A 57671-nucleotide genomic window follows, 5' to 3' on the forward strand; every position below is an offset into this window, starting at 1 on the left:
TGCGGCTGACACCGCAATGTCTCCTGGAGATTGAACATCAATTTTCATGTCTATCTCATCTGAATCATTACCAGTAGTTTCAATTAAAACACTAGTTAGTTCGTGCCAATCTTTTATTGTGACTCCTTCATTTGTAGAAACAAAGCAAGATGCTGTAACTTCATCTCCATATTTTACAATAAATGAAAGAAGTGAATTAATCTCTCTGGAAAATTCAGTCACATTAAATATTGTTTGATGTGCCGATAAAACCCAAAACATTTTTTGTGGCAAACTTGCCCTTCCTATCTCTTTGATCCAAGTTACTCGCCTTCTCTTTATAAAAGGGCAAGGTTTTATTTCAGTATCTTCAGAATCTTCGACAACTGATACACCATCAAACATATCGGAGTCAATAACCCCTATTAAAAAAAAGTTCGAGCTTTTTGAAGGTACTATAACAATATCCCCTTTTTTCATTTCAAACATAAAGTTATAAAGTCTCTTGGAGTATAGAGTATGGGATTGAGGTTTTAAATCTGGATATTTTTCTCCATAGATAACTTTCAAAATCTCTATTGAGTCCAGGTTATGAAATCCGTCTTGTTTTTTCTTCTCATCAAGACTTTCTTTGGTAATTTTATCATCACCTATAGCTATAAAATTATTTTCTAGAAAATCTTGATAATACTCTCCTCCGTTCGCTCTAACCACCCAATACTTAGTTTTTTTTCGGTATTTCCAATACTGGAATTCGACTCAGCAGTTTATCATTCATAAAATCCCTCTTTTCATATCTGCAATTTAATTAAACCAAAAGGAAGCCCGAAAAACAAGCGCTTTCCTAGACTTCCTATAGCAGATATAATCGTATGAGAATTATAGAGAAATTATACCAACCGTCAATTTGCATTTCAATAAAAGCTATACTATATCAAAGAGGACAGAATAAAAATTGAGAATTTTTATGGAGAATATTTTTCAAATTTTAGCAAATAGCATTGAACAAAAATACTATCGATAGTATAGCGTGAATATAGAAAGAGAGGTGAGGAAGTGAAGCACAGAGAAAAGAGAACCCGAAAATTAGAAGTTGGCGTCGAAATCAACCTTCTAATATTCAAGTTCTCAATAAAACTTAGCCGGGGTGGTTAACACCCCCTAGCTTCTATGCTCATTATAACATGAAAAAAGAATGGAAATGGAAAAATATAACGATTGCTTTAGAGAAAATTAAACCAGATTGGAAAGTGGCTCTTGCCTGGATTGGTTTCCTAGGATTAATTATTTGGCTTATTTGGTTTAGGTAAATAAAGGAGGCGTGTACTCTTGGAAGAAAATAGCAGGCAGACTGAAGCAAATAAGAAATGGCAAAAAAAACCGGGAACACGCAAGATATTTGCGCAATCGTAGTACCACAAGATCATTTCTTCGCAAGCAAGCTACTCTTGAGGATATAGAAGAGATGGAAAGCATAATATTGGAACGAAGAAAAACCCTCCTACTCGAATCTGAGTAAGAGGACTTTTCTACTTTAGACAGTAATACCAGACAACCAATAAGATATCACTTTTCCATCCTTAGTCGGTCCAATCGCTAATTAACCACAGCCACCTGTTCTTGGCTGACGAACAAAGGCATGACCGCTGCGTTGAACTAATACTCGATCGGATTTCACTTGCTGACCACGCTTGAGCAAAACAAGTACAACTAAATCGGTCGGCTTAATCGTGTCAGAAGCGGACGTCCTTCGCAAGTTAATACCTTTGCTGCAGTAATTGTGACAGTTCCTGAACGACTATGCCAAACGTTTTGTTTCTCCTCTTTTATTGTAATTTGCTATTTAAATCATAGTTGCTAGATGTTGGATTACCTTCATTTTCCGCCACATCGGCTATTGAGCTTTGTTGATTATCAGGTGGTTTAAATTCATATTTTAGGGTAAGCCCAATACTATAAAAAGCGAGCATGATTTCTTTTAGTGGCATTGTATTATGCTTATTCATTGTTCCTCACTCCTTAATTTTGGGTACAAAAATAGCACTTACCAACCTTCTAAAGTTAGTGAGTGCTATTATTTTTCAACAATCGATTCTACTTCATTTTCAAAGAAAGCAACTGAACGATCTTTGAGTTTTCCTGATTGCGGTCGAATAACAAGATATTCGCCTTGATCATCATTATCTTCACTGGTAGTATAGTCGATAATTCTGCCTGACAAAATCTTTCCATCTAAAAATGTTACTCGAACTTCTTTTCCTAGATAGCTCGCTAAATCCATCTTAACTTTCCCCTTTCCAAGGCACCAAATGTGTTCTCTTTGCTGAGTGATGAATTTTAAATCCTTTTACTTCTGATCCTGTCCGATAATCAACACCCAGAACTGAATCAGTCATAATAGTTTCTTTATTCGTACGACCTTTGCTATTTATTTCAACAACACCGGTTCCAGCATATTTATCAAAAAGTTGTTGAGCATCAATGTGATCATAGAAAAAACTTTTCCCTTTTGTAGCTGCACTTTGCATATGGGGAGCCTGCATCTCAGGATTAATGATGGAGCCATACCTACCATCTTCCAATCTAGATTTTACAAAATAGTGATCTTTAAGGCTTTCCCATTCACTACTTTTATTATACTTTATATTTTGGTATTCATCTAATGTTTCAGGGACATTTATTTTGCCTAATACCCTTTTTAAACTTCTGTAATCGGCATTGTCTTTGGCAGCATTTTTAATCTTTTTTTTCTGCAGTTCTATTTCTTGATCCGAGTAATTTTCTTTCAGTCTATCCATCCACTCGTCGTATGTTGTACCACCGTTGATTGTCATCGTTTGACCATTAATCGGGTCCAATGCAATTCTAGTAATTTTCGAGGTACGTGGGTTGTATGCAATCGCGATTGTACGAAACCACAGGTGAAACGGCGGATATGTTCTCGGCATCATTAATAACCGCTTCTTTAACTAGATAGATCTTTCGATCTTTATCTTTACAGATTTCATATGTTTGTAAATCCAAAACAGCTACGAGCACATCAGCGTTCAAAGAGAATCGCAGATAAATGTGGTTTACACAATATTGGCAATCACGGTTTTCGCCACACCCACGCATCACTACTATTCGAAGCCGAAGCAAATTTTAAAGATGTGCAAACTAGACTTGGTCACTCTTCGATAGATATCACGATGGACATCTACACACATGTAACAGAAACGACCGAAAAGAAAACAGCAGATAAGTTTGCAAACTATGTTGGTTTCTAACTTGTTTTTTGACCTAATTTTGACCCACAACGAATCTCATGCACCACTATTTTCTGATTTATAGTCGCTTGAGAAACGTTGTCATCTCGCATTCTAACGAACTTAACCCCACACTGATTAGGTTGAATATTTACACCGCGAAACAAAATAATGCTATTTAAGAAGTTCGCAAACGCTGATAACCAAGGCGTTTGCGAACTTCTTTTTTGAATCAATACTTTCACCGTAGATTTAAGATTACCATTCGAACATAAACACCCCTCGCCGACTTTTCCATGGATGAAGGGTTAATTTTGCAGTAATTGACTTAGATTACTGCCGAAGAGCGACAGTTTCCACTGCTCCGATCCAGCTCGTCAGACGTAAACAGCAACCACGAATTTTGAAACTAGAGCTACTTTTTTTGCAGTTCATCATCAATCGTCACTACTCTTTATCTTGATGCAAATGAAAGGAATGAATCTAATGTCGAAGAATATGAAAAGAAGGAAAATTCTAAATTCCGCCTTGGTGATACTTGTGGTTTTAATCGCCATCTCTATCGTAATGAAACTTATTCAACTTTTTTAGGAAGGAGAGCGAGTGTTGATTGAAAAGAAAACATCTGATGCTCAACTTAAAGCATCGAGAAGATGGCAAGAAAAGAATAAAGAACAAATGAAGCACGTCCGCAATCGCCCTGTAGCTAAGGGTTACATCAAAAACGCATCTCTTGAAGAATTGCAGGAATTAGAGAAGTTGATCGCAGAACGCAAAATGCCCTATCGAGTTTAGGACAGGGCTTTTGAATTGTCATATTGCGATCGACTATATTATTGCCATGTAGCGACATGCGTTGGTCGTTTGTCGAAATAATTAGGTAAATCGTATGGTGATGCGATCAAAGGTTGATACATTCCGCCCACTTGAGCAGCCGCGGATGAGTACCAATATGCCTGCCAGACAATCTTTGAACAATATGTAGGATCCTTTTCAAAGATCTTCATATTGATTCCGTAACTATAGTTTTTGAATTCATAGTTATTCTTAGCCCATCGAGCCGCATCTGTTGGTCGGTATTGTGAGGTCGGACGATACAACTTAGTCCATCTATTTGTTCCGCTGTAACGTCTCATCCATTCAAAAATCCCAATTACTTCCGGTTTATATCCCGGACCTTGGATAGATAAAATCCCGCCATTACCTAATGTACCTAAAAAAATTCCTGCATGGCCAGTCAATCCTCCTAGAGAGGTTCCGTTCGTAATTAAAATATCACCCGCCTGTGGGTTTCCAGCGACACTTCGGAATTCTGGTGCAACCGTATCTGTCGGTGGAGGCGTGGTAGCTAATTGGACATATATCTCAAACGTTACTTCTTCGTCGAAAATTCCTAATTCTCGGTACTGTTCATATTGATCTCGTAACGTCTCTAAATCAAAACTTTTTGATGATCGCTGTTGGTTCTGTCTTAACTCGTTTTCCTCAAACTTATCTAGGTCTTCTCCGGTCAAGGCATATTTACTCAAAAAGTCTTCCATCTCATCTGCGATTACTTTTTCACCATTAAATACTACGACAGTAAGAATTCCGATAAAGCTCAAAATCCAAATGATTTTTTTCATAATCATTCCTCCTCTAAAAATATTTGGTCAGTACTATGGTAATAGCCCCTTTCTACATACCCACGAATCCAATCCTTTTTTGTAACCGAATAATCATAGCTATACGTCACAGGACTATTTCTTATGGTAAATCTAATATCTACACCTCCCCGCACACTTTTTATATCTTTAATTACCTGAATAATATGGATTTCGTCTGGCTTTAAGCCATGTTCATTTTCAAGTAATCGATATAATTCTTTTTCAGCAACATATTTTTTATACGGAATCTGGTATGCATAAGTCACACAAGATCCCATAACCAAAATGGCCAATAAAAATAACAGTATTTTTTTCATAAATATCACCTCTATTCATAATGTGCCAATTTAATTTATTTATACAATAACTATCGCATATCTCCCTCAAAAACAATAGCAACATATTGTTTACATCCTAGTAGCACTTATAGTGTAAACTGTAAGTTGCCCCTTCATCATGTAAAAAAAACGCAAAAAAGCCCTATCCAATTAAGGGTAGGGCTTTTTAGATATGATTTTATCAATATTGACAGTAGTTGTGTCATTTCTACATCATCTACATAGATTCGACACTTTATCAATAAAAAATAATCAAATTTTCTTACGCATTTTCAAAGTACTTCTAGCAAAGAAAAATAAACCTAATAAACTGCCTGATGCAAATAATTAAAAAAATTCAATTGCCATTTTATATCAAAAAACACTAGAAGCAATTCTATAAAGATTGAAATAAGAAAGAAAAATAAACCAAAGTACATAGGACTAAAACAAGAGTCTATGTAATCAGCTGCGTCTAATTCTTGAATATCTTCTCTGGCAGAAAACTCAACCATATTACCAAGCATACTATACAAGAACCCTGTAAAAATTGTATTAACTGTCAATAAGTTATAAATAGTATCTTTACCTAACAAAACTTCTTCCACTGGATAATTTCTCTCATAAGTAAAGTAAACCACGTTGCAATAGCGATAAAAGCACAACTCAAAAATCAAAGACATCTTATTTTTATAGCCCCCGCTTTGAATTGCATTCATTTTATTCACTCCTATACGAGGTTAAAACCTACATACTCTAAAATTTCAGATCTATTTTACTGGTATTTGATCCAAATCTGTTCTTCAATGTTTTTTTCGAATTCTTTCACTACAATTAGCTGTTGCTATAAACTTTGTCTAGTAATATACTACTTCTAAGATTTTAATAAGTGATAATAAAAAATTTCAGTTCAATGAGGAGGAGCTTAATGGAAAGTTTATCAATCAAAGATATTCAAGATTACCTGTCAAATAAATACAATGATAAAGGAACACCTGAAAGTTTATTCATGAAACTCGTCGAAGAAATTGGAGAAGTAGCTGAGGCTCTCAATCAAGCAAATGGAAGAAAAAACGGAGTGGATACATCTCTTGAGAAAGAGCTTGCTGATGTTTTACATTACACAATTGCTATTGCTAGTGTTGCTAACATTGATTTAACCTCCGTAATATTAGAAAAAGATAAAGAAGCTTCGAAAAAATATGGTAACCAGATTAATTTGAAGGAATTTTTGTCGGCCAAATAAAGCGACCACACCCTATACGGAGTGACTCCCAGAGGAGAAGCGAGATGGAAAATTTCAGTATGGATACAATTGATACAACCAGCTGCCCTTTCAATATACTTTGAGTATCAGCCGACCCTTTCATGCTATACTACCTATAGGAGGTGAACCCATGCTTGGCAATTTTACGTATCTACCTAGTAACTATCGTCTGTTTTATGGCGCTTTTCTTTTTGCTCTTATTGGAAATATGCTTTTCATTTTCATCAAACACCCTGCTTGGACCTTTAGCCTACCGACGGTGATTGTCCTCTTCTTAATAAATGTCTTCTTTTGGACAAAATACACGAAGAAACTTATTCCTTGCGTAACAGATGCACTGTTTTATGTTCTGCTCTTCCTCTTGGTATTTCACAATCACTAACATAATGCTTCTTTTGATACTGATTGTTTCTCTTTCCCCTATTTCGTCATAACAAAGGAGTGTTGATGCGATGGAGATTTCCCATATCACGTTGATCGTACAGAATTTAGCAAAGACGACAACGATGCTGGAAACATTGTTTGATGCAGAGGAAGTTTATGATAGTCAGGACCAGGCCCATTCTTACTTCCCAGAAAAATTCTTTTTGATCGATGGCTTATGGCTTGCTGTTATGGAGGATGCCTCCCAGAAGTTGCCAAAAACGTATAACCATATTGCCCTTAAAATCGATCAAGCTCAAATCGATTCCTTGATTACGCGCATCCAAGGACTAGGATTGAAGATCGAAAAAGATCGTTCCCGCAGCAAAGGCGAAGGTGCTTCTATTTATTTTTATGACGATGACAACCATTTATTTGAATTGCATACTGGTACGTTGGCTGAACGGTTGCACCATTACCGTCGGACAAAAACGAGGTGATCTTCATTGCTAGCAACTGCATTGACTGTTATGTAAAGAACGCCCACATGAAAGGAAGAAAACAATGAAACTAGATATGGTCGGTATTATCACAAAAAACATGGAACAGGCACTGGCTTTTTATCAAGTACTTGGCTTCACGCCATTAGGTCAGCACTCAGAAGATTATATGGAATTAGCAAACGACGGGGTTCGCATCTCCTTGAATAGCCGCCAGATGGTTGCTGGGATCTACGGACATGCACCAATGACTGTGGGTGATACGATTGAATTAGCCTTTTTATGTGATTCTCCTGAAGAAGTTGATGCCCTTCATGCAAAAGTCGTTGCTGCCGGGTATCAGTCTTTCAAAGAACCTTGGTCTGCCTTTTGGGGGCAACGCTATGCCATTGTCAAAGATATAGACGGCAATCTCTTAAGTTTGTTTGCAACCCTACCTGCCGAAAATTGATTTAAGCTACGACAGTCGGTCCAATGGAGCGGCTGTTTTTTTATCCGTTTTTCGGGTAAAAAGACAAAACCCCGTATGTATGTCCAATCGAATTCTGATAATCTGAAATGAATGTATTCCTTATAAACCAATGTTTCCCATCATTATAAAACAAAAATAATCTCTCTATAAAAAAACAAATCCCCCTCATCCACTCCTGTTCGCTTGACAAAAAAGAACAAACGTTCGTATAATCTCGGTAAGGAGTGATAAAAATGGGTGGTTTTAATTATGCGCTCGAGCCAAAACGCGATATCTTATTTATCGATGTCAAAAGTTTTTATGCTTCTGTCGAATGCATCTCTCGCGGGTTAGACCCTATCCAAGCGATGCTGGTCGTCATGTCACATTCTGACAATACTGGTAACGGCTTAGTCTTAGCAGCTTCCCCAAAGGCAAAATCGGTATTGGGGATTTCAAATGTGACTCGCAATGACAACCTGCCGACACATCCCGATTTGTACAAAGCATCGCCGCGTATGAGTTTTTATATCAAAGAAAATACCAAAGTCAATAATGTCTTTCGCAAATATGTTGGACAAGACGACTTGCTGCTCTATTCGATCGACGAAACGATGATGGATCTGACCCGTACATTGGATCTTTTCATTCCCGATAAAACGATCTCTCGCGAAGAAAAACGTTGGTTGATTGCCCAGCAAATTCAAAAAGACATTTACGAAACAACGAAATTGTATGTCACCATCGGCATTGGCGACAATCCATTGTTAGCAAAACTAGCTTTAGATAACGAATCCAAACACAATCGTTCCTTGATCGCTGAATGGACCTATGACGATGTACCGACAAAAGTTTGGCAGATCGCCCCTATGACAGAGTTTTGGGGGATCGGTCGGCGCACAGAAAAACGACTTCACTTGATGGGGATTGAAACGATCGAGCAATTGGCTCACGCTAGTCCTGATCTTTTACGCAGTCGCATGGGGATCATTGGCGAGCAGCTCTATCATCACGCCCATGGCATTGATCGCACGATTTTATCTGAACCGACACCACAAGTGATGGAAAAAAGCTACGGCAATAGCCAAGTCCTACATCGCAATTATTATTTACAAGAAGAAATCGAGATCGTCATCAAGGAAATGGCGGAGCAAGTTGCCGCTCGGATTCGCCGTCATCATTGTCAGACCGCTTGTATCAATGTTTACATCGGCGTAGCCTTTGGTGAAACTGCCTCTGGTTTTTCCCGACAAATGAAGATCCCGCCAACTGACAATACCCGCAAACTTGTCGCTCATTGCCTGTTTCTCTTTCGAAAATTTTATACGGGGCAAGTCGTTCGCCACATTGGTATTACCTATTCAAAATTGGTTTATACAGAAAATGTCCAGCTGGATCTTTTTGAGCAAGCAGAAACGCAGTTGCGCCAGCGTAAATTAGATTTGATCATCGATAAGATTCGTGAGAAATATGGCTTCACTTCGATCGTTCATGCCACAAGCCGAATGGAAGGCGCTCGCGCCATTGCTCGCAGCAAATTAGTCGGCGGACATGCCGGTGGTCTAGATGGGATCGCTAATATAGGACCCGTCCATCCGCAAAAGGAAAAAGAACCGTTTGCTGATGGTTCGAAAAATACTGGCACTTGATTCGTTTTTCTTTCCTTTTTGCTGACAAATCTTAAGATAACATTAACAAACGGTCCATTTTTTAAAGATTTATGTAATTTCGATTCGCCCACCTCCCCCTTTGTTCTTTTCTAAGGTACTTTAATAGCAAGGAGTGTGAGCAGATGAAAATTGACAAAATCGAATACAAACGAGTCATCAACGGTGCGGGACACCTTGAGTACGATTTGCTGCAATATTTAGAAAAGAATCGGGCGACTGCTGCACAAAACCTGAAACAGTCTGAGATCGATTATCTTTTAGAAAAAGATATTCAGCATCGTATCATCCAACATGCGCGTAAGAGTTTTTTTGGCGATACGATCGTTTTAAAAGATGAATATGCCGAAGATTATCTTTTATTAAAAAAGTATACGGATATGTTCCAAGAATCATTCTAAAAAAAACGCAGAACCAACTGGTTCTGCGTTTTTCTTATTCTTCGAAATGTTCTTTATAAACATCATCGACTGTCTGGTTCGGGTCGATCACGATATAAAGGCTCTTCGTTTTCTCACTGATTTTTGTTGATTGGTATACGTTATCCAATCCTTCCGTATCTTTGTCCTTATATGGGAAATACACAAGATCCGGTGTACCGTTACGGTAAAGAATTTCCATCCGTTCGATATCTTCATATTTCAACGCACGGGCAAACATCCCTAATTCAAGCCCACCTAAGTTGATGTCATGCGTTGCCACATGATCGCCTTCTTGGAAGATTTCAATTTTGAACCCAGCACATGGATGAATCTCAACAAATTCGCTTCCGTGGATGCGGCCAAAACTGGTCGTGATTTGTTTGATCCACAAGTCACCGATGTAACGGCGCTCAATCGTCCATGTTTCTCCATTACGGAAATAAAATTTTAAAGCTTTCATTTCTCTAGCCATGACAAAACGCTCCTTTTTATTAGTAATACACTTTAATTCTAACACATAGTCGCCATCGGGACACAAATTAACTTTGTTTTTCGTTGACTTTTTTCATGAACCGAGAGATTTCCACTGCTGCTCGTTGATGCGTCCCATTGGCAATGATCTGTTGTTTCGCGTCTATTACCTGATAATGAAATTGGAGCCCCTGTTCTTTTTCCCACTGCACAAGAACTGTGATTGTCGCTCCAACTGGTGAAGGCTTCAAATGATTGATCGAAAACTTTGTACCGACGGTAGTAAACCCTTTATCTAAAGTAGGCTCAAGGGCTTCCCAACAGGTGTTTTCCACCATTGCTACCAATCGTGGGGTTGCTAAAACGTCTAATCCCCCAGAACCCAAAACAGCCGCAGTGTCTTGCTGTCCCACGATAAATTCTTTTTTGCTTTCCATTTTTCAGTTATCCCTCCTTTGCTAAATACGCTTGGACAAACGCTAATAGTGCTTCTTTTTCATTAGGGATTTTTCGTGTGATGACTGCAGCTTCGGCAGCGGTCAAGACTTCTTTGAGCCACGGACCAGAAGAACGATCGATCGTTTGTAGTAAATCACGTCCATTGATCGCCAACTCCTTCAGTGAATGGATCGGCAGCTGCTGATAGCGCTGACTGATTTTTGCTGGATCGTTGGGCTGATTGTCATAACGCAATAATCCTTCGGCTAAACAGGTTGCTTCTAGACCGAACTGATACAACACTAGGTCATTCCATTCGCCGTTTCGACGCGCGAGCAGTGCTTGATAAGCCGTGTGTACTTGGCGGATGCAGTCATTGGAACATTTCCAAGCTTTTAAAAAGCTGCGGACTGCCTCTGGCGCTAAACCCATTTGGTCAATGAGCAAAACCCAGGCCGCCGTTTCATTTTCTAATGGAATCGCTGGCAGATCTGCCATCCGCAGTAACGCCTCACCGTATTCCCGCAAGCCTGGGCAATAGATATAGCATTCGGTTTCTACTAGCGCCCGTAGTGCTTGGTTCCGATGATTGCCTAACAGCAATTTCACGAATTCAATCATGATCCGTTCAACAGAGATTTTTCCCAACAAAGCATGATTCGCATGGATAGCAGCCAATGTTTCTGTTTCTAAAACAAAGCCCAATTGACTGACAAAACGCAGCCCCCGCATCATTCGTAGGGCGTCCTCATGGAAACGTTCCTGGGGGTGACCCACTGCTCGTAAAATCTGATTATCGATATCTGCCAGACCATCGAAAAGATCAATGATGACACCATCTTCTTGAAGTGCCAACGCATTGATGGTAAAGTCCCGCCGTTTTAGATCTTCTTTCAGGGAACGGACAAAATCCACTTTGTCGGGTCTGCGGTAATCTTGATAGGCTGCTTCCGTTCGAAACGTAGTGATCTCATACTGCGCCTGCTCCCACAAAACCAACACCGTCCCATGCTCGATGCCAATGTCAATGGTTCGAGGAAAAAGTGCCTTGATTTCGGCTGGAAATGCACTGGTAGCAATATCGACATCATGAATCGGCTGGCCTAAGATTGTGTCTCGCACGCTGCCGCCGACAAAGTATGCTTCATAGCCTGCGGCTTCGATTTTTTTTAAAAGCGGTGCAGCTTCTGCAAATTCTTTTGGTAGTTTAGTCAGTTTCATTTACTTTCCCATCTTTTCTTTCAAAACGATACGCATCCCGCTGATTGAATTTTGCCATATTTTCCTCAAACACTTCAGTCAGGTCGATGTCTAGTGAATTGGCCATGATCATCGTCACAAAGAGTACATCACCGAGCTCTTCTGCCACTGTTTTTTCAACTTCATCGCTTTTTTTATTTTTTTCCCCGTAATAGTGATTCACTTCTCGCGCCAATTCGCCGACTTCTTCGGTCAAACGAGCCATTTGGGCGAGGGGGCTGAAATAGCCAGTTTTGAATTGCTGAATATACGCATCGACTTCTTCTTGCATCGATGCCAAAGAACGTTTTTCTGTCATTTTCTCCACCCTTTCTCGTTTATCTTACCAAAAGAATGGCTGCCTGCCTAGATAGAGCCCCCTTCAGGATTTGTTGTGCATTCAATGATTTCGTGCTACATTGATACTTGTGGAAGTTGAATAACGGAGGAAACAGGATGCGGGCATTTTTTTCATGGCGAACGATTCGCGATATTGTTTTGATTATTTTTGGTACAAGTATCTATGGCTTCGGTCTAGTCTATCTAAATATCCCAAATGACTTAGCAGAAGGCGGTGTGACGGGGATCACCTTGATCCTGCGAGCCTTATGGGGAATCAATCCTGCCATCAGTACACTGATCTTAAATATTCCGATCATTTTGATCGGTGGCAAAATTCTTGGTCGACGCTCATTAGTGTATACGATTTTAGGAACTTTTGGTTTGTCTTTTTGGTTGGCATTTTGGCAGAATGTTCCCCTGTTGATCGATCTGCAGCACGATCTGCTGATCGTTGCGCTCTTGGCTGGTTTGATTGCAGGGATCGGTAGTGGGATCGTCTACAAAGTCGGGGGAACGACTGGTGGAGTCGATGTATTGGCACGTATTTTAGAGAAAAACTTTGGGGTGACGATCGGTCGTTCGCTTTTGATCTTTGATGTGTTCGTCCTGTTGCTTTCTTTGACTTATATAGATTTGAACCGCATGATGTATACCTTGATTTTTTCTTATGTCTTCACTCGCGTGATCGATTCGATCCTAGATGGCGGCTATTCAGCCAAAGGGATCTTAGTGATCAGCAATCACAGCGAAGAGATGGCTCCTGTTTTAATGGATGAATTAGAACGAGGCGTCACGTTTTTACAGGGCGAAGGGGCTTACTCAAGAGTGTCGAAACAAATCATTTATATGGTGGTCAGCGGGCGGGAGATTTCTGAAGTCAAGCGCATCGTTCATGACTTTGATCCGCAAGCGTTTGTTTCTGTCATTAATGTCCATGAAGTCGAAGGTGAAGGCTTTACCTACTTAAGACCTAAGTCGCGGTTCTTACAGCGCAAAACCGCTGTTTCTAAAACAAAATAATAGAGACTGAAAAAAGCAGCCCCGGTTAAAGGGCTGCTTTTTGCTTGTTACCGGCTTTCTTCTTTTTGCTGGAGCAAGTGTCGATTTACTTCATCGGAAAGTTCTAAGAAGGCATCACGATCCCCATTTTCCAAGGCTAGATCGATTTGCCGATACAAGGTATCGATTTTGGTTTTTGTTTCTTCTTTTTCAAGATACTGAGTAACATGTTGGGTCATTTCTTGATCCAAGTGGTCGTTCCAACGTTCATAAGGATTGTCTTCTAAAACTGCTAAATAAAAGGATTGCGACCAAGAATCTGGGAAGAGACATTCAAGATACAAGGGTTGTTTCCAATTCATGCGAATCTCATGAAAAATCTGATCAATGTCATAAAAGGTCTGCCCTTCGATGCTCAAGACAAACGGTTCGCCCCCAATTTCTGTACTGCGGACACTCAAGCCCCGTTTGGCTGCGGCTGCCCCTTCTACAAAATGAACATTGGTCAAGATCGCTTCATGGTTCGCCAGATAGTTTAACACCCAAGAGACTTCTCGGCGGCTGAAGGAAACGGTCGAAACTAACCAATTAAGAAACTTTTTCTTTTCTTGTACATTGATGTTCATTTCTCTCACCTATCTTTCTAATAAGTCCTCCACGATCGACTGTACTTCTAAATCACCTGGCTCATGCGCCAAATAATGTTGCAGCAAATGAAGTGCTTCAGGTAAACGCCCTTCTTCACGTAAGAAAATGCCATATTCTTTCATAAATGCTGGCTCATGGTGCAAATCAGCATTGGCTTCTTCGTAATAGTTTGCTGCTTTGTCAAAATCTTCCAGCGCATTATACGCTTGCGCCAAATTCCAAAGGGCATGCGGCTGCTCATTGTCTTCCATTCGTTCGATGGTCAAGATCGCTTCTTGCCAACGCTCTTCATTCAAGTATAAATTACTTAAGGTCAGTAACGTATCATCTTCTTTGTCACCAGTCTCCAATGCTTTTAGTAAAAATGATTCTGCTGCTTCACTGTCATGAAGTCGATAAGCATTCTCGGCAGCAAAATGATAGAAATCCACTTGATATGGATCTTCATGAATCCCTTCTTCGATCACACGCTGCGCTTCTTCCAGCTGCTCTTCTTCTTGCAATGCTTCTGCAAGATAAAGATACAAGGCACGGTATTGCGGATTCATGACCCGCAACTGCTGCAAGTAGCGAATCGCTTGTTCATTTTCTTTTAGCTGCAAATAGACTAAAGCTGTTTGAAAAAGACGCTCATCGGTCTGTTCGTCTTCTAGGCTTGCTTCAAAATATTCCAATGCCTCTTCAAACTTGCCCGCCATACTCAATGATGTACCAGTCCGTTCAACGATCGAGATCCCCGAAATATCCGTGATTTCTTCTTCCAGCAATCCTTGATAAAGGTCAACGGCTTCTTGATAGCGATCAGTCGAAAAGGCTAACTCAGCTAAGGCAAACCGTATCAAAGGTTCATCTGGCACAATGCTTTGCGCTTCTTTTAGTTTGGCTTCACTAACTTCAGGGATACCGATCAATTGGTAAAGATCCGCACTCAATAGCAAGGCTTGCAAATACGCTTCACTGGTCGGTGGTATTTGATCAATATAGGCAAAAGCCGTTTCGATCTGGTCTTCTTCCATCGCAATTTCTGCTAAAGGAAGCAGCAAAGCTTCATTATCAGGATGTCGTTGCTGCAAGGTTTCAAATAACGTTTTCGCCTCTTCCAAAAAGCCGATCTGCAATAGTTCATCACCTAAAGCGCCTAATGTCTCATCATCATCTTTTTGCAGAGCTTCGGTAAAATTTAATTGTGCTTCAGCCAGTTCTTCCGCGGCTAATGCTTTTAACATTTTTTCACTATATGTTTCCATTTAAACCCCTCGAATCTCATTGATTAATCGCTGATAAGTCTCCATCGTCTGGACGAGATCTTTTTCCTCGATTTTTGTTCTGCCCCCTATTGTACCAACTTTTGCCAAAAATAACAGTTTTTTTTCTTTTTGCTGCAATTCCAGTACATGACTGAAATATTCGCTTAATGAAAAAGACTCGGGCAATTCGATAGGAAAACCCAATCGGGCAAGCCATTGGCAGAACACGGGCAGATCGACAGTCAATTGCTGCTGCTGGACGGTCCACATAAAATGAAACAAAAAGCCAAAGAATAATTTCATCGCATCAGACAGCAAGTGCCCATTTTCCGTTCGATAAGCAGCATCAGCAAAGAGTTGGCCAAACTCCTCCAATTCGCTGCCTGATTGCTGGTATAGTTGGATCAACCGATCGGTATACGCAGCCAACGAATGTCTCATCAACGCCTGATGACTGGGATAGGTTCGATAAAGCTCTTTTAAAAACTCACTATCGGCAAGCACGCCACAACGAATCAGAGTCAAAAAATCGACCAATTTCCCATCGATCTGTTTTTCTGCGATCGTCTGATCGTAAATAACAAATTCGGGTGTATTAGGATTTTCCAGCATCGGGATATCTGGCTTTTTCACAACGATCGCTGTTTCTTTCACACTTTTAGCTAAGGCCCGCAAGGAAACGGGAATCAGCCAAAGCTGTGTCGTCAGAACCGACGTCGCGTGGATAAAACTGCTCAATGCCAACACGCCTTCATTCCCAAAACCGACGATCAACAGCGGCTCTTGTTTTGAAAAGCGACCGAAGAAATCCATTGCAGCTTTAAACTCGCTAAAGTTGTTGCAATACATTTGATTGGTACAAATATACCAATTGACCTCTCGTGGCAAAAACAGGCGGGTCAATTTTTCTGAAAAGCGGTCATAATAGCGCTGATTCGTCAAAATGATCACCTGCTGCGGCTCGATCGACTGTTCTCTCATGACCGATGCTAGTGTTTCACCATAAGAAATTTGGGTTTCTTGTTCATTTCGGAAAAAAACAGCTTCCATCGGCTCACTCCTTTGCTACTACTTCCTATTATAACAAGAAGGAGCTTAAACACCTACTAAATCGCTAATGATTAGGAAGTATTTTCCTGTGATTGGTTCAACGATCCGATAAAAAGCAAAAAACATGATTTCCTCTTCTTCCAAAGGAAAATCATGTTTTTTCTTAAACCAAAAGTGAGTAGAGTGATTGATTTTGCTGAAGGTTAATATAGTTTTTGTCAAACTGTTCAATTCGTGACAGTAATGCGGGGAGATCTTTTTTGTGTTTCAACAAGATTCCCAGCATTACTGGTCCTGTTCCACGATTGATTTTTTTTGTATATTCAAACCTAGTGATATCATCATCGGGACCTAATACATGGCTAACAAATTCCTTCAACGCACCGGGACGTTGTGGGAAATTGACGATAAAATAATGTTTCAATCCTTGATAGATCAGTGATTTCTCTTCGATCTCTGCCATACGGGAACTATCATTGTTACCGCCACTCACAATACAGACGACTGTTTTGCCTTTGATTTGCTCTTTGATCAGATCCAAAGCTGCCACACTCAAGGCACCAGCTGGTTCAGCGACGATCGCTTGCTTGCTGTACAATTCCAGAATCGTTTGACAGATTGCGCCTTCTTCCACAGCTACCAATTGATCCACGTAGCGTTTGGCATGGGCATAGGTTTGAGCTCCGACTTGTTTGACCGCTGCACCATCCACAAAGGTTTCAATATGCTCCAGTGCCACTGGTCCTTGATGATCAAAGGCGGCTTGCATCGAGGCTGCCCCTACAGGTTCTGCTCCAACAACTTTTATCTTCGGTTGCTTTTCTTTCAAATAGGCTGCGGTTCCGCTGATCAAGCCGCCCCCGCCAATCGCTGCCACGACCAGATCGATCGTTACTTGTTTTTTTTCAGCATCCGCCAGCATCTCCACAGCAACGGTTCCTTGTCCTGCGATAATATTAGGATCGTCAAAGGGAGCAATGAAAGCCATTTGCTGTTCTTTTGCAAAGTGTTTAGCCGCTTGGGCTGCCGCATCAAACGTATCTCCCACCAATTCGATTTTGACATAATCTCCACCGAAAAAGAGGACTTGCGCGATTTTTTGCTGTGGCGTCGTTGTCGGCATGAAAATAACCGCTCGGATCTGCTGTTCTTGACAGGTATAAGCAACACCTTGCGCATGGTTTCCGGCACTGGCACAGACGACGCCACGACGAGTCAGTTCAGGATCTGCCTGGGTGATCGCATAGTAGGCACCGCGTAATTTGAAGGAGCGGACTTTTTGCAAGTCCTCTCGCTTCAACAAGACCGTCGCTTGATACTTCTCAGATAAAAAGCGATCATACTGCAGCGGCGTATGACTAACTGCTCCCCGCAGTCGCTCGTAGGCTTGTTCGATTGCAGAAACTGTCACCAACAAACGCGTCCCTCCTAATCTTTCGCAACAAACGGCATCATTTTCCGTAACTCGCTGCCGACTTTTTCAATTTGATGATTGCCGTTTTCCTCACGCATTTTATGGAATTCAGGGAAGCCGTTTTGATTGTCTTCAATGAATCCTTTCGCAAATTGGCCGTTTTGGATGTCTGTCAATACGGCTTTCATGTTTTCTTTGGCTTGTGCAGTGATCACCCGAGCACCAGAAACGTAGTCACCATACTCAGCCGTATTCGAGATCGAATGGCGCATTTTTTTGAAGCCTCCTTCATAAATCAAGTCAACGATCAGTTTCAATTCATGACAAACTTCAAAATAAGCCAATTCCGGTTGGTACCCCGCTTCTACCAATGTTTCAAAGCCCGCTTCGATCATACTGGTCAAACCGCCACAAAGTACGGCTTGCTCACCGAAAAGATCGGTTTCGGTCTCTTCTTTAAAGGTCGTTTCCAAAACGCCGACCCGTGTGGCACCGATGCCTTTTGCATAGGATAAAGCCGTTGCTTGTGCGTTACCAGTCGCATCTTGATAAACTGCAAACAAGGCTGGTACCGCAAACCCTTCGGTAAAGGTTCGACGCACCAAATGACCTGGTCCTTTTGGCGCAACTAGAAAAACATCCACCTCTTTTGGTGGCGCGATCACATCAAAATGAATATTGAAACCATGAGCAAATGCTAATGCATTGCCCGCAGAAAGATTCGGTTCGATCTCATTTTTATACAACGATCCTTGGATCTCATCGGGTGCCAAGATCATGACTACATCCGCTTTTTGAACGGCTTCGGCTACTGGGAAAACCTCAAATCCATCGTTTCTTGCGGCTTCCGCTGATTTTCCTTCACGAATGCCGATAAAGACTTCATGACCTGTGTCCCGTAAATTTTGCGCATGAGCGTGCCCTTGAGAGCCGTAGCCGACGATCGCAATCTTCTTGTCTCCTAAATTATCTGTAACTTCCTCGTTGTAATATACTTTTACCATACTTGTTTCCTCCGAATTCTTTCTTTATTTTAAGCAATTCAAAATTGCACTTACCCTCTTGTAAAGCCAGTGACACCCGTCCGTGCCAATTGTTTGATGCCGTATGGACGTAAAACCTCGATGCACGCTTCTACCTTTTTCGTATCGCCAGCAACTTGCACAACGATTGTTTTTAGTGCCACATCGACAATGTGTGCTCGAAATGGATCGATCACTGCTTGGATCTCCGAACGGCTTGTGGTTGGCGCATTGACTTTGATCAGCACCAGCTCCCGTTCGATATGAGGAACTTCTGTAATATCAGAAACCTTCAAGACATCGATCTGCTTGTTCAGATGCTTAGTCACTTGTTCTGTTTCTGCCAAATCGTTCACGTTGACAATGATCGTCATACGTGAAAACTCTGGTCGTTCTGTCGTACCGACAGAGATACTCTCGATATTGACTTGACGACGGTTCAAGACACTCGTGATACGGCTCAAAACACCTGCTTCATTATGGACGATTGCTGCTAATACCCGTTTCATCCCCTTAGACCCCCATCATTTCATGATTGGCTTTCCCCGGTGGGATCATCGGCAGCACATGCTCAGATGGTGAGACCATTACTTCGATCAGCTGCGGCCCTGCTTGAGAAAAAGCTGCTGCCAATTGATCAACCAGTTGCTCTGGGGCATCGATCCGACAGCCTTCAATGCCATAAGCCTGTGCCAGTTTGACAAAATCAGGCTGCTGCGCAAAAACGGAGGCAGAGCGCCGCTTGCCATGGAATGTTTCTTGCCATTGGCGAACCATTCCTAAAGAGCAGTTGTTCAATAACACAAATTTGACATTCAAGCCATACTCATTCAAAATCGCAAATTCTTGGTTCGTCATTTGAAATCCACCATCGCCAACGAACACCACGACCATTTTTTCTGGATGAGCAAATTGAACGCCGATTCCTGCAGGGATGCCATAGCCCATCGTCCCTAGTCCGCCACTGGTGATCAATTGTTTGGGAAAGCGAAAAGGATAATACTGCGCGACCCACATTTGATGCTGACCAACATCGGTGATGACGTAAGCCTCTCCTTTGGTCAAACGCCCTACTTCTTCGATGACTTTTTGTGGTTTGATTTCTTGTGTCTGAGTGTGATCATAGCGATAAGGTTTTTCCTTTTTCCGTTTTTGACATAGATCCAACCAAGTCGCCCAGGTTCCTCTTGTTGGTGGGTACCGCAGCATTTGCTGCAAAGCAGCCTTGGCATCGCCGACGATTGGGATCTTTGTCGTTACGATCTTGCCGATCTCCACTGGGTCAATATCGATATGAGCAACGATCGCCTGCTTGCCGAACTGACTGCCGGCCGTTGCTAAGCGATCATCGAAGCGAGAGCCGATATTGATAATCAAATCGGCTTCTGATAAAGCCATGTTCGCCGCATAGGTGCCATGCATACCGCCCATGCCTAAGAAAAATTGATGATCACTTGGCAGTAAGCCTAAGCCAAGCAACGTTGTCACTGTCGGCAACTTGTACTTGGCAATAAATGCATTTAGTTCAGCCGCAGCTTCGGCAGCGATCACGCCTGCACCCGCCAGTACCACTGGTCGCTGAGCTTTTTCCAAGACTTGCATCAGTTTTTCGATTTGCAGACGGGATGGCTCTGCCGTCGGCTGATAACTTTTCCTTGTGATCGGCAATGAGCAGGTTTCAGCGGTTTCTTGTAATGTAATATCTTTCGGAAGGTCGATGACAACCGGTCCTTTTCGCCCTGTGGAAGCGATATGGAAGGCTTCAGCGATCACTTTTGGCAGCTCATCGACACAGCGGACTTGGTAGTTGTGCTTCGTGATCGGCAACGTGATACCCAGAATATCCGCCTCTTGGAAGGCATCTTTGCCAATTCCTGGTACCGCCACTTGTCCCGTGATAACTACCAATGGTACGGAATCACTCATAGCATCGGCAATGCCCGTGACGACATTTGTAGCACCTGGTCCGCTCGTCACTAAAACGACCCCAACATTGCCAGTAGCTTTGGCATAGCCTTCAGCGGCGTGGATCGCGCCTTGCTCGTGACGCGTCAAAATATTCGGAATCGCTGCATCATATAATTGATCATATAACGGCAGGACGGCGCCGCCCGGATAGCCAAAGATCATTTCGACGCCTTGCTCTTGTAAGCTGTCCACTAATACTTGTGCGCCAGTCCTTAGATGCGATGCTTGATACTCGATATTTTCCATTGCTACTCCTCCTCATCAGGTACTCGCATAATCCCGCCCGTATTGGCAGAAGTCACTAAAGCGGTATAACGTGCAAGCCATCCTTTTTTCACTTTTGAACGAAACTTCGGTCGTTCTTGCGCACGCTGGGCAAGCTCTTCATCGGATACTTGCAGATTCAGCGTTCGATTTGGTAAATCGATAATGATTTCATCGCCATCGTTGACAAGGCCTAATGGCCCCCCTGCAGCGGCTTCTGGCGAAATATGGCCAACGGCGATTCCTCGGGTCGCTCCTGAAAAGCGACCATCGGTGATCAAGGCGACATCTTTGCCTAACCCACGTCCAACGATGCTTGAGGTAGGCGCCAACATTTCTGGCATACCTGGTCCTCCTTTTGGTCCCTCATAGCGGATCACTACAACATGTCCTTTTTGTACGGTATGATTGTCGATGGCAGCAACTGCTTCATCATGTGAATCAAAACAGATCGCTTTGCCTTTGAACACTTGGACACTTGGATCGACCCCACCGACCTTGATAACACTGCCTTCTGGGGCGATATTACCGTACAAGATCGATAGACCACCCACAGGACTATACGGGTTTTCTTTGGTATGAATAACTTCTTCGTTATGGATCTTCGCTTCAGCGACATTTTCTCGTAACGTCTTGCCTGTGACAGTCGGTCGATCAGGATGAATCGCTCCCTCGATATCACAAAGCTCCCTTATGATTGCCGAAACGCCGCCAGCTTCATGAACATCGTGCATCGAATAGGCTGATGATGGCGCGATTTTTGAGAGATAAGGCACTCTTTTAGCGATTTCATTGACCCGTCTTAAGTCATAGTCGATCTCAGCTTCATTGGCGATCGCTAAGGTATGCAACACTGTGTTGGTGGACCCCCCCATCGCCATGTCTAAAGCGAAGGCATCATCAATAGCTTCTTTGGTCACGATGTCTCGAGGTTTCACTTGTTTTTCAACAAGATCCATCAACTTAAAGGCGGCTTGTCTAACTAGTTCTCGTCGTTCTTCAGACACGGCAAGAATCGTACCATTGCCTGGCATTGCCAATCCTAAGATCTCTAAGAGACAGTTCATTGAATTGGCAGTAAACATCCCTGCACAGGAACCGCAAGTCGGACAGGCATTTTGCTCCATAAATTCAAAGTCTTCTTTCGTCATGTTGCCAGTCTTGTAAGTCCCCACGGCTTCAAACATGGAAGACAATGTTATCTGGTGGCCCCGTGGATCAATACCGGCTTTCATCGGACCCCCAGAACAAAAGATCCCCGGTACGTTCGTCCGCATCGCTGCTAAAATCATGCCAGGAGTGATCTTGTCGCAATTCGGGATATAAAATACGCCGTCAAACCAGTGAGCATTGATCACGGTTTCTGCGGAATCAGCGATCAATTCTCGGCTGGGTAGCGAATAACGCATGCCAATATGGCCCATCGCAATGCCATCATCCACACCGATCGTATTGAACTCAAAAGGGATGCCGCCAGCTTCACGAATCGCTTCCTTAGCGATATCTGCTAACTCCCGTAAATGCACATGTCCAGGCACAATATCGATATAGGAATTACATATCGCAATAAATGGCTTGTTCATGTCATGGATATTTTTTACTTGTCCTGTGGCATAGAGCAGACTCCTAGCTGGCGCTGCATCGATCCCTTTTTTAATCTGATCACTTCTCACACTCATCATCTCCTGCATTTTGGAATAAAAAAAAGCATCCCGGTTATAAAAAACTGGGATGCTTTGCCAGAATCCCATTTTACTTACGCAAATAGGACTCAAACAAACGGATAATTTTTGCTTCCGTGTTCTAAGTCCTGGTATCAATAATAATGACTAATAAATATTGATTAAAATTGCGCATAGAAAATGGCTCCTTCATTAGAAATAGTAACGTTCTTGTAATTGTTTACCAATATACCCTTTGCAAAAACACTTGTCAACGAATTTTCTGAATTTTTTTTCAATAATGACAATTCCAAGGAACCCTTTCTCACATTAGATGTCATTTAATCGCTTGCTTCTTTTGATAAAAATGACTTTTAAATCACCTTTATTCTTGCTTGAGAATTAAGGTGTGCCCGCAACCCTTGTTTTTTTTAGCTCAAAAGAAAAACAAAAAATATTTTTGAATTTTCTGACAATAATAACCGTTTCTTTTCCCATTCGATCCGCCTGCATAGTGGCAGTTCCTAGTTAGACAAAAGAAAAAACCCTTGATTACTCAAGGGTTTCTACAAGACTCAATTATTTCACTGCGTCTTTAAGAGCTTTACCTGGTTTGAATGCAGGTACTTTGCTAGCAGGGATCTTGATTTCTTCACCAGTTTGTGGGTTGCGTCCTTTGCGTTCTGCACGAGAACGAACTTCAAAGTTACCAAAGCCGATCAATTGAACTTTTTCACCGTTAGCTAAAGCGTCTTGAATTGTTGAGAATACAGCGTCTACTGCTGCAGTTGCGTCTTTCTTAGTTAAGTCAGTAGCTGCTGCAACTTTTTCGATTAATTCTGCTTTATTTGCCATGGATGGTTTCACCTCCTGATATTTTTTTTGATGTCATGCATCAACAAAAATCTTGAGTGGTCCAAGGTTTTTGTCAAATATTGATTACCATCAATATTCTGATATAACGTTATCATAAGAACCTTGTAATATCAAGGATTTTAACGTTTTTAGGGGGTTTTTTTTTGGTTTTTTCCCATTTTTCTAGAAAAGGACAGATTTCTTTGTAAAAAGAAACAAAGTATGATAAAATCTCTATTTTCTTCTGCGAGGAATGATCCGAATCGGCGTTCCTTCAAAAGTGAATGCCTTGCGGATTTGATTTTCTAAGAAACGTGCATAAGAGAAATGCATCAGTTCTTCTTCGTTGACAAAAATAACAAAAGTTGGCGGTTTGACAGCTACTTGCGTCGCATAAAAAATCTTCAAACGTTTGCCTTTGTCTGTTGGGGTTGGGTTGATCGCCACAGCGTCCATAATGACGTCATTCAACAACGCAGATGGAATACGCATGTTTTGATTCATGCTGACTTCTTCAATCAATTGCGGCAGCTTATTCAAGCGCTGTTTCGTCACTGCGGAAACAAAAATGATTGGCGCGTAATCCAAATATTGGAATTCATCTCTGATTTCTTCTTCAAAATCACGCATCGTATTCGTTTCTTTTTTCAATGTATCCCATTTATTGACAACAATAATGATTCCACGGCCTGCTTCATGGGCATAGCCAGCGATCCGTTTGTCTTGCTCGCGAATCCCTTCTTCGGCGTTCAAGACCATCAAGACGACGTCTGAGCGTTCAATGGCCCGCATCGCCCGCATCACACTGTATTTTTCAGTAGACTCGTAGACCTTCCCTTTTTTACGCATGCCGGCGGTATCGATCATGGTAAACTCTTGACCGCTTTCGCTGGTAAAATGGGTATCGATCGCATCACGAGTCGTTCCTTCGATATCAGAAACGATCACTCGCTCTTCCCCTAGAATTGCATTGATCAAAGAGGATTTACCGACATTTGGACGACCAATCAAACTAAACTTGATGATGGAATCATCTTCTTCTTCTGCTTCATTGGTGAAGTGTTTGACTGCTTCATCAAGAACATCCCCGATCCCTAATCCATGACTTCCTGAGATTGGGTATGGATCGCCTAGACCCAAACCATAAAATTCATAGATGTCGGTACGCATCTCGGGATTATCAACTTTGTTGACGGCTAAAATCACGGGTTTGTTGCTTTTGTACAGCAAACGAGCCACAAGCTCATCAGCATCGGTTACTCCTTCACGAGCACTCGTAATAAAAACAATGACATCTGCTTCATCGATGGCGATTTCTGCTTGATGCTTGATTTGATCCATAAACGGCTCATCACTTAAATCGATCCCACCTGTATCGATCACGCTAAACTCACGGCCTAGCCATTCACCGGTGGCATAAATACGATCTCTGGTCACTCCTGGAGTATCCTCAACGATCGAAATTCGTTCTCCAGCTATCCGGTTGAAAATGGTCGATTTCCCCACATTCGGACGTCCAACGATCGCTATTGTTGGATTTGACATTTTTTACCCTCCATTTAAAAAAGCAGTCCTTGTACGCTGCTTCTTGTATTCAATCTTACTTAGTTTACCTAAAGCCATGGAAAGTTGCAAGCTTTCCTGGCAAACAAAAAACCAGCTTATAACAAATTCAAACATCGAATCGTTATAAGCTGATGGCATACAATTACTCTTCGTCGCTGTCTTTTAAGGCATCACCTAAGATATCACCCATAGTAAAACCAGTTGATTCTTCTGGCAATTGATAGTCGTCCTCTGAAACCTCTTGTGTTTCATTGGTGTTTTCGGCTTTTTCTAATGCTTTGATACTTAATGCGATTCGGTGTTCTGAAGGGTTCACTTCAAGCACTTTCACTTGCACTTCATCACCTTCTTGTAAGACTTCATGTGGTGTCGCAATGTGTTTATGGGAGATTTGTGAAATATGGATCAGCCCTTCAACACCTGGGAAGACTTCCACAAACGCACCGAAGCTTGTCAAGCGTTTAACAGTCCCCGTCAAGACACTGCCAACAGCCGCTTGCTCTTCAATATTGGTCCAAGGTCCAGGCAATGTGTCTTTGATCGAAAGTGACACACGTTCTTTGTCTGCATCAACAGATAAGATACGCACATTGACGGTATCGCCAACAGATAAAACATCACTCGGTTTGCCAACATGTCCATGAGAAATTTCAGAGACATGGACAAGTCCATCGATGCCGCCAAGGTCTACGAAGGCACCAAAGTCGGTCAAACGCGCTACTTTTCCTTCTACTTCTTGTCCTTCATATAAATCAGCTAATAAAGCTTCTTTTTGTTTTGCTTTTTCTGCTTCGACAACTGCTTTATGAGAAAGGATCAAACGGTTTTCTGAAGGCTCGATCTCAACGATTTTGAAGGTCAATGTTTTCCCTTTGTAATCTTCGAAATCCGCAACAAAATGGTCTTCGACCATTGATGCTGGGACAAACCCACGAACACCTACATCAACCACTAACCCGCCCTTAACGACGTTGGTGACTGGTGCTTCAATGATTTTTCCTTCTTGGAAATCTTTTTCGATATCTTCCCAAACTTTTTTCGCGTCTAAGCGACGTTTAGAAAGGAGATAGCTGCCGTTTTCTTTGTCTTTACCAATTGCTGAAATCACAACCAATTCTAAGACATCCCCAACTTTGACTGCTTCGTTGATGTCTTCAACAGGTAAAGTTGATAATTCTTTTGCAGGAACAACGCCTTCAACGCCGGCGCCTTCGATCCCTACGATCGCTTGTTTATCCTCAATGGCCAATACCTCACCTTTAACGATATCTCCAACTTTTACTTCTTGGAAATTGTCTAAAGCGGCTTCCATTGATTCATTTCCACTCTCAACCTGATTATTTTCAAATTCTGTCATCTCTCATGTCCTCCTAACCAACAATTCTGCAATAATTGCACTACATCTTTTAGTTTAAAATAGAATGAAAAAAAAATAAAGCGATTTCTCTTATTTTCCTAAAAAACTACGGTTTTTTCGTTAAAAAAGTCTTTTCACCTCTGTTTTCTTACTCACTTTCATCTTTTGGTTTCGAAAAATAAAAAAACAATGGGGAACACCCATTGTTTTTGTTAATCAATTTTTTCTTTGATGGTTTTTTTGATTGCTTCGACGACTTGCTCGATCGTTAAACCAGACGTATCGATTCGAACCGCATCCTCCGCTTGTTTCAAAGGGGAGACTTCTCTGTGAGAATCCAGATAATCTCTTTGCTGGATCTCTTCTTTCAACGTCTCATAATCGGTTTTGATCCCTTTTTGCTGATTTTCTTTAAAACGGCGCTGTGCGCGTTCTTCCACACTTGCTACCAGAAAAATCTTGACTTCTGCTTGTGGTAAAACCGCCGTACCAATATCGCGGCCATCCATCACGACACCGCCATCTTTAGCGATCATCTGCTGTTGTTGGACGAGTTTTTCGCGGATCGCAGGGTATGCCGACACCTTCGAAACTGCGTTGGTTACTTCTGGATGACGGATCGCTTCTGTGACTTGCTCTCCTCCTGCAAAGACCTCTTGACCGTGTTCAGTCGGTTCAAAAGTGATGGGGTATTGATCGATCAAAGCAGCGATCGCCGCTTCATCTTCAAGTGAACAGCCCTTTTTTAAAGCTAAATACGTGATGCTTCGATACATGGCACCAGTATCCGTATAAATAAATCCCAGGTCATTCGCGATGATTTTTGCCACTGTGCTTTTCCCAGATGACGCAGGACCATCAATAGCGATGTTGATTTTTTTCATTTTTCTTACTCCTCGTTTCCCAACGATGTGTATTCCTTCATCGTTTCTGCTTATCGCCCACCTTGGCTTCTTTCTTTCAAGAAAAAAAACCGCCAAAGCGGTTTTTTATTTAATTCGTAAGGTGTCGCCAGGGTAAAGCATGTAGTTGTTTGGATCAATCCCATTTAATTGATATAGGGTTTCAACTGAGATGCCTGTACGGGCTGCCACTTGTTCAGGACCTTCGCCAGCTTGGACTGTCGTGTATTCCTCAGTACCAGTTGCGCCTTGACCTTGATCAGTTTGCGTATTCTCTTGTCCCGCATTGTTTTCTTGTTGCGCCGGTTCACTACTTGATGGCGTCGTTGAAGCTGGTGCAGAACTACTGCTACTTGATGAAGAACTTGATTCACTTGTTGACGAACTCGTTTCACTTGTCGATTCCGTAGTGGATGATTCCGTCGTTGATGATTCGGTTGTTGAAGACTCTGTCGTACTTTCTACAGTACTGCTCGAACTTGCTGTGGTTGGGGCATCATTGTTATGGTTCAATACCCAAATACCGGCACCAACCGGAATTGCCACGATCAAGAAAAGCAAAACTAAAACGATCGTCAAAAAGAGTGAATTCCCACGCTTTTGTTTTCTTTGTTGGGATCTTGATGCAGAATCATCGTATTCTGTATCATAGATTGGTTGTTCCCACGGTTCTTGATTTTCTGAATTGTAGTCATTGTCTTTCTTGCTCACTCGTATTCCCTCCTAGTTTCCTTCCGATGTATTATACCATAGGTAAATAAAAACTGTCCTACAAAATACGATTCAATTTATATCTTTAAAAATTTTTATTAAACGTTCCTGCCAATGATGGGCTTCCTTTTTCTCGGGCAGCTGTTCTTCACCCGCTATTTCGATCCCGTCATTGTCGCAACAATAAGGATTCTCCTGGGCTTCCTCTCCGAAATGCGCCAGTAAAAATTGTCGGCGACAACCTGTAAAATGAATATAAGCCAACATTTTCTGTAATTGTTCTTGTTTTTGCTGTTCATTGCGTTTTAATGTTTCCAGCCAAAAGGAAGTCCCCAACTCTTTCATTTTTTGCTGCCACTTTTCTTGCAACGGTGTCAAGGGTTCTTTCCTCTTCTCCTGAACCATTCGTTCTAAAGCAAGGCGTTCTTCTTTATTTTCTCGCTGAAAGAAGTAATGGATCTGCTCATCATATTCCTGATAAAGCAAAATCGCATTGCTTTGTTTGCCATCACGACCAGCTCGCCCGATTTCTTGACTGTAATTCTCTAACGAATCAGGTAGATCATAATGGATCACAAAGCGAATATCTTCCTTATTGATCCCCATCCCAAAGGCATTGGTAGCAACGAGTAATTTTAATTTATTCTGAGAAAACTGCTGCTGCAACGTTTTTCTTTGATCACTCGCGAGACCACCATGATAATAGCCTACCAAATAGCGCTGACGCAGTTTGTTATAGACTTCTTCGACTTTGCTTCTTGTGGAACAGTAGATGATCCCAGCCCCGCCTAAGCGGCTGAGATAGTCTGATAATGCCGCATCTTTGTCTGTCGTTTGCTCTACGAACAAGCCGATATTGCTGCGGTTCATCGAATAACGGTAGACATTGGCGTTCTTTGCTAACAATACTTGCCGTATGTCTGCTTCCACTTGTGCTGTTGCAGTAGCCGTCAAGGCTAATGTGACGGGTGCCTTCAAGCGTTTCTTTACTTCACCAAGCTGCAAGTACTCTGGTCGAAAATCAATGCCCCATTGCGAAACACAATGGGCTTCATCCACCACGAGCATGGCGATCTTAACCTGTTCCAATTGATGCAAAACAGCTTCTTGTACGATCATTTCTGGACTTAAAAACAAAAACTTGTACTTTTGCAAATGCTGCATCACATACTGGCGATCAGCAAGGTCCAATTGACTATTAAACGCAATCGCGTGTTTTTCCCCTTGCTTTTGTAAGCCGTAGACTTGATCTTCCATCAAAGAGACTAACGGCGAGATAATGATCACGATCCCGTCTACTAGGTACCCTGGCAGCTGATAGCACAGACTTTTGCCATTCCCAGTAGGCAGAATCGCTAACGTATCTTGCTGTGCTAAAACACTTTCGATGACTTCTTTTTGTCCTTGGCGGAATGTTTTGAAACCAAAATACTGATTCAGTGCATCTTCTAACATCGAATCCCCCGCTTCTGAGCAATCTGTAACAAACGAATCGTCAAAAAATCAGTCGTAAGAAGCGCCTGTAATTCTTGATAGCTATTTTTCCAAGAAGCTTCTGGCAGCTTTTTCAACAACGCTGTATCAAAGCGCTGAAAAGGAAACGTGGGATCAAGCAATGCCCACTCAATCAAATGATCATTAACAGTTCCTCGTTTGATCCTTCTTTTTTCCATAATCTGCTCGACAGAATCGCCTCGCAAAAACAATGCTCGGCTTTCCACCATGCTTTGGTTTAAATTTCTCTTCAGAAAAGGCGACAATCCTCGAAACAGGATCGTCTGGGGCGTGTTTTCGATCAAGGTTAAAAATTGATGGATCGAAGCTCCTACATAAAGAGTGTCCCAAGGCTTACTTTGAACATTTTCTGGTAAAAGCTGAAAAAACGCCTGCCCTAGAATATCTGGACCAGATAAGGTGCCCGCTAAAAAATCTGCCATTTCTGCGGGAAGCTGGTCAAAAATTGCTGATAGCTCTTGATACAGGCACTTTTTGATGTCAGGATTGTGACGGATCAGCTGACGGACAGGTTCTGTATAGAGTGGCGTGTTTTCAACGGGAATATACTGATTGGTCACGCCTTGATACGCAGCTGCTTGAACCAGCAGCCGAACAAAACGCCAAGCCTCCTCCGTCGTTCGTCCATAACGAAAGTAATTCGCATAACGCAACAATCGTTCACCTGGCTGCTGGCTGTTTCTAGCGGTCGTTTTGAGCAGCAGACCATCTGAATCTCGACTTAGAGCCCCTCGTTGGATCAAGTCAGCGAGCGTCTGTTGATACGCTTTCTCATTCAACTGGGGCAACGATTGAAAGAGACCTAAGCGATCATAAAAAAAGGCATAACTCAAGACAGAGCTAGTACGCTTACCAATGAGAATTTGATAAAGTGTTGATGGGCGCAGCTTGTCAGTATCAGAAAACAGCGCTAAAATAAAAGAATCCATATTTCCCCTCCAGAAAGGACTAAAAAATGTCACAACGCTGTAAAATTATTCCTGAGCGCTGCATTGCTTGTGGCCTATGTGCGATCTATGCCCCCGAGATCTTCGATTATGATGAAGACGGGATCGTTTTATTTGCCCAAGAACCGAATGCTCGGCAACAGTTTATCATAGAAGACCAACAAGAAAAAGTCAAAACTGCTTATCGCAAATGCCCTACCCGTGCGATTATCATGGAAAAATAAAAAAAGCCGACTTGCCATTGACAGACCTTTCGTCTGCAACAGCAAGTCGGCTCATTTTTTTATTTTCCTATAGCAGAATGATGGGGCTGCTTACGAGCCAACCATGGCAGCAGTTTGGCGTGAAGTGCTAAAAAGACAGCACTGACGATTGCGCCTTTGACCAAATTGAAAGGTAAGATCCCGATCGCCACATATTGCGGCAAAGACATTCCTAAAAATTGATCGGCTGTGACCCCGAAAAAGCGCAGGTAAAGCGGTGTGATCACAAATAGGTTCGCCACACTCATAAAAATCGTTACCGACAAGATACCGCTGATGACACCAACCATTTTGTTTTTGGTGTGAATACCTTTGCGGAAAAAGTAGTACATTGGCAAAGTAAAGGCACATGATGCTAAAAAGCTTGCCGTATCCCCCACCATATCAGCAGGTGAAAAACCAGATAAGAACAAATGCAGCACCGAACGAATGAAAGCAGTCAATACCCCGCTCCAAGGACCAAATAAAAACATCATGATCATCACGGGAATATCACTAAAATCTATCTTTAAAAAGCTGAATGCTGGGAAAATCGGAAAAGCGATAAATTGCAAAATTGTTCCCATAGCAGCACACATGGCGATCGTCACCATTTTTCTTGTTTTGTTGTTCATCAGTATAAATCCTCCTAAGTTCAGGATTCCTCTTCAAACGAACCTATTAAATTTCCTCGGCTTTCTTGTCGGCGCCAGACAAAAAATACCCTCTTTTTTCCACAGGGAAAAAAGAGGGTATTCGAAATAGCCATAAGCAAATCAAATACGCTCTATCTTCTTTATCCAGACTGTACTGTCGGTATCGGAATTTCACCGATTCAGCTATTTCCGAAGAAATAGGTCGTGGACTATAACCACCGGTCGGGAATTGCACCCTGCCCCTGAAGACGAACCTTTATTCTATTTATTACATGTTCTATTATACACAAAATCTAAAAATTAACAATAGTTACGTTTTCAGATACTTTTCAATTATTTTGCACTGTTTTTCAGCTGGCTGACTTCCTTCTTCGTCAGCTCTCGGTATTCCCCTGGACGAAGACCTTTCAAATCTAACGGACCATAATTTTCCCGTTTTAATTTTTGCACAGGCAAACCAACTGCTTTTAACATATTTTTGACTTGATGGTTGCGTCCTTCGTGGATCGTCAATTGCACAATACTAGATTGCGCTGTTTGGTCTGTCGACAAGATCTCAAAGCGAGCAGGTGCCGTCTTACGACCTTCGATCCGAATCCCTTTTGTCAATGGGAGCAGCTGCTTTTTATCCGCAATCCCTTTGACTTTGGCAACGTACACTTTGTCGACTTCGTGTTTCGGATGCATCAGTGTCTGTGACAATTCCCCATCATTTGTCAGCAATAACAAACCAGAGGTATCATAGTCCAAGCGCCCGACGGGATACACCCGTTCAGGAACTTCAGCAAAATAATCCAAAACGACTTTGCGCTTTTTATCATCCGTTACAGCTGAGATCACACCACGAGGTTTGTAGAATAGATAATAGACGTGTTGTTCTTGTTCGATTGGTACACCATCGACTTCAACAACATCTTTTGAGCTAACTTGGACCCCTAATTCTTTGATCACTTGCCCGTTGACACGCACTCGGCCTTCAGTTATCAATCCTTCAGCTTTTCTTCTTGAGGTGATGCCAGCATGGGCAATCACTTTTTGCAAACGTTCCATCTTCATTCTCCTTCTGTTTCTGCTTGTTTGTAGCGGTCGTAAAAAAGATCAAACGGTGCATCTTCTTCAAGTTCATCTTCCATGGATTGGATATCGGGTAATTCAGCCAAACTTTTTAAGCCAAAATAATCCATAAAGTATTCCGTCGTACCATATAGGATCGCTCGTCCTGGTCCGTCAACGCGGCCTTTTTCTTCAATCAGTCGTTTTGCCACCAATTTTTGAACCGATCCGCTAGATTGGACGCCGCGGATCTCTTCTACTTCCATCCGAGTGATCGGCTGCTTGTAAGCAATGATCGACAACGTTTCTAAAGCGGCCTGAGACAACGAGCTGCCCATCGGTGATTCAGCATATTTCTTCAATAAAGGGGCAAATTGTTTCTTGGTGGTCAAAATGAAATGATTGCCCACTTCAAGAATATGCAACGCAGTATGTTCATTTTCTTCATATTGCTGATTTAGTTCCTGCAAATGCTGATAGACACTGGCAGTATTGCTTTTGACTAAGTAACTCAATTCTTCAAGTCCGATCCCCTCATCACCGACGACGAATAAGATCGCTTCTAATTCACTATATTTACTCATCTTCTTTACCTGTTGGATAGAGCAGAATCGACGCATAATTGTCTGTTTGCTCTACTCGAATCGTTCCTTTTTTCATTAATTCTAATAGTGCCATAAAAGTTACCACAACTTCTGTTTTATTGTAGGTCGTAAAAAAAGAATCAAAGCTGCGGCCTTTTTTGGCACTGACATGTTGCATCTCCAGCTGAATCGCCGCCATCTTTTCATCGATGGTGCTTTCATCAGGAGAAATTTTGGTTTCTAGTACTTGGCGATTTTTCTTTTTCTCGATCATTTTTTGAAAAGCCAAAAAGAGATCGATCGTATTGAATTGATTGGCTCTTAACTGATCTTCTTCCTCTTTGTATTCATCGACATCCATCGGATCTTTCGTATAATACAAACTTCGCTCTTCCGCTTTTTCGGAAAGCTGCTCGGCTGCATACTTAAATTTGCGGTATTCTAGCAGCTGTGCCACCAGCATATCCCGTGGATCTTCTTCGTACTCTTCCACTTCAGCAATCAGCTCTTGTTTCGGTAACAGCATCTGGCTTTTGATCGCCATCAGAGTTGCCGCCATGACTAAATATTCACCAGCGACTTCTAATTCTAAAATTTTCATGGCATGGATATACTGCATGTATTGTTCGGTGATCGTTGCAACTGGAATGTCATAAACATCGATTTCCAGTTTTTTGATCAAATGAAGCAGCAAATCCAACGGTCCTTCAAAGACAGCTAATTTTATTTTGATTTCTTCCATTCCATCCTCGATTTCTAGGCGCGCGGAAAGTGCTGCTTGTACACTTCCGTCATCCGTTTCTTCGTTATATGCGTGTAAATCTGAGTGGTCGAGATATCTGCGTGTCCTAACAGCTCTTGAACCGTTCGCAGATCTGCGCCGTTTTCTAATAGATGAGTCGCAAAACTATGGCGCAACGTATGGGGAGTCACATTTTTGGTGATCCCAGCTTGTCGAACCAAGGCTTTTAAATTTTTCCAGATTCCTTGACGAGACAGCTGTGTGCCATGGTTGTTTACAAACAGGTGGCTTTCATCCGGTGTTTTTCTCGTCAAATACGGACGTGCATCGCTGAGATACGTTTCGATCCATTGAATCGCTAGATCCCCTAATGGGACGATCCGTTCTTTGTCGCCTTTCCCGGTTGTTTGCAACAAGCCCATACTTAAATGCAAATCATTCAATTTCAAACCGATCAACTCGCTGACGCGCAAACCTGTCGCATACATCACTTCCAAAATCGCTCGATCGCGAATGCCCAACACCGCTCGAGTATCTGGTGTTTCGATCAAGCGCTCCACTTCCTGCAAACTCAAAGTGTCAGGTAGCTTCTGCTGTTTTTTCGGCGAATCAATATGCTGCATCGGATCATGATCTGTCAACCGTTCTTGACGCAAATATTGATGGAATCTTCGCAAACTGGAAACCATCCGAATCACGGTTGCCGAGGATTTTCCCGCCTCTTGCAGACTTTGCAAAAAAGACAAAACGATCACTCGGTCGATCTGTTGCCACTGCGTCACTTGTTTCTTTTGTAAAAACGCAAGATACTGTTGCAGATCCCGCTGGTAGCTGGTACGGGTATTTTGGGATAGCCCGCGCTCAATGGTCAAATAATGAAGATAATCAATAATTTGTTCGTTCATGGGGCTTCCTCTACTTTCAGCTTTTTTATCATATCAAATTCTGGCTCGTTTAGATAGTAGCTTGCCAACAAAAAAAGAGGCATCTACCCGTATCTTTTGCCCAAGGAAACACCCGAATCATAGCAGATTTTTTGGTTTCTTTCAAATTGGAAAAAAGAGCACTCTTCCTATCGAAACCATCTGACTATCATTCGGGTGATAACAAATTTTTTTCAAATTACCCAGCTACAGACACTAGGCTTTGTTTTGGCATTTTTGGCAGACACCATGAAATGTCAACCGATGATCCTTTACTAAAAAATGGTACTTTTGTTCGACGATCTCTTCGACTGTGCCCAACAGATCCTCTTCAACCTCTTCGATATTGCCGCATTCCAAACACAACAAGTGATGATGGAAATGTTTGGCGCCTTCTTTACGTAGATCATAACGAGCGACACCGTCATTAAAGCTGACTTTATCGACGATTTTCAAATCCGTCAAAATCTCCAATGTTCGATAGACGGTTGCTAAGCCAATCTCAGAATTTTTTTTGCGCACAAAGAAGAAAATCTCTTCGGCGGATAAATGATCTTTCTCATTTTCTAATAAGACCAACAACGTCGCTTCTCGCTGAGGAGTTAATTTGAACCCCGACTCGTGCAATTGTTTCTTGGTCTTTTTTAACGCTGCTGTTGTGTTCATAGTTGCCTCCGTATGCCGCTAATTTATAACGATTCTAATTTGAGTGAGAATCACTCAAGACAAACATTGTAATCATTATAAATTAGAACAGCAAAAGAAACAAGTATTCTCAATTAGGTTTTTTAACAAGAATCGTAAAGCCATCTTTTTGCTCAATCAAACGCTGTTTCATCAAGGTTCCTAACGCCCGTTTAAATTGGCCTTTACTAATACCAAACGTTTGTAATATCTCTTCTGGTGCTGATTTATCGGTAAAAGGAATTTTATTTTCTGGTGCTCGTTCTAAAAAGGTTAGGACCATGGCGGCATCATTTGAAATCGCCTCGTGGGCTCTTGGTTTCAACGAAAGGTTCAAGACCCCATCTGGACGAACCCCAATCACTCGTCCTTTGACAACTTCCCCAAGACGCGGCTCTTGATAGCGCTCTGATGGGTGGACGAAGCCAATATAAAAATCATCCGTCAATAAGTAGGTTCCCGCTAGTTTTAAGCGATACACGGTACCTGTAACATCTTGATTCTTCATCTGTTCCGTACCATTCTTACTCAGTGCCTTGAAGATTTTCTCATCTGCTAACGAAGCCCATATACGCTCTTTGTCGTCGACGCGCAAGCTGACCATCAAACGATCGCCTTTTTTGGGCCAAAGTTCCCGCATTGTTGGCAATTCATCTAATGAAACCACCATGTCCTTGTCTTTTAAACCGATATCGACGAAAACGCCTAAGTCGCGACGGCTTCCTGTGACTGTACCAAAGGCATAATGCCCTTTGCGGCTTTTCGGAATATTCGTAGTGAGTACATTTTCTTGCTTTTGGTTTTGATAGCCAAACCCTTCGACGGCTTCACCTAAATGATGTTCGCCTTCTTCCTTGGCTAGTCGGAAGGTAACCCCGCCTTTTTGAACAAAATAATTCTGTTCATTTTCATCAATGATCAATCCGCTAAATACGGATGCTAATAAGTCTTTCATCTATTCTCTCCTTCTTCATAAAAACTGCCCGTTGCTAGAAAAAGAAACGCAGCAGTGCCATAGCAATAACGCCTGTGATAACGATCTTCATCAAATCTTTTGTATAATACCCCACCAACAATGCTGGGATACAGGCAATAGTTTCTTTGACTTTCAAGATGGGAAATTGCCCTTCTCGAAAGATCAGCAAATTTTGAACCAACAATGCCGCCAAAATACACAACGGCAAGTAACTCAAAAAGATGGTGAAAGGTTTTGGAAATACGAGCTTTTTAGAAAATAAAAAAGGAACGATCCGCGGAATCCAAGTAACCAACCCACATGCTAGCATTAGTATAACAAAATTAGTCATGATGTGTCACCGTCCCAACCAAACATCCTGCCAAGGTCGCAGCAATTACCGCGATCTCAGCAGTAGAAAAACGCATAAATAAAATCAATGTCCCCACAACTGCCCCGAGTACTAAGAGCGTTTGCTGGGTTTTCTTCTTGAGGGGTCGCTCTACTTGAAATAAAAAAAGACCAACAAACATGGCTACCAAGGCAAAATCTAAGCCTAACGCTTCTGGATCTGGAATAAACGAGCCTAATAGTCCGCCCAAAAAGGTTGCGAAGATCCAACTCAAATACGCCATCACGTTCAACCCATGGGTCCATTGCGCTGTGACTGGTTTGTCTTGTTGCAGTGCCGTCGTCAAAACGCCATAGGACTCATCAGTCAAAAGCGTCCCAATCCCGATAGCAGAAAGCAAAGGAGTCTTTTTAAAATAGGAAGCCACTGATAAGCTCATTAAGAAATGTCGTAAATTCACTAAAAAGACGGTTGCGACGATCGTCATGAAAGGTGCTTGAATCGCGAGTAATGCACAAATAATAAATTGAGCACTGCCTGCATAGACAATAATAGACATTAAAATAATTTCAAGAATCGACAACCCAACGCCTTTTCCTACGACCCCCATCGCAAAACCAATCCCTAAGTACCCAAGAATCGTTGGTACACAAGCAATGACCCCATCTTCAAAGCGATCATATCTTTCTATTTTCTGCACAAAAAACCCTCCCTGTTTGAACGATTATCTTTCATCATATCGAAAACAGGGAGGGGAAACAAGTGTTTTTCACATGTGCATGTAATAACTCTGAAAGTTTTCTAGCGACTCATGAGACTTAGCGAACGGTGTGATCGTTCCCATTGCCTCTGAAATAGCCAGTTTTGGCGTTTACCGTAAATAAGTATAGCGGGAACGCTGAATCATCCGTTCCTTTAAGCAAGCTGCCTTGGGCATTTGTCGCATAAAAATTGTAATAGCCTTCGCCGTTGACGATCCGCACGCGTTCAAAAGTATAACCACCTTCAACCACGTAACCACGGGCAATCGCTGTGGCGATGATTTTTTCTTGGACACCATCTGCCCACACCCAAGCGCTATTGTTTACATCATTCAAATCACTTTGACGGGCTGGAATAATTGGCTGATTATTGGTATTTGTTGGCGTATTTGGCGAAAGCACATACTCTTCTTCAGACGTGCTTTGTGCGGGCGTCGCAGCGCTTGTAGAACAGCCGCTTGAAGCGGAAGCGTTGTTCTCAGAAGCCGCCGCTTGTGCTGCTTCTTGGGCCGCTTGTTGTTGTGCCGCTGCTTCTTGCGTAGCGGTTTCACGCTTCGTCAACGCAGTATCGACTTTGCGCAGATCAGCAGTGAGACTTTCCACCAATGAATCGATCGGTAAAGCTTGGACTTTTTTCATCAAGGCATTGTAGTTCTCACGGGTGACACTTGCAGGTGCTTCACCATCACCACTTAAAGCCACCATGCTCTTCACCGCATTTTGAACTTCCTCGATCGCACTGAACTCTTTTTGTCCCATGTCGATGGCTTGATTGATCAACTCATCAAAGGCATCCCCGTTCTCACGCTTCGCCATTGTGACGGCAGCCGCTTCTTTCAATGAGACTTCTTCCAATTGATCTTCCACAACAGCAGGACTGCTAAAATAGCTGTTGATCTCGGTCAAAGTTGCTAGTTTGTCAGCGATCGTCGCAGCTTCTTGTGACAAGGCATCGTACCGTTCATGGTCTTGAAACTCTGCCAACTGATTCGTCACAGCCGTCAGCTGTTCTGATGTTTTGTCGTTTTTAATGAACACTCGTTCATCATTTGTATAAAAATCATTCAGCTCATTTTCAATTTGATCGAGTGTACGGTTTTCCTGCGCCAGTTGCGTTTCTCGGGCTGTTTCTTGTTGCTGCTGTTGATAGTAATACGCCCAACCGCCACCAGCTGCCACTAATAAACAAGCCGCTGTAATATAGAGTGCTTTGCGAGGACTCTTCTTTTTTTCGCTAGGCGTCGACGTTTTTTCTTCAGTAGTCGCCTTTTTCGGTGCTTCATCCGCTGCGGTGATCGGCTCAGGAATTGGATCGATCACTGGTTCTGGCTGCTTCTTCGCTTCTTCAATGACTGGATCCGTCACTGGTTCATCTTCGCTTATCAGTAGAGGTTCCTCACTGGCTTGTTCCTGACTTTCTTCTTCAGTAGCAGACAAATCATCAGCGGCGGCTTCTGCTTCTAGAGCAGCGGCTTTTTCTTCTTCATCAAGTTTGTGTTGGCGGATATAAGCAGCCAAAATATCAGCGTCATGCTGTTCCTCCGTACTTAATGCATCGGTTTCACTTGCTTCCTCACTGGCTGATGTCGCATGCTCTTGCGTTGCGCTAGAACTTTCTACTTCCGTTTTTTCCTCAGCTTCTTTCTTAGAGGCTGATGTGGGGGTTACATGTTGCTCATCGGAAAAAGTCCCTTGCTGCGCGAGGTCGATCGTTTCTTCATTTGAGGATGGCCGATCACCTAAGTGCTCCTCCATTTTTCCGATCGGGACGTTTTTAAAGTCTGACCAGCGAATATCATCATTTTTATTCTGTGGCTCTTCTGGCGTAACGGAAGAGTCAGATGTTGGTTCCAGTTCATTCTCCTTTGCCTGGTTCCATTGGAACCCGCAATTGGGACAAACGGGTGTTTCTTCTATTGCTTGAAATCCACATTCAGGACATGTCTTCTTCATTGATTCAAACTGACTCCTTTTGTTTTTTGCATTTCCTTTTATGAAGCAGTCGCCTCTTTCATCAGACGCTTGCTGTACCTACTGCTTCTTTTTTTAGACCAGCAAATAATGGGTCTTTTTTGACACTTCGTTGTTTGTTACGTTTTGATGCAGATGCACAAAATTAAATTTATCACATTCTTGGCAATTAGCCAACACTTGCTTGGTTACGTTTTTATTAAGTTCTTTACCAATCTTGTGTCGAGAGGACAGAATCCGAATAAAAAAGACTTTCCAAAGGGTTCCTTTGGAAAGTCGATAAACCTTGATTATTCTAAGAAATCTTTCAATTGTTTTGAACGAGATGGATGGCGTAGTTTCCGTAATGCTTTTGCTTCGATCTGACGAATCCGTTCTCTCGTTACCCCAAAGACTTTGCCGACTTCTTCTAATGTCCGAGTACGACCATCATCGATTCCGAAACGCAAGCGCAGCACGTTTTCTTCACGGTCAGTCAACGTATCCAGTACATCTTCTAGCTGCTCTTTCAACAGCTCATAAGCCGCATGCTCTGCTGGACTTGTGGCATCTTGGTCTTCAATAAAATCACCTAGATGAGAATCGTCTTCTTCACCGATCGGTGTTTCTAATGAAACAGGTTCTTGAGCGATCTTCAAGATTTCACGAACTTTTTCCGTCGGCAGATCCATTTCTGCGCCGATTTCTTCTGGTGTCGGTTCGCGCCCTAAGTCTTGCAGCAATTGCCGTTGAATACGGATCAATTTGTTGATGGTTTCCACCATATGCACAGGAATACGAATGGTTCGCGCTTGGTCAGCGATCGCACGGGTGATCGCTTGACGGATCCACCAGGTCGCATACGTCGAAAATTTGAACCCTTTGCGGTAGTCGAATTTCTCAACGGCTTTCATCAAGCCCATGTTTCCTTCTTGGATCAAATCAAGGAATTGCATTCCTCGACCCACATAACGTTTGGCAATACTAACGACCAAACGTAGGTTGGCTTCTGCCAAACGCTGTTTTGCCTCTTGGTCGCCTTCTTCGATTTTCAATGCGAGCGCCACTTCTTCTTCTGCAGTCAATAACGGCACACGACCGATTTCTTTCAAGTACATCCGAACGGGGTCATTGATTTTCACACCAGTTGGTGCAGACAGATCTTCTTGAGGTTGTGTTTCTTGTCGTTTTTCATTGCTCTTTAGACTATGGACTGAAGGCTCTCCATTTTCATCCACGACACTGATGCCTGAATCCTCCAGTTTTTGAATTAATTTGTCCATTGCATCAGCATCCAAAGTATACGGCGTTGCTAAACGATTCGTAATGTCATCGTAAACAACTTGCCCCTTTGTTTTGTTTTCTCGGATGTATTCGGCAACTGCTTTGTCATACGTTTTTTTTGTTTCTTCTGCCATGAAAGAAAGCCCCTTTCAGTTCGCTATTTAGCTTGTTTCAACCGTTTGGTTAAATCAATGATTTCGATCGCAAGTTCAAGTTCTAATTGCTGGTTTCCTTTTTGTCTTGCTTCTTGCTGCTGGATTCGTTTTTGATTGATTTCTTCAGCAATGCCCGACTTTTGAAATACCTGCAGAATGTCCTGAAATTCTTGTTCAGTCCCTTCCTCAGAAGCTTTAAGATCTGCAATATCGATCACCATTTTTTTCATTGAATCTTCTTTTAAAAAATCTAAGAACTTTGCTAAAACAAAGTGTTCTTCTGTTTCCATATACGCATCAAACAGCAGATAAAGCTGTTGGTAACGATCATGGATAAAGGATATGCCACTCGCTCGAAAGCGATGGTTTAACGTACTGTCATGAAACAAACGGTACAATAATAATTCTTGTGCTTTTTCTACCTGTGTTTTGGGCTGCTGCCGCGTTGGCGGCGTAAAGACCATAGGATTGGTTGTTGGCGCTGGCGGCGGTGCATCTTGCCGCGGCTGCTGCTCTTGCCGGTTTTGCTTGAGCTGCTGCTGCAAGGTCTCACGGCTCAAGTTGAACTCTGTGGACAACTGAGTCAAATAACGGTCTTGCTCCAGCAAAGAATCCACCCGCTGTAATTCCTTTAAAACGACTTGGACATAATCTAGCTGCTCTTTCTCATTGGCCAAATTTCGATTTGCTCGATGGTAATCCATTTTGAAAGCAAAGACGGTTTCTTTCCCATGTACAGCTAATTTATAAAAAGCTTCTGTCCCATATTTGCGCAAATAGTCATCTGGGTCCATCCGTTCCGGCACTCGAACCACAGATAATTTCAAGCGGCTATTGTTTTGCAAAAGATCGATCCCACGGTTCGTGGCTTCAACCCCTGCACTATCTCCATCGTAACAAAGAATCACTTCTTGTGCCACTCGCTCGATGTGAGCGATCTGCTGATTGGTCAGGCTGGTCCCCATCGAGGCGATCCCATTTTCGATCCCTGCTTGCCAAGCGGCGATCACGTCCATAAATCCTTCAAATAAATACACTTGACCATCTTTACGCATCGCTCGTCGCGCTTTGTCAAAGTTGAAAAGAACCTCGCGTTTATTGAAAAGAATCGTTTCAGGACTATTTAAATATTTTGGTTGGTCTTGATCACCGACTTTTTCGCTTGCTAACCACCGACCAGAAAAACCAATCGTTTTCCCCTGAGGATTGCGGATCGGAAACATGATTCGCTGGTAAAAGCGATCCGCCAGTGAGCCATCGTTGCGCTGAACAAAGAGTCCTGTATCAGGAAAAAACTCTGCTTTGGCTTTTTCATTCAAAAAAACTTTCTCCAAAAACGAGCGTTCATTCGGTGCAAAGCCAATATTGAACTCTTCGATCAGTGCCATCGTCAATCCACGATCTAATAAATAATCAAGCGCTTCTTGTCCAGCAGCTGTATTCACCAACATGTGATGATAGACTTCGGCGGCTTTTTCATGTAACGCAATCAATTGACTCGTTTGTGAGGTCGCTTCATTGATGCCTTCAGACTGCTGATATTGCGGATCAAGAGGAATATCGTTCATTTCTGCTACTTTGACGACTGCTTCTGGAAAACTGATGCCTTCAAGCTCCTGTAAGAAACCATACACATTTCCACCACGACCACAACCAAAGCAATGAAAAATTTGTTTGTCCTCTGCAACGGAAAAAGAAGGTGATTTTTCATTATGGAACGGACACAAACCAAAATAATTTTTTCCAGACTTCTTTAACTGGACATACTGTCCCACGATATCGACGATATTGCTACGTTCGCGAATGTCGTCAATGATCGTTTGAGGAATTCGTGCCATCCACTCACCTCCATTTGGTAAGTATTCATCGGTTTACTAGGTAAAAAAACGCACTAATAGATATCAGTGCGAAGAATAATTAGACAGAATCACTCATAATGATTTTACCATATTTTATTTGTATTTCAAGCTTTTTTGTTTCACTTATTTTACAACGCTTATGAAAAGAAACGCGCCGTAACATTGATCTTCCATTGATTCATTTTTATTAAATCAGCATAGAATAAATTGCCGCCGTTATGATACAGGTGACCACCATTATAAAATACGGATTGGATGCCCCAGTAACGATAGGTTTGTTCCGTATCATTGCCTAACAATGGAGATAAAACCTCTCTGGAATATGTTTCTGCTAACTCTAAGGTGTTCACTCCCCCTCGGGCAGCGACATAATCAATATAATCTGTACCAAAATTATACGCCTGTACGGCGGTCCAAAGATCACAGTTCATTTGCTCGGCTTTTTCAATCAACTCAGCTAAATAGGAAACACCTTGTTCGATGCTTTGTTCTGGCGTATCGAACTGATTTTGTTTTCCATAAACACTTTCAGAACTTTGCATCGGGTCGTTGCCTTGTCCTTTTGACTCCGTCAGCATGATGCTCATGGCTAATGACTGATATTCAGAGATGTCGTGGGCTTGCGTCTGTTGCGCGATTGCTTCTTCATACGCATAGACAGCTTTCAATGCCGTGTAGTTTCGATAGACCCAAACCCCTGCCCCGATCAGCAGCAGCACGAGGGCCAGCTTCAGTATAAATCCTAGGAAACGTCGAATTTTTCTCATCAAATACATCCCATCTTTTCTAAGTCAGAATCTATCGTACTATGAAATGAACGGGCTGACTAGAATTTTTTCTCTCCTAAAAAATCCTTAATAAAATCACAAGATTATTTAGAAAAAAACAAGCAATCCTAAGCTGACCGAGGGATTGGCGATCTTTCGACAAGAAAAAGGAAACAGCGCTTCTTCAAAAGGAAGCACTGTTTCACTCATCATTATTTTTCGATCGTGGTAACAATACCAGAACCGACTGTTCGTCCACCTTCACGAATCGAGAAGGTCGTTCCATTTTCTACAGCGATCGGATGGATCAATTCCACATCGATCGTTACGTTGTCACCAGGCATCACCATTTCCGTTCCTTCTGGTAAAACGATATTCCCAGTTACGTCCGTTGTACGGAAGTAAAATTGTGGGCGATAGTTATTAAAGAATGGGGTATGGCGACCGCCTTCTTCTTTTGTCAACACATAGACTTCCGCTTGGAATTTCGTATGCGGTGTGATAGAACCTGGTTTTGCTAACACTTGGCCACGTTCAATTTCATCACGGGTGATGCCCCGTAACAATACCCCTACGTTATCGCCAGCTTCTCCGAAGTCCATCGTTTTGCGGAACATTTCTACCCCTGTCACGACTGCTTTTTGTGTTTCAGGTTTGATTCCGACGATTTCTACTTCATCCCCGACTTTTACCATGCCGCGATCGATCCGACCAGAAGCAACGGTTCCCCGTCCTGTGATCGAAAAGACATCTTCGATCGGTAACAACAATGGTTTGTCAGTATCTCGTTCAGGCGTTGGGATATATTCATCTACTGTATCCATCAGCGTTAAGATCGCTGCTTCAGCATCTGGGTCCCCTTCCAAGGCTTTTAACGCAGAGCCCTTGATCACAGGAATGTCGTCGCCAGGAAAATCATATTCAGTCAGCAATTCTCTGACTTCCATTTCAACTAAATCGATCAACTCGTCATCATCGACAAGGTCCGTCTTATTCAAAAAGACGATCAAATGTTTCACACCCACTTGACGAGAAAGCAAAATATGCTCCCGTGTTTGTGGCATTGGGCCATCTGTCGCTGATACGACCAAGATTGCGCCGTCCATTTGAGCAGCCCCTGTAATCATATTTTTCACATAATCCGCGTGTCCCGGTGCATCGATATGGGCATAGTGCCGTTTTTCCGTTTCATATTCCACATGAGCAGTATTGATTGTGATACCACGTTCGCGTTCCTCAGGAGCCGCGTCGATACTTGCGTAATCTTGCGGATTGGCAAGCCCTTTTTTCCCAAGAACTGTCGTAATTGCAGCAGTCAAGGTGGTTTTCCCATGGTCGACGTGTCCAATCGTTCCGATGTTGACATGGGGTTTGCTACGATCATAATGTTGTTTTGCCATATTGTTTCCCTCCTAGAGAAAGTTGAGTCGTTGGTTGACTCGAATCATATTTTTGCGATTTACGCTTCCAAAGAGATAAGGATTAACTTATTTTTTGTAAGTTTAAATCTATCCTTATTATAGGTCAAAATTAGTCAAAGTCAAGCAAGAGGTCTCGGCAGCTAATCCCTAAGAATTTCTTTGCTTTTTGTGATCCATTGGACGCAAGCTTGGTTTTTATGAATAATAGAAGATGAGGTGAGAAATGTGAAGAAAATCATTGCAGCGCTGGTTTTTACAGCAATTTTTCTTGGCGGCTGCTTCCTTACTTATGATTATTACTATGGTGGAAGTGACTACTATACAGTTATCAACGATGCGGGGGAACACGATACCGAAGTCAGTGACGAGGGGGTCGTTGAAAACATCTATCGTTATACACAAACAGCCTACAGCGCCTCTGGTGACGTCAAAACGGTCAAAATGAAGGAACACCGTTCCGCTCCTTTGAAAGAAGGCGCCTATTTGAAACTATTGGTCAATCCAAACAAAGGCGTTATAAGCTGGGAAGAAGTTTCTGAAGAAGACGTTCCTCAAGCGGCTCTTGAAAAGTTGACCCCTCAATAATTGCTGCTATCAAGCAAGCGTCTGTAAAAAAGCAGGGCGTCCTCTTTCTAAATGAGGACGCCCTGCTTTTTGTGCTCTATAATTTATGGGCCTGATGAATCAGAATTGATTCTTCAGCCCCATTTTCATTATTGACAAAGAGCCGCTTTTTTGTACTTGTTTTGCCATCGTCTGCTTAAAAACAGCTCTTGTTACATCCGATTAATCACTTCTTCTACATTTTTGATCGTTACGGAAATCGTGCCATCGGGGTTATTGATAAATTCGATCAAATTCGGATCTCGGTAAACATCCAAAGGAACGATCAATTCGATTCCATTCGATAATTTTAGTTTTTGCTTACCAAATTTTTTCTCCGAGATCTCACGAACATCCCGCATCATCGGTGCTTGATTGACGAATCCTTTTTCAACCACTTCTTCTTGAAATGAAAGCTGAGCAGTAATATTGTCTTTAAAGACTTTTTGCGCCACTTCACTCACATCGATATGACCAGACTCTTCGATCGTATCGTAGACCGCTTCTTTCAAATCGGCAACAACGTTATAGGTGGGTGTTTCAAATTTCTGACCAATTTTTTCGGCTACTTTTTTGATGACTTTGACATTTTCTTCTAAAGATGGGATCGGTTCGGCATCAATGACTTTTGTTGAAAAGTAGGCGTATTTTTCACCTGAAAAGCTATATTTCTTTTCAATCAGTTCAAAGTCTAAGCTCTCCACATCGATCGTGATCCCTTCATCTGCCTTTTGGGTTTTACCAGCTAGTAAGGCACGATGCAAAATCAAATTATTTTCGATCCCAGCCTCCCCATTATCAATAAAATGCGTATAGCCATCTTGATAATTGACCTTCAAAAAAGCCAGCTGCATTCTTGTATCTAATTCATATAAGACGACAAACGCATCCGCACTTGGCGCATCTTCACTTTCCTTGTACGCTTCATACCAGCGTTGCACGATCGCTTCACTGGCTGCGATAAAGTCGTCTGGTGCTTGTTTGACCAATTGAGCGATCGTTGAAGTTTCGAGTAAACGACCTGTTTTGGTTTGCGGTGTAGCAAGTTTCTGTATTTTCTTCGTCAAATAATCACGAATGTATTCCGTTGTTAAATCAAGTTCAACTTGAGAAAAAACTGGATCGCCTGTTTGACGGTCCACAATGTGTAAAATCGCATGTTTCAAATAAATGTCCATTGGTTACGCTCCTTATCCATTTGTCTAGTGTACAAAATAAATAGGCGAACTGACAAGAGCGAATCGGCATTTTCCTTCAACATTCGCTTTCTTTTTAAAAGGTGCAATCATTGGAAATTCCTGCCTCGTCTGCTAAACTAGAAGTATCACAGAAAACGGAGGAATGAACATGAACAGCTATACGTTATCAAACAATGTGGCCATCCCTGAGCTAGGCTTTGGCACATGGCAAACACCAGACGGCGACGTTGCCGTAGCATCAGTCAAAAAAGCACTAGAAGTAGGTTACCGCCATATTGATACAGCACAAGGCTATAAAAACGAAGCCAGTGTTGGTCAAGCGATCAAAGAAAGCGGCATTCCCCGCGAAGAGCTTTTCTTGACTACAAAATTATGGAATGCGAACCATTCTTATGATCTTGTGATGTCCTCTTTTGAAGAATCTTTAGAAAAATTACAAACAGACTATATCGATCTTTTCTTGATCCATTGGCCAAATCCAGTGGCTTTTCGCGACAATTGGCAAACAGCGAACGCAGAAACATGGCGTGCTTTTGAAGAGTTGTATCAAGCAGGCAAAATCAAAGCGATCGGCGTCAGCAACTTCTTACCACATCATTTTGAAGAATTGAAAAAAACAGCTACTATCTTCCCAATGGTCAATCAAATTTTCCTTGCACCTGGCGAGTTACAAGAAGAAGTCGTGACTTATTGCCAAGAACACGATGTATTGCTTGAAGCATACAGCCCATTAGGTACTGGGAAGATCTTTGATGTACCAGAAATGAAAGCATTAGCTGAAAAGCATCAAAAATCAATCGCTCAAGTTGCATTACGCTGGTCTTTACAACATGGTTTCTTGCCATTACCAAAATCAGTCACACCAAGTCGGATCGAAGAAAACATTCACGTCTTTGATTTTGAGCTATCTGAAGAGGACATGAAAACGATCGATCAATTAGATGGTGTGGTTGGGAAAGCGACCAATCCAGATACGACAGGGTTTTAATTTCACTCTCTATAAAGGAGAAGCCTATGAAAAAAACTGATTTGAATCATCTCTCCCCTGCTGTTCAAAAAGCCTTACATGCTGATTTTGTTTTTCTCGTTTGGCCAGACAAAGTCCAACACTTTCCAGCACGTCAATGGACGACCAGCGACTATCAGCAGATGCTGACCGAGAAACTTACTGGGGAACCACGCTTTTTTCTTTGGGAAAACTACTTAGTCGCAACTGGAGAAAATGACCTTTTGGTCCTGATGCCCAAGTACCATCAAATCAATGATCTAGTAGAAACACCAGCGCCGCTTTTTTAGCAGCGTTGGTGTTTTTTCAGGAAGTATATAAATTTTTTTGTATTTTTTCATGAGAATCACTGTTCTTTTCTGCAAATTTTCCTTATAATCGATAGTGATCGAGAGGAGAAGATTATGAAAAAGAAACAATTAGCAAAATTGAAACAACAATTCCGCCCGTCTTATGAAACAGCTCGACAACAGTTGTTTACAGCGATCGAGCGCAAAACAGCAGATAAGTTTGACCTTCCGACGACTGTGTATATCAATCCTAAAAACCAAGAGGAATTATTGATTGAATTGTTGAAGGAAACGCCAAAAGAACAAAAAATCGCTGTTCCTTTAGATGAGAACTTCAAGATCGTCGTGAAACGAATCCAACGCTTAGAAGCTGGTTTGCTTGATCGTTTCAGCGATAACTTAGTCGATGAGATCGCTGCTTACTGGTTGCCGACCAATCCGCAAGAAAGTACGGCACCCGCTCCTGCAAAAGAACCAGCGAAAGTGAAGGAAGAATCAGCACCAGCTGAAGCGGCTGCACCGACTACCTCTGCATCAACTAAAGAAGTAGAAAAAGCAACTGAAACAATGGCTGATACTGCTGACAACACAATGACTTTTTCAGCATTTGCTGAAAAAATCGCAGCATTCCCTAAATTTTCTGCCAAACAATCTTCAGGAGAAACGATCGTGATCGAAGCTTCCCCGAAAGAAGATCGTGTTCTAGCAACGATTTCTGAAACAGAAAGTGATACTTTTACCATCGAAACTGCGCTAGAGCGCAAATACAAAGTAAAATTAGAAGTCATTCCATTGATCGAGGCGTATGCCCACACGGCGATTTCGAAACGATAAAAAACTGGGAGAATGGTTCATTCTCCCAGTTTTTTTATAACCCGACGATAGTGAATAAAAATATAGCTGATTGATTTTTAGTCTTTGCTTAAAATCAGTAAGAATTACCACAATTTATTAAATTTGTCCTTCTTCACAAACGAAATTAATGGGATACTTTAGTATTCCTTTGCTTCTTTTGCGTCAATCCTTCTTCCTTAAACACTAGCTTCTCTTCCTTCTTCAATAAACTAAAGTACTCTGCCAAGATTTGCGGTGACTCTGAAAATAAAAGCGAGAAGCGGCTATTTTTGCTTTTATAAAAGGTTACAAAAGTTTGATTATTTACTGTTTGTTCAATCTCTATTGCGGTATATTGATCATATTCACCTTTTAAAACACCCAGTTTGATCAGCTGATCTGCTCCTAAGCCTTCTTTTGAAAAACCAACTAAACAGACTAAGCCGATCAGTGCAAACAATTTCAACTGGTCACTCAACTGATCTGGCCAAAAAATGACGAAAAGAAGCGCAGACAGAATGAAAGCAGTTGCCTTTTTTATAGAGCTCGCTTTTGCCTGCAAAAGAATTTTGCGCTGCTCTTTGAGTTGTATCACTAACAGAACGAGTAAAAATAAGTTGATCATAATTGCTTCCGCCATGAGTAACTTCCTTTCAGACTACCATTCTGCAATAGTGCCATCATAGTTCTTCCATTTAGGGTTAGTCCAAATCAACCCTTCTTGTGAAATATCTCTAACTCTATCCTCATCCATCTCCAACCCTAAACCGGGCTTACTTGGTATTTCTACATAGCCATCCTTATACTGAAATACTTCTTTGTTTTTCACAAAATCTAACAGATCAAAGCCTTTATTGTAATGGATTCCTAAGCTTTGCTCTTGAATAAAAACATTTGGGGTACAAGAATCAACTTGCAGTGTTGCTGCTAAAGCAACGGGACCATATGGTGCGTGCGGGGCAACAGCCACGTCATAAGCTTCAGCCATGGCAGCTATTTTTCGCATTTCCATGATCCCTCCACATAATGCCACATCAGGCTGGATCACATCTATTGCTCCTTGCTGAAAAAGTGTTTTAAACTGCCAGCGAGTATACAGTCTCTCCCCAGTGGCTAAAGGCGTTGCCACAAGCTGGGCAACTTCTTTAAAATGTTCCTCATTCTCAGGAAGAACAACTTCTTCTAAAAACATTGGATGATAAGGTTCTAATGCCTTAGCTAAAACTTTTGCCATCGGCTTGTGGACTCTCCCATGGAAATCAATTCCAATATCCAATTTATTACCAAAGCGTTCCCTAATCGAAGCGACACGTTCCACCACTTCCTCTATCTTTACATAAGAGTCAATATAGTGCAGTTCCTCTGTTGCGTTCATTTTAACTGCAGTAAACCCACGGTCAACACGATCTTGTGCTTGCTCTGCGACATCATCCGGACGATCACCGCCGATCCAAGAATATACTTTGATTCTGTCACGAGCAGCACCGCCTAATAGTTCGTAGATAGGAACATTCAATGCTTTTCCTTTAATATCCCACAAAGCCATCTCTAGACCAGAAACGATTGTTCCATGTATGGGACCGCCACGAAAGAAAGATCGGTGCATTTCTTGGAACAATCGCTCAATCTCAAACGGGTTTTGTCCTAACAGAAATCTTTCCCCTACCTCATAAGCTCCTGCAACAACTGTTTCGGTTTTTGTTCCAGAAATCATCTCTCCCCAGCCATCGATTCCTTCATCTGTTGACAATTTTACAAAAATCCAGCGGGGTTTTACTTTATATACTGTAATTTTAGAAATTTTCAAAACAATCTACTCCTCTTTTTCGACAATATTTTATTCAATTGCTGCTTCACGATTAATTTTTTTGATTCCTTCAAAGAAATACCATACACCGCCAAATCCTAGAAGAAGAACTGGAATACCAATCATCGGTTCATAGGTGAATGCAATGAAAACCAGGTAACTTTGAATCATTGAAGTTGCTGCAAAAGAAGAAATAAGCATGGCACTGGACCCAAGATCAATCCCTACCTGTTTGGCTATTTCGGTTAGAATAGGTGAAGTGACTGTTCCACACCAAAGCAAAGAGGCTGTGACAACTAAACCGATAATAATGTTTTTCAGCAAGTTTCCTCTAGTCAATGCAACAACCATTGCTACTCGAAATGGAACTACAGCTAAATCGGCAAATGGTAACACACGATTTCCGGGTAAGACCAAAGCCATAGCAATTGTTAAAGGAATAATAATCAGTGCAGTTGTTATAACATCTGGATTGCCCACAACAACCGCTGCATCTAGTCCAATAAATAAACGGCGACCTTTAAATTTCTTCTGAGACCATTTTTGCGCTGCGTCTGAAATAGGCATTAATCCTTCCATAAAAAGAGAGGTCATTTTTGGTATCAGAACAAGGACAGCAGACATACTAACCCCTAATTGAAGAATCTGAGTGATATCATAGCCAGCTAAAAAGCCGATTGCGATACCTATGACACCGCCCATAATCATAGAGTCCCCAAAGAAGCCCAAATATTTTTGTGCATCCTTAATGGTAAATTTGGAATTTCGAAAAAGAGGAATGCGGTCTAAAAGCCAGTTTAACGGCCATGCAATTACTAAAGAAGATAAGGCTGAAACCGTGGGTAATGAAACCCCTGGAATTCCAAAAAAATCTTCAACCAAAGGCTGTGACCAATCAGACATTTTAAATGTGACAATTGCCATTACAACTGATGCGCCCACACCTAACGCTACGTTCTTAGTCACAAAATAAACCATTACACCAACAATAGCCATATGATGATAATTCCAAATATCAACATCCAACGTTTGAGTTCTTTTGAGAACCAACAAGATGATATTAACGATCAATATAGCAAATATAAGCAGTGCAATAATTGGAGATGCCCAAGTAACCGCCGCGATTGAGCCCCATCCTACGTCCAAGGCATCCAGCTGTACGCCGGTCCGCTCTACCATAGCACGGGCTGCTGGTCCGACATTGGTTGTCATAAAATCCAGAATCAGACGAATCCCTGCAAATCCGATTCCTAGTGTTAGCCCAGACTTAAATGCTCTTGAGATTTTCAAACCGAAAATCATGCCGATAATTGTAATAATGACAGGAAGCATCACTGTAGGACCAGCGTCAATAAAGAAATTGAATACATTCATTACATAATTCATTCTTTTTTCTCCTTAAATTTTTTATTTTAAATAATTCAAAATTTCTTCCATAGTTTGTTCAGAACCAATTCCCGTTAAAATAGGCATTCCCTTTACCACAGGAACTTCACCAGTCTGACCTTCAAATTGACCAGTTGTCACTAACAAGTCATAGTCTTGAACTTTACTAGGTACTTCCATCAGTTTGGTTTGGGTTGTGGAAGCCTCAACTCCATGTTCATTCAGATAATCCTTCACTTTTGATGCTACTACGGTTGAAGTCGCAATCCCATTCCCACAAGCAATTAAAATTCTTTTCATTTTCATTTCCTCCTATTTTTTAGGCTATCGCCTTTTTTAATAATGTTAGCAATTTTAGATCCGAATTCGCCGCCGTCATTTGTTCACGAAGTGGCTCATCTTGAATAATACTGACAATCTTTTGTAACATCTCCACTTGGCCGTGCGGTTCACCGATGGCCATCATGATAACAATTTTAGTAGGTAAAATGACTTGATTATCTTCCATATTGCGAAACCCTACAGCTGTTTCTAAGGTTGCAATCGCCAAAGTTGTTTGATTGACCAAATCAAAATTTGCATGAGGAATTGCTACGCCGGGCTGTGTCGAAGGTAAACCGGTTGGATATTCGGACTCGCGTAACTGTATTGCTTCGATATAATCTTCTTTGACATAGCCTCGTTGGTATAGTTCATTCGCTAAAAAAGCAAGGACTTCTTTATCACTGCCTGCTTTTATATTTCGAAATACTAGTTCTTCGTTCAGTTGCAATTCCATTTGTTTTCCTCCTTAAATCTCTGTCGCTAATTTCTGTAGTGATAGCGCTAGTTTTGCTGGGTCAGCAGCTTGCAAGTCTTGCGATTGAAAAAGATTGGAACCTAAACCAAGATAACTCGCTCCATGGTCAAAATATTCCTTGGCGTTAGAAATCGAAATTCCACCAACACCCATCAAAGGTAGCTTGCCCAATGGAGCTTGCACATCTGAGAAAAAGCGTGGTGTCACAACTGCAGCGGGGAAAACTTTAACGATATCCGCTCCATCTGTAAACATCTCATTGATCTCAGAAGGGCTCATTGCCGCCGGTACTGAGAGCACTTGCTCTTTCCTTGCAAAATCCATTATTTGCTTCGTAAAACGATGGGGACCTAATAAAAAACGAGCCCCAGCTGCGACGGCTTTTTGGGCGTCAGGTAACGTTCTTACTGTTCCTGCCCCAATGAGAATAGTTTCACCAAATAATTTGCTTAACTTGTTGATATGTTCTAGAGCCCCTAAAGTGTTTAATGTGATTTCAACTGCAAACTCTTTCTCAAGCCCACTCATTGCCGTTAAAACTGCATAAGCTTGTTCATATGTGTAACCCCTCATAATAATTGTAAAGCGTGGGTAATCTTCTACTTTCATCGTTTTCCTCCTAAGTCACTTGTCTAATTAGCTGATAAGCTGTTTTCGTATCTGAGCTTTCCTTCAAACGATTTAAAAACGTAGAATCATTACTAATATCTGCTAACTGATTCACAGCTTTCAAATGTTTCGTCAAATCATAAAACGATAATGGATAAATAAAATGGATTTTTTTACCGTTTGGAAAAGCGATTGGCTCAGCAGCAATCAATAGACTTATCCCGTCTTTTAACACGCCATTTTGTGGTGCTGTATGCGGGATACACGTTTGACTCCCTAAATACCCAGCGTATCCTTGTTCTTCGATTTGATCCAAACAATCTTGAATAAACAGCTCTGTAATCATCTGATTTTCTAACAAAGGATGGCAAGCAAATTTCACTGCTTGTTGCCAAGTTAGCTTCTCTGACGTTCTTCTTATAAAATCGGGTTTCAAATAATCAGTCAATGATGGTAACGCTTTAAAATTTTCTAAAGGTGAATCTTGCTTTTGCTTCAATAAAAAGTACTCTAACTCTTCCCTTAGTTGTTTCGTATCATTTACTTGAGCATATGTGCGAATCACCGAAAACAACTCATCAACTGAGCGGTCTACTTCATTTAATCCTAACTCTTTTAACACACGGTATCGCAGACTGATCTGCTGCTTATAAGTCATGATAGGATCAATAATAAATTGCGGTAATTCACTGTTTAATGCAGTAGTTGTAAAAACCAAGTCATAATCCGTTCCAAATTTATAAAAATCTCTTACTGAAAATGAAGCTAAAAAATGCAACTCGGGAAATAGTTTTTTTAAATTTTCTCTCATCAGTTTTGAAACCATAACCCCATTTGCACAGACAACTACTGCCCTTGGTAATTGCGCTGCTATTTGACGAGGACTCATTAATTGAAAACCAAAGTAATAAGATAGAAGTGCCAACTCATCATTTGGAAACGCTCGGCCTAACCAGTTTTCTGTGGGAACAATCAGCTCCTTCATAAGATCCTTCAAAATTGCATGGTTGCTATCTTGAACTAAGCTATCAAGGGAGTACATACCCAAGCTCAAATTGTATTTTATACGAAAACACGCTGGACGCAGATGGCCCAAAATCCGACGTTCAAATGCCTCTCTATCTTCAATCATAATTAGTGTTTGGTTTTGAAAACTTGTAACCATTTCACTGATCAAACATCTTAATTCACTATCTGAATCAAATACTTGAGTCGTCTTACGTTCAAAAATATTAGATGTCAAAAATAGCAGAGCTAGCCAAGAAAGATAGTTAGGAGACATGCTGGGCCAAGGTGTATCTTGAAGCAAAATAGTCAGAACTTTATATTCTGGAGTTTTTCGAATCTCTATTTGTACCATTTCATCTTTTGAAGCAATCGGTGAAGTTGCACGTTGCAAGGTCATTCTTACAGCTGATTGCAGATAATCAATAGATTCATCTGAATACCTTAAATGAAGCAATTGCTCCATGTTATGTATCAAATGAACAACCTCTTCTTCGAGAATAGTCGGTGCCAATTTTCCTTTAATATCATCAAGACGAAATAATGAATGCTGCTTAATTAAATCAGAGAGCAGTTGTAAGATTCTCCTTTCCAATCCTTGCAGTTGATAACCGCTTTGACGATCATAGTGAATGGACAGGGCGTATTTGCTAACAAACTGCTTCGCTTTCTTTAAATCTTCTTGAATCGTATTGCGACTTACCGATAAGAGCTGTGTAAAATGATCCATGCCAATGTAATCGGTATTAGTACATAAATAACTTAACATGATGGCAATCCGCTCATATTCAGAGAAAATTGTAACCATGGCAGAAGAATCTTCTTTATTTTGTTCAAGAGAAATCATTCGTAACACTTCTAAAGGAATAATAAAATCTCCCATATGATTACGCCTGATTTGAGGCAAACCGTTTTCAAGTAACTCCTCATTAAATTGCTTAATGGAATAATTAATCTGTCTTCTTGTTAAAGAAAGTGATGTGGTTAACTCTGCCATCTTTGTCTCGGGTTTTTTTACCAATCGTGTGAGAATTCTTCGGATCCGTTCATTCATTTGATTCCCTCCTGATGAAATCATTATAGCTTTGATTCTTCGTAAAAAGATGTATAATTGAAAGCGTTTTTTGTCATAGTTGTTTTTTCTTTTTGTCCTAGTAAAACTATTTTTGATAAATCGCTGCTTGGAACCGACAAATTAAAAAAGTCCTCTATCAGCAAAAGTACAGCGAGATTTTTTATCTATTGCATTATTATCTCCAAAATAAAAAAAGGACGAACTCCCTTTAGTAAGGGGATTCGTCCTTTCCATTTATTGTTTAGGATAAAAAGTTTTAAAAACTAGAGAACCTTTTTTAATTGCGTATTTCGGTTAAAAATTTACGGGCTTGCTCTTGGTTCATTTGAGTCGCAGCTCGCAGCTTAGCTGCCAGCTGTTCAATCTCGGTTCCTTTTGCTCCAACTGAAATAGCTAATGAACGGGCTTGCATGCTCATATGGCCTTGCTGGATACCTTCTGAAACCAATGCCCGCAACGCGGCCAGATTTTGAACCAACCCGACACTTGCCGCCAGCGAAGCTAACTCACTCGCCGTTTCAACACCAGTCAATGCCAACGCAGCTTGGGCTTTTGGCAATATTTTTGTGGCACCCCCGACTGTGGCGATCGCCAACGGCAGTGTGATACTACCAATCAAACGGTCTTCTATGATGGTCCAGGAAGTCAACCCTTGCATGCGGCCATTACGGGCAGCATAGCCATGACAAGCAGCAGAAACGGCGCGAGTGTCGTTTCCGGTAGCCAAAATCAGCGCTTCAACCCCATTCATGATCCCTTTGTTATGGGTAGCGGCACGATATGGATCGATCTTGGCAAAATCAGCTGCATGAACAATTTTTTCGGCAACTTGTCTGCCATTTCCGGTCTTGCTCAATTTGTCAAAAGGCACTGAGCAAGTGGCTGTTACTAACGATTCCGTAGCGAGATTGCTTAAAATACTAAAGAGAATTTCTTCTTCTGGGAACCATTTGCGAAAAAGCTCTGCCACTCCTTCTAAAATTGAATTGATGATATTGGCGCCCATCGCATCTTTGACATCAACCATTAAATCGATCGACACATAAGCGGTTGCTAAGTCAGATTCTGCTGGCGAGAAGTTCCGACCGATCACTCTTCGCAATCCACCGCCGCGTTTCACGATGGAAGGATACGTCTCATTCGCCACTGCAAAGATCGTTGCTTGCTCGGATTCAACTTTTGCCAAAATCGCTTCCGGATCCTGAACATCCATAAAGACGATCTGGCCTCGAAGCAAACGTTCTTGACTGGTCGTCGTAATGGGCCCAGCCATTTTTGCTCCATTGCTCATCGCTGCGATCACCGAGGGTTCTTCTGTGGCTAACGGGACAGTGTATGCTTTGCCATTCACTTGCAGGTTCAGCCCTACGCCTAACGGGATCTCTACTTCACTGATTTGGTTTTCGATCAAGTGATTAGCAGTTTCCTTGTTTAGCGTCATTTCTTGAAAAACCAAGGATTCTGCTGCTGTGATCGCTCCTTGTGCTTCAAGAAAGGCTAATCGTTCATTAGGCGCGAGGGCGTAAAACTTTTTTTTTTCTGTTTTTTCTGATGCCGACTCTTCATCAAAATTCGTTTGACTTGCTGTCGCCGAAGGATTTTCTAACAGCATCGCTAGCCCTAATCCGCCACCGACACACAAAGAGGCGATTCCATAGCGCTCTTGGGTGTCTTTTAGCTGATAAGCGACGGTCGTTGCGATCCGCGCGCCAGTCGCTCCAATGGCATGTCCCAGTGAAATGCCCCCGCCGTAACGGTTGACTTTCTTCGGATCCAAACCGAGTTCACGTTCTACTACGATCGAAGAAGCTGCAAAGGCTTCATTGATCTCAAAAATACCGATATCTTCAATCGTCAGTGCTTGCTTTTTCAGTAACGTATCGATTGCTTTGATTGGTGAGATTCCCATGATCTCTGGGGCGAAACCGACTTCGACGATCTCTTTGATCACTGCCAGATAAGGAATCTGATGCTCTTCACAATAGCTTTTTGACGCGATCAAGACCATGGCCGCCCCATCATTGATGGTTGAGGCGTTCCCAGCAGTCACCGTACCGTCTTTTTTGAAAACTGTTTTTAATTCAGCTAATTTTTCGACTGTCGTAGCGGCGCGAATGCCTTCGTCCTGTAAAACGGTTCCTGATTTTTCAGTCAACGGCACGATCTCTTGATCAAATTTCTTTGCTGCTTGCGC

At 41.9% G+C, this 57671-nt stretch carries 62 protein-coding genes and 1 riboswitch (2 of these 63 running past the window's edge); of the genes, 13 read left to right on the forward strand and 49 right to left on the reverse strand.

The genetic code is table 11. From position 1 onward, the window contains the following. From IGI73_RS10500 to IGI73_RS10515, 4 genes are all read right to left on the reverse strand, one after another. Positions 1-693, reverse strand: partial view of a hypothetical protein gene (locus IGI73_RS10500; protein WP_428207077.1) — the 5' portion only. 336 nt of this gene lie to the left of the window's left edge; only the first 693 of its 1029 coding nucleotides appear in the window; it begins with the start codon at positions 691-693; the stop codon falls past the left edge of the window. A gap of 1112 nt (positions 694-1805) precedes the next feature. Continuing rightward, positions 1806-1985, reverse strand: coding sequence for a hypothetical protein (locus IGI73_RS10505; protein ID WP_428207076.1), 180 nt, complete (start codon positions 1983-1985; stop codon positions 1806-1808). A gap of 68 nt (positions 1986-2053) precedes the next feature. Next, on the reverse strand, positions 2054-2260 hold the full coding sequence (locus IGI73_RS10510; protein WP_159160892.1) for a hypothetical protein: 207 nt from the start codon (positions 2258-2260) through the stop codon (positions 2054-2056). A 1-nt stretch (position 2261) separates the two neighbouring features. Next, positions 2262-2930 carry a polymorphic toxin type 50 domain-containing protein gene (locus IGI73_RS10515; protein ID WP_236550350.1) on the reverse strand — a complete coding sequence of 223 codons (669 nt, stop codon included), beginning with the start codon at positions 2928-2930 and terminating at the stop codon, positions 2262-2264. 57 nt (positions 2931-2987) lie between these two features. Between IGI73_RS10515 and IGI73_RS10520 the strand changes: the two genes are divergently transcribed. Together IGI73_RS10520 and IGI73_RS10525 are read left to right on the forward strand one after the other, a co-directional pair. After that, complete coding sequence (locus IGI73_RS10520) at positions 2988-3248, forward strand: tyrosine-type recombinase/integrase (protein ID WP_236550349.1); 261 nt, start codon at positions 2988-2990, stop codon at positions 3246-3248. A gap of 582 nt (positions 3249-3830) precedes the next feature. Beyond that, on the forward strand, positions 3831-4022 hold the full coding sequence (locus IGI73_RS10525; RefSeq protein ID WP_413157832.1) for a hypothetical protein: 192 nt from the start codon (positions 3831-3833) through the stop codon (positions 4020-4022). A 38-nt stretch (positions 4023-4060) separates the two neighbouring features. Here the strand turns inward: IGI73_RS10525 and IGI73_RS10530 are convergent, their stop codons facing one another. From IGI73_RS10530 to IGI73_RS10540, 3 genes are all read right to left on the reverse strand, one after another. Beyond that, positions 4061-4852 carry a hypothetical protein gene (locus tag IGI73_RS10530; RefSeq protein WP_034858352.1) on the reverse strand — a complete coding sequence of 264 codons (792 nt, stop codon included), beginning with the start codon at positions 4850-4852 and terminating at the stop codon, positions 4061-4063. A 2-nt stretch (positions 4853-4854) separates the two neighbouring features. Further along, the gene (locus IGI73_RS10535; protein ID WP_016610716.1) at positions 4855-5190 is read right to left on the reverse strand and encodes a DUF3139 domain-containing protein; all 336 of its coding nucleotides are present in this window, start codon (positions 5188-5190) and stop codon (positions 4855-4857) included. A 323-nt stretch (positions 5191-5513) separates the two neighbouring features. Beyond that, positions 5514-5909: a hypothetical protein gene (locus IGI73_RS10540; protein WP_016610715.1), complete on the reverse strand. Its 396-nt coding sequence runs from the start codon at positions 5907-5909 to the stop codon at positions 5514-5516. Positions 5910-6118: 209 nt separating this feature from the next. Between IGI73_RS10540 and IGI73_RS10545 the strand changes: the two genes are divergently transcribed. The 5 genes from IGI73_RS10545 to IGI73_RS10565 all read left to right on the forward strand — a co-directional run bounded on the left by IGI73_RS10545 (position 6119) and on the right by IGI73_RS10565 (position 9839). After that, positions 6119-6436: a MazG nucleotide pyrophosphohydrolase domain-containing protein gene (locus IGI73_RS10545; RefSeq protein WP_213335545.1), complete on the forward strand. Its 318-nt coding sequence runs from the start codon at positions 6119-6121 to the stop codon at positions 6434-6436. A gap of 473 nt (positions 6437-6909) precedes the next feature. Beyond that, positions 6910-7320 carry a FosX/FosE/FosI family fosfomycin resistance hydrolase gene (gene fosX, locus IGI73_RS10550; RefSeq protein WP_428207075.1) on the forward strand — a complete coding sequence of 137 codons (411 nt, stop codon included), beginning with the start codon at positions 6910-6912 and terminating at the stop codon, positions 7318-7320. Between the two features lie 64 nt (positions 7321-7384). Further along, a complete protein-coding gene (locus tag IGI73_RS10555; protein WP_086338038.1) occupies positions 7385-7771 on the forward strand; it encodes a VOC family protein in 387 nt (128 codons plus the stop codon). Between the two features lie 254 nt (positions 7772-8025). Then, positions 8026-9420 (forward strand): Y-family DNA polymerase, encoded by a 1395-nt coding sequence (locus IGI73_RS10560; protein WP_428207074.1) that lies wholly within the window; start codon positions 8026-8028, stop codon positions 9418-9420. A 143-nt stretch (positions 9421-9563) separates the two neighbouring features. Beyond that, a complete protein-coding gene (locus tag IGI73_RS10565) occupies positions 9564-9839 on the forward strand; it encodes a hypothetical protein (RefSeq protein WP_005229370.1) in 276 nt (91 codons plus the stop codon). 34 nt (positions 9840-9873) lie between these two features. Here IGI73_RS10565 and IGI73_RS10570 read toward each other — a convergent pair whose 3' ends face one another. The 4 genes from IGI73_RS10570 to IGI73_RS10585 all read right to left on the reverse strand — a co-directional run bounded on the left by IGI73_RS10570 (position 9874) and on the right by IGI73_RS10585 (position 12327). Next, entirely contained in the window at positions 9874-10332 is a 459-nt protein-coding gene (locus IGI73_RS10570) for a hypothetical protein (protein ID WP_005229368.1), read from the reverse strand. A 67-nt stretch (positions 10333-10399) separates the two neighbouring features. Further along, positions 10400-10768 carry a thioesterase family protein gene (locus IGI73_RS10575; protein ID WP_005229366.1) on the reverse strand — a complete coding sequence of 123 codons (369 nt, stop codon included), beginning with the start codon at positions 10766-10768 and terminating at the stop codon, positions 10400-10402. 7 nt (positions 10769-10775) lie between these two features. Continuing rightward, entirely contained in the window at positions 10776-11990 is a 1215-nt protein-coding gene (locus IGI73_RS10580) for a CCA tRNA nucleotidyltransferase (RefSeq protein ID WP_005229364.1), read from the reverse strand. Further along, positions 11977-12327, reverse strand: coding sequence for a nucleotide pyrophosphohydrolase (locus IGI73_RS10585; protein ID WP_005231912.1), 351 nt, complete (start codon positions 12325-12327; stop codon positions 11977-11979). Before IGI73_RS10585 ends, IGI73_RS10580 begins: the two co-directional genes overlap by 14 nt. A 137-nt stretch (positions 12328-12464) precedes the next feature. Between IGI73_RS10585 and IGI73_RS10590 the strand changes: the two genes are divergently transcribed. Then, positions 12465-13370 (forward strand): YitT family protein, encoded by a 906-nt coding sequence (locus tag IGI73_RS10590; RefSeq protein WP_428207073.1) that lies wholly within the window; start codon positions 12465-12467, stop codon positions 13368-13370. Positions 13371-13417: 47 nt separating this feature from the next. Here IGI73_RS10590 and IGI73_RS10595 read toward each other — a convergent pair whose 3' ends face one another. The 15 genes from IGI73_RS10595 to IGI73_RS10665 all read right to left on the reverse strand — a co-directional run bounded on the left by IGI73_RS10595 (position 13418) and on the right by IGI73_RS10665 (position 30458). Beyond that, positions 13418-13975, reverse strand: coding sequence for a YpiB family protein (locus IGI73_RS10595; RefSeq protein WP_005229358.1), 558 nt, complete (start codon positions 13973-13975; stop codon positions 13418-13420). 9 nt (positions 13976-13984) lie between these two features. Beyond that, complete coding sequence (locus tag IGI73_RS10600; protein ID WP_005229356.1) at positions 13985-15244, reverse strand: tetratricopeptide repeat protein; 1260 nt, start codon at positions 15242-15244, stop codon at positions 13985-13987. Continuing rightward, on the reverse strand, positions 15245-16294 hold the full coding sequence (locus IGI73_RS10605; protein WP_005229354.1) for a hypothetical protein: 1050 nt from the start codon (positions 16292-16294) through the stop codon (positions 15245-15247). Between the two features lie 163 nt (positions 16295-16457). After that, on the reverse strand, positions 16458-17711 hold the full coding sequence (ilvA, locus tag IGI73_RS10610; RefSeq protein WP_005229352.1) for a threonine ammonia-lyase IlvA: 1254 nt from the start codon (positions 17709-17711) through the stop codon (positions 16458-16460). Between the two features lie 11 nt (positions 17712-17722). Beyond that, entirely contained in the window at positions 17723-18712 is a 990-nt protein-coding gene (ilvC, locus tag IGI73_RS10615; RefSeq protein ID WP_005229350.1) for a ketol-acid reductoisomerase, read from the reverse strand. A gap of 50 nt (positions 18713-18762) precedes the next feature. Continuing rightward, positions 18763-19239, reverse strand: a complete 477-nt coding sequence (ilvN, locus tag IGI73_RS10620) for an acetolactate synthase small subunit (protein ID WP_005229349.1) — start codon at positions 19237-19239, stop codon at positions 18763-18765. Between the two features lie 4 nt (positions 19240-19243). Then, positions 19244-20944 (reverse strand): biosynthetic-type acetolactate synthase large subunit, encoded by a 1701-nt coding sequence (gene ilvB, locus IGI73_RS10625; RefSeq protein WP_428207071.1) that lies wholly within the window; start codon positions 20942-20944, stop codon positions 19244-19246. A gap of 2 nt (positions 20945-20946) precedes the next feature. Further along, a complete protein-coding gene (gene ilvD, locus IGI73_RS10630) occupies positions 20947-22635 on the reverse strand; it encodes a dihydroxy-acid dehydratase (RefSeq protein ID WP_428207070.1) in 1689 nt (562 codons plus the stop codon). Between the two features lie 567 nt (positions 22636-23202). Further along, entirely contained in the window at positions 23203-23478 is a 276-nt protein-coding gene (locus IGI73_RS10635; RefSeq protein WP_003126821.1) for an HU family DNA-binding protein, read from the reverse strand. Between the two features lie 234 nt (positions 23479-23712). Beyond that, positions 23713-25023, reverse strand: coding sequence for a ribosome biogenesis GTPase Der (der, locus tag IGI73_RS10640; RefSeq protein ID WP_005231911.1), 1311 nt, complete (start codon positions 25021-25023; stop codon positions 23713-23715). Between the two features lie 163 nt (positions 25024-25186). Then, the gene (rpsA, locus tag IGI73_RS10645; RefSeq protein WP_005229333.1) at positions 25187-26401 is read right to left on the reverse strand and encodes a 30S ribosomal protein S1; all 1215 of its coding nucleotides are present in this window, start codon (positions 26399-26401) and stop codon (positions 25187-25189) included. A 212-nt stretch (positions 26402-26613) separates the two neighbouring features. Beyond that, complete coding sequence (gene cmk, locus IGI73_RS10650) at positions 26614-27285, reverse strand: (d)CMP kinase (protein ID WP_428207069.1); 672 nt, start codon at positions 27283-27285, stop codon at positions 26614-26616. Between the two features lie 105 nt (positions 27286-27390). Continuing rightward, entirely contained in the window at positions 27391-28014 is a 624-nt protein-coding gene (locus IGI73_RS10655; protein WP_015510072.1) for a LysM peptidoglycan-binding domain-containing protein, read from the reverse strand. A gap of 72 nt (positions 28015-28086) precedes the next feature. Further along, entirely contained in the window at positions 28087-29469 is a 1383-nt protein-coding gene (locus tag IGI73_RS10660; RefSeq protein ID WP_428207068.1) for a RecQ family ATP-dependent DNA helicase, read from the reverse strand. After that, a complete protein-coding gene (locus tag IGI73_RS10665) occupies positions 29463-30458 on the reverse strand; it encodes a helix-turn-helix domain-containing protein (protein WP_159160880.1) in 996 nt (331 codons plus the stop codon). The genes IGI73_RS10660 and IGI73_RS10665 overlap by 7 nt, the downstream gene beginning before the upstream one ends. Positions 30459-30484: 26 nt before the next feature. On the opposite strand from IGI73_RS10665, the gene IGI73_RS10670 reads away from it, so the two are divergent. Then, the gene (locus IGI73_RS10670) at positions 30485-30700 is read left to right on the forward strand and encodes a ferredoxin (RefSeq protein WP_005229322.1); all 216 of its coding nucleotides are present in this window, start codon (positions 30485-30487) and stop codon (positions 30698-30700) included. 59 nt (positions 30701-30759) lie between these two features. Here the strand turns inward: IGI73_RS10670 and IGI73_RS10675 are convergent, their stop codons facing one another. The 14 genes from IGI73_RS10675 to tuf all read right to left on the reverse strand — a co-directional run bounded on the left by IGI73_RS10675 (position 30760) and on the right by tuf (position 44843). Continuing rightward, positions 30760-31353 carry an ECF transporter S component gene (locus IGI73_RS10675; RefSeq protein WP_010749232.1) on the reverse strand — a complete coding sequence of 198 codons (594 nt, stop codon included), beginning with the start codon at positions 31351-31353 and terminating at the stop codon, positions 30760-30762. A gap of 150 nt (positions 31354-31503) precedes the next feature. After that, positions 31504-31628: riboswitch (FMN riboswitch) on the reverse strand. 79 nt (positions 31629-31707) lie between these two features. After that, complete coding sequence (locus tag IGI73_RS10680; protein ID WP_074536680.1) at positions 31708-32424, reverse strand: pseudouridine synthase; 717 nt, start codon at positions 32422-32424, stop codon at positions 31708-31710. Positions 32425-32426: 2 nt separating this feature from the next. Beyond that, positions 32427-33011: an SMC-Scp complex subunit ScpB gene (gene scpB / locus IGI73_RS10685; RefSeq protein WP_005229316.1), complete on the reverse strand. Its 585-nt coding sequence runs from the start codon at positions 33009-33011 to the stop codon at positions 32427-32429. Beyond that, entirely contained in the window at positions 33004-33753 is a 750-nt protein-coding gene (locus IGI73_RS10690; RefSeq protein WP_005229314.1) for a segregation/condensation protein A, read from the reverse strand. Before IGI73_RS10690 ends, scpB begins: the two co-directional genes overlap by 8 nt. A 14-nt stretch (positions 33754-33767) precedes the next feature. Next, complete coding sequence (xerD, locus tag IGI73_RS10695) at positions 33768-34658, reverse strand: site-specific tyrosine recombinase XerD (RefSeq protein WP_428207067.1); 891 nt, start codon at positions 34656-34658, stop codon at positions 33768-33770. Positions 34659-34892: 234 nt separating this feature from the next. After that, complete coding sequence (fur, locus tag IGI73_RS10700; RefSeq protein WP_015510076.1) at positions 34893-35342, reverse strand: ferric iron uptake transcriptional regulator; 450 nt, start codon at positions 35340-35342, stop codon at positions 34893-34895. Between the two features lie 109 nt (positions 35343-35451). Beyond that, positions 35452-36315, reverse strand: a complete 864-nt coding sequence (locus tag IGI73_RS10705) for a CvfB family protein (protein ID WP_015510077.1) — start codon at positions 36313-36315, stop codon at positions 35452-35454. Between the two features lie 34 nt (positions 36316-36349). After that, positions 36350-36667: an AzlD domain-containing protein gene (locus tag IGI73_RS10710; protein WP_015510078.1), complete on the reverse strand. Its 318-nt coding sequence runs from the start codon at positions 36665-36667 to the stop codon at positions 36350-36352. After that, positions 36660-37367, reverse strand: a complete 708-nt coding sequence (locus IGI73_RS10715; protein WP_428207066.1) for an AzlC family ABC transporter permease — start codon at positions 37365-37367, stop codon at positions 36660-36662. The genes IGI73_RS10710 and IGI73_RS10715 overlap by 8 nt, the downstream gene beginning before the upstream one ends. Before the next feature lie 118 nt (positions 37368-37485). Next, positions 37486-39381, reverse strand: coding sequence for a cell division site-positioning protein MapZ family protein (locus IGI73_RS10720; RefSeq protein ID WP_428207065.1), 1896 nt, complete (start codon positions 39379-39381; stop codon positions 37486-37488). 308 nt (positions 39382-39689) lie between these two features. Continuing rightward, a complete protein-coding gene (gene rpoD, locus IGI73_RS10725; protein ID WP_005229298.1) occupies positions 39690-40796 on the reverse strand; it encodes an RNA polymerase sigma factor RpoD in 1107 nt (368 codons plus the stop codon). A gap of 23 nt (positions 40797-40819) precedes the next feature. Continuing rightward, on the reverse strand, positions 40820-42655 hold the full coding sequence (dnaG, locus tag IGI73_RS10730; RefSeq protein ID WP_438759206.1) for a DNA primase: 1836 nt from the start codon (positions 42653-42655) through the stop codon (positions 40820-40822). 158 nt (positions 42656-42813) lie between these two features. Continuing rightward, entirely contained in the window at positions 42814-43443 is a 630-nt protein-coding gene (locus tag IGI73_RS10735) for a lysozyme family protein (protein ID WP_005229291.1), read from the reverse strand. A 212-nt stretch (positions 43444-43655) separates the two neighbouring features. After that, entirely contained in the window at positions 43656-44843 is a 1188-nt protein-coding gene (tuf, locus tag IGI73_RS10740; RefSeq protein ID WP_005229289.1) for an elongation factor Tu, read from the reverse strand. 246 nt (positions 44844-45089) lie between these two features. On the opposite strand from tuf, the gene IGI73_RS10745 reads away from it, so the two are divergent. After that, positions 45090-45449: a YxeA family protein gene (locus IGI73_RS10745; RefSeq protein ID WP_270275652.1), complete on the forward strand. Its 360-nt coding sequence runs from the start codon at positions 45090-45092 to the stop codon at positions 45447-45449. Between the two features lie 191 nt (positions 45450-45640). Here IGI73_RS10745 and IGI73_RS10750 read toward each other — a convergent pair whose 3' ends face one another. After that, positions 45641-46645: a nucleoid-associated protein gene (locus IGI73_RS10750; protein ID WP_005229284.1), complete on the reverse strand. Its 1005-nt coding sequence runs from the start codon at positions 46643-46645 to the stop codon at positions 45641-45643. Positions 46646-46808: 163 nt separating this feature from the next. Between IGI73_RS10750 and IGI73_RS10755 the strand changes: the two genes are divergently transcribed. The 3 genes from IGI73_RS10755 to IGI73_RS10765 all read left to right on the forward strand — a co-directional run bounded on the left by IGI73_RS10755 (position 46809) and on the right by IGI73_RS10765 (position 48796). Beyond that, positions 46809-47654: an aldo/keto reductase gene (locus IGI73_RS10755; protein ID WP_416242385.1), complete on the forward strand. Its 846-nt coding sequence runs from the start codon at positions 46809-46811 to the stop codon at positions 47652-47654. 26 nt (positions 47655-47680) lie between these two features. Beyond that, positions 47681-47962: a hypothetical protein gene (locus IGI73_RS10760; protein WP_015510084.1), complete on the forward strand. Its 282-nt coding sequence runs from the start codon at positions 47681-47683 to the stop codon at positions 47960-47962. 114 nt (positions 47963-48076) lie between these two features. Continuing rightward, the gene (locus tag IGI73_RS10765) at positions 48077-48796 is read left to right on the forward strand and encodes a hypothetical protein (RefSeq protein ID WP_010749217.1); all 720 of its coding nucleotides are present in this window, start codon (positions 48077-48079) and stop codon (positions 48794-48796) included. A gap of 145 nt (positions 48797-48941) precedes the next feature. Here the strand turns inward: IGI73_RS10765 and IGI73_RS10770 are convergent, their stop codons facing one another. From IGI73_RS10770 to IGI73_RS10805, 8 genes are all read right to left on the reverse strand, one after another. Beyond that, positions 48942-49436 carry a hypothetical protein gene (locus tag IGI73_RS10770; protein ID WP_142973571.1) on the reverse strand — a complete coding sequence of 165 codons (495 nt, stop codon included), beginning with the start codon at positions 49434-49436 and terminating at the stop codon, positions 48942-48944. A gap of 18 nt (positions 49437-49454) precedes the next feature. After that, positions 49455-50603 carry a galactonate dehydratase gene (gene dgoD / locus IGI73_RS10775; protein ID WP_005231910.1) on the reverse strand — a complete coding sequence of 383 codons (1149 nt, stop codon included), beginning with the start codon at positions 50601-50603 and terminating at the stop codon, positions 49455-49457. 30 nt (positions 50604-50633) lie between these two features. Further along, complete coding sequence (locus IGI73_RS10780; protein ID WP_060792349.1) at positions 50634-51989, reverse strand: PTS galactitol transporter subunit IIC; 1356 nt, start codon at positions 51987-51989, stop codon at positions 50634-50636. Between the two features lie 21 nt (positions 51990-52010). Beyond that, positions 52011-52289 carry a PTS sugar transporter subunit IIB gene (locus IGI73_RS10785; protein ID WP_005229267.1) on the reverse strand — a complete coding sequence of 93 codons (279 nt, stop codon included), beginning with the start codon at positions 52287-52289 and terminating at the stop codon, positions 52011-52013. 19 nt (positions 52290-52308) lie between these two features. Beyond that, on the reverse strand, positions 52309-52767 hold the full coding sequence (locus IGI73_RS10790) for a PTS sugar transporter subunit IIA (RefSeq protein ID WP_005229265.1): 459 nt from the start codon (positions 52765-52767) through the stop codon (positions 52309-52311). 12 nt (positions 52768-52779) lie between these two features. Beyond that, on the reverse strand, positions 52780-53397 hold the full coding sequence (locus tag IGI73_RS10795; RefSeq protein ID WP_428207063.1) for a bifunctional 4-hydroxy-2-oxoglutarate aldolase/2-dehydro-3-deoxy-phosphogluconate aldolase: 618 nt from the start codon (positions 53395-53397) through the stop codon (positions 52780-52782). A gap of 10 nt (positions 53398-53407) precedes the next feature. Continuing rightward, a complete protein-coding gene (locus IGI73_RS10800; protein WP_428207062.1) occupies positions 53408-55456 on the reverse strand; it encodes a BglG family transcription antiterminator in 2049 nt (682 codons plus the stop codon). Between the two features lie 298 nt (positions 55457-55754). Continuing rightward, positions 55755-57671, reverse strand: the 3' portion of a protein-coding gene (locus IGI73_RS10805; protein WP_428207061.1) for a hydroxymethylglutaryl-CoA reductase, degradative. The gene runs 558 nt beyond the window's last position; only the last 1917 of its 2475 coding nucleotides appear in the window; the start codon falls outside the window, past its right edge; the stop codon is at positions 55755-55757.

It is taken from the genome of Enterococcus sp. DIV0755f (assembly GCF_051713725.1).
In the GTDB taxonomy this organism is placed as follows: domain Bacteria; phylum Bacillota; class Bacilli; order Lactobacillales; family Enterococcaceae; genus Enterococcus_D; species Enterococcus_D casseliflavus.

What these genes read in the sequence shown, in the direction of transcription:
- IGI73_RS10590 (WP_428207073.1), top strand. Translation starts at nt 12,465, where the DNA reads ATGCGGGCATTTTTTTCATGGCGAACGATTCGCGATATTGTTTTGATT.
- IGI73_RS10735 (WP_005229291.1), bottom strand. Translation starts at nt 43,443, where the DNA reads ATGAGAAAAATTCGACGTTTCCTAGGATTTATACTGAAGCTGGCCCTC.
- IGI73_RS10720 (WP_428207065.1), bottom strand. Translation starts at nt 39,381, where the DNA reads ATGAAGAAGACATGTCCTGAATGTGGATTTCAAGCAATAGAAGAAACA.
- IGI73_RS10505 (WP_428207076.1), bottom strand. Translation starts at nt 1,985, where the DNA reads ATGAATAAGCATAATACAATGCCACTAAAAGAAATCATGCTCGCTTTT.
- IGI73_RS10675 (WP_010749232.1), bottom strand. Translation starts at nt 31,353, where the DNA reads ATGAACAACAAAACAAGAAAAATGGTGACGATCGCCATGTGTGCTGCT.
- IGI73_RS10795 (WP_428207063.1), bottom strand. Translation starts at nt 53,397, where the DNA reads ATGAAAGTAGAAGATTACCCACGCTTTACAATTATTATGAGGGGTTAC.
- IGI73_RS10530 (WP_034858352.1), bottom strand. Translation starts at nt 4,852, where the DNA reads ATGAAAAAAATCATTTGGATTTTGAGCTTTATCGGAATTCTTACTGTC.
- ilvB (WP_428207071.1), bottom strand. Translation starts at nt 20,944, where the DNA reads ATGGAAAATATCGAGTATCAAGCATCGCATCTAAGGACTGGCGCACAA.
- IGI73_RS10510 (WP_159160892.1), bottom strand. Translation starts at nt 2,260, where the DNA reads ATGGATTTAGCGAGCTATCTAGGAAAAGAAGTTCGAGTAACATTTTTA.
- IGI73_RS10785 (WP_005229267.1), bottom strand. Translation starts at nt 52,289, where the DNA reads ATGAAAAGAATTTTAATTGCTTGTGGGAATGGGATTGCGACTTCAACC.
- rpoD (WP_005229298.1), bottom strand. Translation starts at nt 40,796, where the DNA reads ATGGCAGAAGAAACAAAAAAAACGTATGACAAAGCAGTTGCCGAATAC.
- ilvC (WP_005229350.1), bottom strand. Translation starts at nt 18,712, where the DNA reads ATGGTAAAAGTATATTACAACGAGGAAGTTACAGATAATTTAGGAGAC.
- IGI73_RS10690 (WP_005229314.1), bottom strand. Translation starts at nt 33,753, where the DNA reads ATGGAAGAAATCAAAATAAAATTAGCTGTCTTTGAAGGACCGTTGGAT.
- tuf (WP_005229289.1), bottom strand. Translation starts at nt 44,843, where the DNA reads ATGGCAAAACAACATTATGATCGTAGCAAACCCCATGTCAACATCGGA.
- IGI73_RS10570 (WP_005229368.1), bottom strand. Translation starts at nt 10,332, where the DNA reads ATGGCTAGAGAAATGAAAGCTTTAAAATTTTATTTCCGTAATGGAGAA.
- cmk (WP_428207069.1), bottom strand. Translation starts at nt 27,285, where the DNA reads ATGAAAAAAATCAACATCGCTATTGATGGTCCTGCGTCATCTGGGAAA.
- IGI73_RS10660 (WP_428207068.1), bottom strand. Translation starts at nt 29,469, where the DNA reads ATGTTAGAAGATGCACTGAATCAGTATTTTGGTTTCAAAACATTCCGC.
- IGI73_RS10710 (WP_015510078.1), bottom strand. Translation starts at nt 36,667, where the DNA reads ATGACTAATTTTGTTATACTAATGCTAGCATGTGGGTTGGTTACTTGG.
- IGI73_RS10780 (WP_060792349.1), bottom strand. Translation starts at nt 51,989, where the DNA reads ATGAATTATGTAATGAATGTATTCAATTTCTTTATTGACGCTGGTCCT.
- IGI73_RS10605 (WP_005229354.1), bottom strand. Translation starts at nt 16,294, where the DNA reads ATGGAAGCTGTTTTTTTCCGAAATGAACAAGAAACCCAAATTTCTTAT.
- IGI73_RS10520 (WP_236550349.1), top strand. Translation starts at nt 2,988, where the DNA reads ATGTTTGTAAATCCAAAACAGCTACGAGCACATCAGCGTTCAAAGAGA.
- IGI73_RS10535 (WP_016610716.1), bottom strand. Translation starts at nt 5,190, where the DNA reads ATGAAAAAAATACTGTTATTTTTATTGGCCATTTTGGTTATGGGATCT.
- IGI73_RS10600 (WP_005229356.1), bottom strand. Translation starts at nt 15,244, where the DNA reads ATGGAAACATATAGTGAAAAAATGTTAAAAGCATTAGCCGCGGAAGAA.
- IGI73_RS10680 (WP_074536680.1), bottom strand. Translation starts at nt 32,424, where the DNA reads ATGGAACGTTTGCAAAAAGTGATTGCCCATGCTGGCATCACCTCAAGA.
- xerD (WP_428207067.1), bottom strand. Translation starts at nt 34,658, where the DNA reads ATGAACGAACAAATTATTGATTATCTTCATTATTTGACCATTGAGCGC.
- scpB (WP_005229316.1), bottom strand. Translation starts at nt 33,011, where the DNA reads ATGAGTAAATATAGTGAATTAGAAGCGATCTTATTCGTCGTCGGTGAT.
- IGI73_RS10755 (WP_416242385.1), top strand. Translation starts at nt 46,809, where the DNA reads ATGAACATGAACAGCTATACGTTATCAAACAATGTGGCCATCCCTGAG.
- IGI73_RS10760 (WP_015510084.1), top strand. Translation starts at nt 47,681, where the DNA reads ATGAAAAAAACTGATTTGAATCATCTCTCCCCTGCTGTTCAAAAAGCC.
- IGI73_RS10595 (WP_005229358.1), bottom strand. Translation starts at nt 13,975, where the DNA reads ATGAACATCAATGTACAAGAAAAGAAAAAGTTTCTTAATTGGTTAGTT.
- IGI73_RS10800 (WP_428207062.1), bottom strand. Translation starts at nt 55,456, where the DNA reads ATGAATGAACGGATCCGAAGAATTCTCACACGATTGGTAAAAAAACCC.
- IGI73_RS10560 (WP_428207074.1), top strand. Translation starts at nt 8,026, where the DNA reads ATGGGTGGTTTTAATTATGCGCTCGAGCCAAAACGCGATATCTTATTT.
- IGI73_RS10585 (WP_005231912.1), bottom strand. Translation starts at nt 12,327, where the DNA reads ATGACAGAAAAACGTTCTTTGGCATCGATGCAAGAAGAAGTCGATGCG.
- IGI73_RS10665 (WP_159160880.1), bottom strand. Translation starts at nt 30,458, where the DNA reads ATGGATTCTTTTATTTTAGCGCTGTTTTCTGATACTGACAAGCTGCGC.
- fur (WP_015510076.1), bottom strand. Translation starts at nt 35,342, where the DNA reads ATGAACACAACAGCAGCGTTAAAAAAGACCAAGAAACAATTGCACGAG.
- IGI73_RS10750 (WP_005229284.1), bottom strand. Translation starts at nt 46,645, where the DNA reads ATGGACATTTATTTGAAACATGCGATTTTACACATTGTGGACCGTCAA.
- fosX (WP_428207075.1), top strand. Translation starts at nt 6,910, where the DNA reads ATGGAGATTTCCCATATCACGTTGATCGTACAGAATTTAGCAAAGACG.
- IGI73_RS10565 (WP_005229370.1), top strand. Translation starts at nt 9,564, where the DNA reads ATGAAAATTGACAAAATCGAATACAAACGAGTCATCAACGGTGCGGGA.
- IGI73_RS10545 (WP_213335545.1), top strand. Translation starts at nt 6,119, where the DNA reads ATGGAAAGTTTATCAATCAAAGATATTCAAGATTACCTGTCAAATAAA.
- IGI73_RS10580 (WP_005229364.1), bottom strand. Translation starts at nt 11,990, where the DNA reads ATGAAACTGACTAAACTACCAAAAGAATTTGCAGAAGCTGCACCGCTT.
- IGI73_RS10635 (WP_003126821.1), bottom strand. Translation starts at nt 23,478, where the DNA reads ATGGCAAATAAAGCAGAATTAATCGAAAAAGTTGCAGCAGCTACTGAC.
- IGI73_RS10705 (WP_015510077.1), bottom strand. Translation starts at nt 36,315, where the DNA reads ATGAAAGACTTATTAGCATCCGTATTTAGCGGATTGATCATTGATGAA.
- IGI73_RS10670 (WP_005229322.1), top strand. Translation starts at nt 30,485, where the DNA reads ATGTCACAACGCTGTAAAATTATTCCTGAGCGCTGCATTGCTTGTGGC.
- IGI73_RS10790 (WP_005229265.1), bottom strand. Translation starts at nt 52,767, where the DNA reads ATGGAATTGCAACTGAACGAAGAACTAGTATTTCGAAATATAAAAGCA.
- IGI73_RS10515 (WP_236550350.1), bottom strand. Translation starts at nt 2,930, where the DNA reads ATGATGCCGAGAACATATCCGCCGTTTCACCTGTGGTTTCGTACAATC.
- der (WP_005231911.1), bottom strand. Translation starts at nt 25,023, where the DNA reads ATGTCAAATCCAACAATAGCGATCGTTGGACGTCCGAATGTGGGGAAA.
- rpsA (WP_005229333.1), bottom strand. Translation starts at nt 26,401, where the DNA reads ATGACAGAATTTGAAAATAATCAGGTTGAGAGTGGAAATGAATCAATG.
- ilvN (WP_005229349.1), bottom strand. Translation starts at nt 19,239, where the DNA reads ATGAAACGGGTATTAGCAGCAATCGTCCATAATGAAGCAGGTGTTTTG.
- IGI73_RS10575 (WP_005229366.1), bottom strand. Translation starts at nt 10,768, where the DNA reads ATGGAAAGCAAAAAAGAATTTATCGTGGGACAGCAAGACACTGCGGCT.
- IGI73_RS10540 (WP_016610715.1), bottom strand. Translation starts at nt 5,909, where the DNA reads ATGAATGCAATTCAAAGCGGGGGCTATAAAAATAAGATGTCTTTGATT.
- IGI73_RS10555 (WP_086338038.1), top strand. Translation starts at nt 7,385, where the DNA reads ATGAAACTAGATATGGTCGGTATTATCACAAAAAACATGGAACAGGCA.
- dnaG (WP_438759206.1), bottom strand. Translation starts at nt 42,655, where the DNA reads ATGGCACGAATTCCTCAAACGATCATTGACGACATTCGCGAACGTAGC.
- IGI73_RS10770 (WP_142973571.1), bottom strand. Translation starts at nt 49,436, where the DNA reads ATGGCGGAAGCAATTATGATCAACTTATTTTTACTCGTTCTGTTAGTG.
- IGI73_RS10765 (WP_010749217.1), top strand. Translation starts at nt 48,077, where the DNA reads ATGAAAAAGAAACAATTAGCAAAATTGAAACAACAATTCCGCCCGTCT.